Below are 57,671 nucleotides of genomic sequence, written 5' to 3'. Positions count from 1 at the left end.
GGAATTTTGGTGTAGAAACTGGTGACTTAGAATGGGCAATTTATAATTCTAAGCACTATGTTACCAATTTATTTTTGGTAGGAGAACCGCTAGAATATGTCACGGAAAAACAAACCATTTATATGGAATTTTTGCTAAAAAATAAACACGAATTTGCCATAGGTTATGCTAAAATTTGGCAAGTAATTGCTTCAAGCTTAAGAAGCAAAACAGCAGAGCAAGTACGATTAGTTAGCTGCAGGTTGGATGAACCTGCTGTGATGTCGTGTTGGCAAAAAGAAAATAATCGAATGTCGCTGTTTGCAGCTTATGTTGCTAAATTGATGCTGCTTTATTTATTTAAAGATTATGCTCCGGCTGTTGCCAGCGGTAAATTAGCGGCAGAATATGCAGATGGGGCGATCGGCTTAATCACTGTTGGGGTACACAATTTCTACTATTCGCTGGCTCTCCTCGCTCACTATCCTGACAGTGACAATCAAGAAGCAGACTTAGCTATTGTTAACTCTAATCAGCAAATCATGAAAAAGTGGGCATACCATGCACCCATGAATTATCAGCACAAGTACGACTTAGTTGAAGCTGAGAAAGCTAGAATTTTTAGCGATAAACTTGCAGCAATGGATTATTATGACTTCGCTATTAAAGGAGCGGCTGCTAACGGTTACATCCAAGAAGAAGCATTAGCCTATGAATTAGCTGGAGAGTTTTATCAATCTTTGGATAAAGAGATAATTGCTCGATCTTATCTGACAAAAGCTTATTATGCCTACATCCGCTGGGGAGCTATAGCAAAAGTTAAATACTTAGAATCCCGTTATCATTATTTAGTCGATCGCAATCAAGGAGCAATATCTAAAAATGTTGATATCATGACTGCTACCACTACTGTTGACAATAGCTTGATGCTGGATTTACCAACTGTTATCAAAGCATCTCAAGCTGTTTCGAGCGAAATTATCCTCAGCCGTTTGCTAGAGAAACTCGTACAGCTTGTGAAGGAAAATGCAGGCGCTCAAAAAGTATTATTTCTTGCCAAGACAGGTAATCAATTATTCATAGAAGCTGGAGTTACAGGTCAGTTTAATGATGTTATCGTGTTACAATCTCTCCCGATGGCAGAATCCGATCTTCTCCCAATTTCCTTGATTAACTATGTAGAAATAACTAAAAAATACTTGGTTTTAGATGATGCTACTAGAACAGATCAATTTCAATTTGACCCGTATATTGCGAGCAATCAACCCCTATCTATCCTGGTATTGCCAATTATCCATCAAGGCAACCTTACGGGAATTTTTTATTTAGAAAATAATTTAACAAAGGGTGCTTTTACTAGCGACAGGCTAGAAATTTTGGGAATATTGTCTGCACAAGCAGCTATTTCTCTAGAAAATGCCCGTTTTTATACTATTCTGGAAACGCGAGTAGCGCAAAGAACTGAGAAATTGCATACTGCATTGGAAGAACTTCGCCACACTCAATTGCAGCTAATCCAAAGTGAAAAAATGTCCAGTTTAGGGCAAGTGGTAGGGGGAATTGCTCACGAAATTAATAACCCCATTAACTTTATTTATGGAAATTTACATTACACCAATGAATACGCTGAAAACTTACTAGATTTACTACGTTTATACCAAAATCATTACCCAAATCCCGTGCAAGAAATAGTCAATGAAACAGAGCAAATAGATTTAGATTTTTTGATGACTGATTTCACTAAAATGATAGAGTCAATGAGAGTGGGTGCTGCGAGAGTTCGCGATATTGTGCTGTCGCTGCGAAACTTTTCTCGGCTAGATGAATCAGATAGAAAATGGGTTAATCTCCACGAAGGTATCGACAGCACGTTGATGATTTTGGATCACAAATTAATTGATATTCAAGTGCTCAAGGAGTACGGCAATTTGCCTTTAGTGAATTGCTATCCGGGAGAAATTAATCAGGTATTTATGAATGTACTGACTAATGCTATTGATGCTTTGTCTCGCGAAAAAAGAGGGAAAGAATTTGACTCGACAATTCAGATTTGCACTGAAGTCGCCGAAGGAAATCAAGTAGCAATTCGCATTGTAGATAATGGTGTGGGGATGAGTTCGGAGGTATTGGGTAAAATATTTGACCCGTTTTTTACTACTAAAGAGGTAGGTAAGGGGACTGGTTTGGGATTGTCTATCAGTTATCAAATTGTGGTAGAACAACATGGAGGAAAGTTAATTGGTAAGTCGGAACCCGGAGAGGGCAGCGAGTTTACTATACGGCTGCCGTATTGATGAATTAAAGCCATCGTGAAAGCAACTGTTCAACTACTTTCACAAAGCCGATCGCAATTTGGATCAACGGCCAACCCACCAAACAAATTAACACCGCCCAGCGAGTTTGAATATCCAAACCTTGGCGAACCGCCACAATTACAGCTAGCAAACTCCACACAGCTAATATGCGCTCTATTCCTTCTCCCAGCAAGGGAATTAAGGTTAAAAAATTGAGCACTTGGGGCGCGTAAGCAAAGCCGATCGGAACCAACAACTCCCCATAAGTTACGTGCCCCTGCTTCAGCCACTCTCCGATTTTAAAGATAGTGAAAGTCCAAAAATAATAACCCCCCGCGACTGCCAAACCATCTATCCAAAGTGCTAAAAATAACACTGATAGCTCAGTTCGATTGATTAACAAAATGACAGCACTGCCCAACACGCGGGACAGCGCAGCTAAAATTACAATTGTTAAAGCTATCCGCTTAGTTCTGCGAGTGTAGGGAGTTTTTTCGTAAAAATTGCCGTTCAATGAAAGTGCGTTCCAAAGGGTTGCCCCCAAACCTGCAATTGAATCTTCTCCCTTCACGTTGAACTCCTGCTCCTCAAGATAGTTGACAACTTTTACAAAATAAGCTCTAATACAGCAGAATCACCGAACTATTTGTAGGTAATTAGGTAATTAATTGGCATTCTACCAGATTTTATTAAATGCTAAGATTGATTTTACGGATACTTGCATGGCTGCGCGGGGGAAGTTTAAATTTGTTGCTCATCGCAGGTGTAATCCTGATAATTTGGGGCATTCTTTCGCCGGTGGGAACTGTTATATGGTGGCTGAATCAAAGTGCCGAAACGTTTGGTATCAAGAAAAATCCACCGGAGATACTGCCCTCAAACAAGGGCAATTTAGAAGCCCGCAAGTCTTCGCAGCTCAATTGTTATATCATCTTTTTACCGGGAGTTGGCGATTTTTCAGGGGATGAATTAACCCCGGGTGAAGAGTTTTTTCTCAAGCGTTTAGTTAAAAGTCACCCGCAGTGTGTAGCAGTGGGCGATGTTTTTCCTTATTCAGCGTCTAACAAAAGTTTAGGAGGAGAGCGTTGGCTAGCTCCTTTTTGGCGGTTTGCAGAACAGGCAAAAAGCGGGCCGATTGCGGGGGATATATTCATCAAAATTCGCAATCTCTGGAGGTTTGCAATTTCTCTAGATTATCGCTACGGATTTGCATACAATCAGGGAATGGCTAAGGCAATTATCGATCGCATGAATGCTCAATCTCCCATTTCAGTTAATCCTCAAAAACCTTTGAAAGTTATTTTAATTGGCACTAGCGGCGGTGCACAAGTTGCTTTGGGTGCTACTCGCTATCTTAAAGAATGGCTGAAGGCAGAAATTACGGTTGTTTCGGTTGGGGGCGTGTTTTCGGGAGAAAATGGTTTTGCAGAAGCCGATCGCATTTTCCACTTTCGTGGCACTCGCGATTCAATTGAGGATATTGGCGGCATAGTTTTTCCGAGTCGCTGGTACTGGTACGCGACTTCTCCTTTCAACCAAGCTCGTTTGCAAGGCCGCTATGCAGCAGCTTTGAGCGGCCCTCACAAGCATGACGGCGATGAGGGATATTTTGGGGAAAATCTAGCAGCGGACGGTAAAAAGTATGTAGATATAACCCTGGACAAGATTAATCAATTGCCTGTTTGGTCTGAGGGCGCGTCCGATTGATGAGTTCTTGCATATTCGATAGTCATTAGTTATTAATTGTGTCATTGTTGGTTGTACGTCGCTTGAAGCTTTGCCTTGTTGGCTTCCAGTCTCTACCTCCAATTCCCAATTCCCAATTCCCAATTCCCAATTCCCAATTCCCTATTATCAATGTCTCGACCAACATTATATATTGCCATCACAAATCACGGATTCGGCCACGCTGTCCGAGTCTCCTCGGTAGCTGCAAAAATTCAAGAATTAAATCCAGATATCTTACTAATTATCACAACAACAGCACCTCGCTGGCTGCTAGAATCTTATATTACGGGCGACTTTATCCACCGTCCCCGCGCTTTTGATGTCGGAGTCGTGCAAGCTGACAGTTTGAATATGGATAAAGACGCGACGCTGGAAAAATTGCGGGAAATTCGGAAAAAGCAAAATTCCCTAATTGCCAGCGAAGTTAATTTTATCAAGCAAAATCGGGTGGGTTTGGTGCTGGCAGATATTCCTCCTTTGGCAACGCGAATGGCGGCAGCGGCTGGGGTTCCTTGCTGGATGATGAGCAATTTTGGGTGGGATTTTATCTATCGAGATTGGGGCGGGGAATTTGTAGAAATGGCAGATTGGATTGGTGAATGTTTCGGAATGTGCGATCGGCTTTTTCGTCTTCCTTTGCACGAACCGATGCCCGCTTTCCCACATATTCAAGATGTGGGCTTGACTGGTGGCAATCCTCGCTATAGTAACGAAAAAATTCGGGAAGTATTCGGCATCGAAACACCGCTGGAAAAAACTGTATTGCTGACTTTCGGCGGATTGGGTTTAGAGGAAATTCCGTATCAAAATTTACAGCAATTTAGCGACTGGCAATTTATTACTTTTGATGCGGGAGCTCCCGATTTGCCGAATTTGATTAAAGTCAAAAATCAGGAGTTTGCAAAATCTCTCCCGATTTTACCCCGTCCGGTTGATATTATGCCTGTCTGCGGGCGCTTAGTTTCTAAACCGGGATACAGCACTTTTGCGGAAGCTTTGCGCTTGGAAATACCTGTTGTTTCTATAATGAGAGAAGGTTTTGCAGAAGCTGCGGTGTTGCTGGAATGGCTTCAAAATTATGCGGAACATCAAATTGTGACGGCGACGGAGTTTTTTGAGGGGGATTGGGAGTTTTTGCGACAACCGCTGCATCCGCCCCGTTTGTCGGATAAATTGGATAAAAATGGTACGGAGGCGATCGCCCAAGCTGTTGTAGACTATTTTTATTAGACCTCGACCGAATAGTAAGTTTTGAACAGGCAGGATGCCTGTTCCACAATAATTATTGGAAAGGTCTAATATACCAGTAGTAGTGGTAGTAGTGGTAGTGGTAGGTTGGGCCCGTGGAACGAAACCCAACATCCAATTAATGAGTGTTGGGTTTCGTTCCTCAACCCCAACCTACATAATAAAAAAGGAAGAAGTAAGATGTAACAATAGGAGAATATTTTTGCAAGAGTTTCTTTGAAAATCCCAAATCTCAAATCCCACATCCCAAATCCTATGACTCACTATCAACAGATACTCAAGATTCAAACTACAGGGAAATCTCTGTGCAAAATCACTCCTAAGATAGAAGATGCGGTGGCGAATTCAGGTATTAAAACGGGACTTTGTAGCTTATTTTTGCGCCACACTTCTGCTAGTTTGGTGATTCAAGAAAATGCTGACCCGGATGTACTTAAGGATTTGGCTAACTTTTTGGCTAAACTGGTACCGGAGGACGATCGCTACATTCACGATGCCGAAGGCCCAGACGATATGCCGGCCCATATTCGCACTGCGCTGACTCATACTTCTGAACAAATCCCGATCGATCGCGGCAGGTTGCTGTTAGGAACTTGGCAGGGAATTTACCTGTGGGAACACCGCCAGCGGGGTCACATTCGCGAATTAGTTGTTCACGTCAGCGGCACTTGATCGGAATTTGTACCTCGCTGATTTTAGTTGCTTCCGGCGTCATCGGGGAATTGTAAAAAAAGCGACGCGGCGGCCCAACTATTTCATATTCAGGATGTTCTTGAAGCCAATCTTTAAGTTTCTGGAGGTTATTTTCGTAGCTTTCCCAAGTGTAGGCCCCGCGCACGCCGATGCTGACAACCGTCATCGGCGAAGTATCCGTGATTTCTACAGCGGAGTTAACGCTGCTGGGGGCGATATTTGGTGTGGGATAGAGGAACGAAACTTCAGCTTGGGGAACCGCATCGATTTGCCCGGAAGTTTCGGTGTAGCGGGCTTCTACTGGCGTTGTCATCGCAATTTGGTTGTTGCTGATGTGTTGAAATAAGGGATTGAAGGCGATGCCAGTTGCTTGTCGCAAATCGCCCGCGTGGGTGTAGGTGACAGCGCGGTACTGAGGATATTGCTTAACTTCTATCACCCCAATCTGTGCGGGTTCAGGGAATCCAGTAGGTAATACCATTTGAGATTTAAAAGTTGAGATTTTACATTCAAGAAGGGGGAAAGACTGACTATGCAAGGGTTTGGAACTTGCTTGCAGTTGCATGGTTTTTGGCAGCTGCTATAAATAGGCTGAGATTGTTTGCAGACAATCGTTCAGGCGGCACAATTAGTTTAGCAGTTATTTAAGGCGCTGCTAACTGTCGATCGCCTAGAATTAGTTGAGAGATTATCAATTAACCTCGTAATAATACGGACGGCACTGAGTAAGCACAGAAACATTAATCTAGTTGTGCTTGAAAAATTAGCGTTTTTCAGGTGTTTGCTATTTGTGTCGGAAAATATTCCGCTGTTTGGTCGATCGAGCTGTGCGTTCTCAGTTATTGGGACGCTTATCGCGTTCAGTAACGCCTATCAATTATACCGCTTTCAGGGAATGACGTATGAAAAAGATTCTAGTGATTGAGGACGAGCAAGTAATTCGCGAGAATATTCTCAAACTCCTTAAAGCTGAAGGTTTCGACGTGACGGGTGCAGAAAATGGATCGCAAGGTTTATATGCGGCGGTGTCAAATGTTCCCGACGTGATTATTTGCGACGTGATGATGCCAGAACTTGACGGGTATGGGGTGCTGGTGGCCTTGCGATCTAATCCTGTTACTGCTACAGTACCTTTTGTTTTTCTCACTGGTAAAGCCGATCGCTCTGAAATGCGGCAAGGTATGGAATTGGGCGCAGATGATTACCTGACTAAACCTTTTACTAAAGCTGAACTTGTGGGCGCGATATCGAGCCGCTTGAAAAAACAAGAAGCTTTCGCCGAACAGTACAATACTTTGCGATCGCAAAGCAGCGAATTGATCCAAGATGCCGACAAATTAGAGCGGATAAAAACAAGTTTGTGCGACGCACTGGAACGAGAAGAATTCCAAGTTTATTATCAGCCGCAGGTCAATGTCCACACTGGTAAAATTATCAGCGCCGAAGCTTTAGTGCGCTGGGTACATCCAGAAAAAGGGCTGATTTCGCCCGCAGAATTTATTCCGGCTGCCGAAGAAACTGGCTTCATTGTACAGTTAGGCGAGTGGGTTTTGCAGACAGCTTGCAGGCAAATGCAAGTTTGGAAAAATGCTGGTTTTTCGGGGCTGCGGGTAGCGGTGAATCTGTCGCCACGCCAATTTCACCAACCGGATCTCAGCAGCAGAGTTGCCCAAATTTTAGCAGAAACTGGTTTGGAAGCGAGCAGTTTGGAATTAGAGCTGACCGAAAGTTTGATGGTAGAAGATGCCGAAAGTGCGATCGCTACTTTGCAACAATTGAAAAAATTGGGAGTTTCTATATCTATTGATGATTTCGGAACTGGGTACTCTTCTTTAAGCTATCTGACGCAATACCCCTTCGATACTTTAAAAATAGACCGCTGTTTTATCAGCAATATCACCGATGGTTGCACCAATGCAGCAATTGTGAAAGCTATTATTGAAATGGCGCACAGTCTCTGTCTTGAGGTAATTGCCGAAGGAGTTGAAACAGAAGCCGAAAAAGATTTTCTCTGGCGCTATAAGTGCGATATAATGCAAGGATATTTGTTCAGTCCTCCTTTGGCTGCAGCGGATTTTGAACAGTTGTTGATGGCAGGAAAATAGAATATCTATTAAGTCAATCTTGAGCAGAGAATTAAGTGCGATCGGGGTGGAATATGGTTTTAGAATCCAGCAGTAACGTTGACTCACTCAAATCCAGCAATAAAAAAAATAAAGATTTTTACCTAGCTGTTCAACTAGCTGTAGTAATAGTATTTTTAGCTATTTTTTCCAAATTTTTTATCATAGTCAACGCTGGAGAACGGGGCGTCCTGATGCAGTTTGGCAAAGTGCAAGAACAGGTACTAGGAGAAGGAATTCACGTAATAGTTCCCACAGTTTATACTGTAAAAAAGTTGAGCGTCAGGGTACAAAAACAGGAAAGTTCCGCTGAAGCTTCCTCAAAAGATTTGCAAGATGTTTTCACGGATGTAGCGCTCAATTGGCACATTATCCCAGAAGAAGCAAATGCTATTTTTCAACAAATAGGTGACGAAAAAGAAGTCGTGGTTCGCATTATAGATCCGGCAGTTGAAGAAGTATTAAAAGCAGTTATGGCCAAATACACGGCTGAAGAAATTATTACTAAACGGGGAGAAGTTAAAGCCGCCGTTGATGATTCTTTGACCTTGAGGCTGGTTACATATCACATTGCCGTTGACGATATTTCTTTAGTACACGTTCACTTTTCTGAGCGGTTTAGCGAGGCGGTGGAGGCGAAACAAATTGCCGAACAGGAGGCAAAAAGAGGGGAGTTTTTAGCGCTGAAGGCAGTAAAACAGGCCGAGGCTAAGGTGAATTTAGCCAAGGGAGAAGCCGAAGTGCAAAGGTTGCTGCGGGACAATTTGACTCCCGAACTTTTGGAAAGGCAGGCTATAGAAAAATGGGATGGGAAATTGCCGCTGATTGTTGGTGATGGGGGTAAAAATTTATTGGACTTGAGGAAATTGGTTGAGAGATAACAGCCCTGGACGCATCAGCCCAAAGAAACCGGGTTTTTTACCTAATCTGTGACCTACAACGAAGGATTTTCGGAAAAAAACCCGGTTTCTGACCGAAAGCATCCAGGATACCCGCCACGTGATTCATCCGTCCAGAAATAAAAAACCTGTATCCGATGAAACTTGCCGAACGTATTTATCTCGCGCAAGTCAATGCTTCAATTCTTTAATCTAAAATCTAAAATCTAAAATCGATTGACCATCGGTGCACAAGTCCAGTACAAAAATACAGGGAATTTAGCTTTTTATGTCGGTAAAAAACCAGGTTTCTTGACTATTCGTGCGTAAGTCCTGAATTACCAATTATATCATGTCCGGTCGATTACCCTGATTCTTGTAGGGGCGGGTTCACCAATAATATTTGCCCCTAACGGACAATCTCACAAACCCGCCCCGGCTTATGTATTATTGGCGATCGATCGGACATGATATTACCCGCACCTTAAGTTAATATCTGTTCAAAGGCTTTAGCAATTCCCGTTTGAAAACGCTGTCGGTGCTTCAGTTTTAAAACAGGTTTAATTATTTCCATACCTACATTAGAACTTGGTTGGCTATCTATAATTTTAATCGATCGCAGTGTAGATAGCTGCAATTCTTTTTTTACCATCAATTCAGGAATAGCCGCTGCACCTGTGCCGCTTTCCACCACTGCTTTTACCATTTCACTGCTGTTCAAAACTAAAGTTACATTCAATTCCTGGGGATTAATGCCCCAACTTTGCAAAGCTTGTTCCAACATTTGCTGAACTCCAGAACCAGCTTCTCGCATCACCCAATCCGTTTTCGCAATTTCCGCTAAACTCACCTCTGCACGTTCAAACCAAGGGTGAGATTTGCCAACTACAATCAGCAAGCGTTCGCTGCCTATAACTTCTTCCTCCAGAGTGCTCTTAAGCGAAGCTTTGAGGTCTCCCGTCACTAAACCCAAATCAAATGTTCCCGTCGCCGTCCCTGCACAAATTTCTTCGGCATTTGCCAGAGTACAATTCACGCAAATACCAGGATATTTTTGTTTGAACTTGCTAAGTTTATCAGGCAACCAATAATTGCCAATGGTCAGACTGCAACCCAAGTTTAATTCGCCTCGCTGCAAGTCGTTCAACTCCCGCAAACCTCTCTCTGTCAAAGCAACTTGGTCTAGAATTTTCTGCGTTTCAACTTGCAGCAACTTCCCAGCATCTGTGATTTCGATGCGGCGGCCGATGCGGTGAAATAGTTTTACTCCGTATTGCGCCTCTAAGCTTTGGATTGTCGCGCTGACAGCGGGTTGGGTGATGTAAAGTTCCTCCGCTGCGCGGCTGAAGTGCAGGTGTTCCGCGACAGCTAGAAAAACTCGCAGTTGGTCAAGCGTCATTCCGGCCATGCTGAGTACCCTTTTACTAAATACAGACAGTTCTTTTTTGAAATAAAAATCTTTGGCGGCTGAACTTTGACCTGAACTTTTCGAGTCTCTGGTACAGACTGGAATTCCCAGAAAAGCACGGTTGCCCGCCGCTATTTAATGTTTCCTTTTAACATCAAGGGTTTGGGCTGGTGGCGACAGATAGGTCTCGTCTTCCAACAGTTCTTTGGCCACGGCACTGCATCACTTGTATTTATTAATTCGATAAACAAGACTATTTGATTCTACCTGTCAAGAGCCTTAAGGTGATACTTAAGCTTCTAACGCAGGGCCCGATGCTGAAGCGGCACCGACAAGTTTAAGCCGATCGCCAAAAGTCGATCAACAAAAAGAGAGAAGATAAATGACTAAGAAAACGCCAAAAAATCACAGTCCCCACGGCTTAAAGCCGGACTGCCTCTCCTTCGGGGAGGTTTTAGCTCAATCCTTTGCCGTCATTGCACCTACAACTATACCCGCATCTAATATAGGTTTAATCGTCGCTCTTTCGGGTAACGGGGCTTGGCTGAGCTTTCTCATCGGCTTGATAGGCCTAGTATTTGTCAGCATCAATATCAACCAATTTGCGAGTCGATCGGCTTCTGCAGGTTCTCTTTATTCTTATATTGTTAAAGGACTTGGCCCGACTGCCGGCGTAATTTGCGGCTGGAGTTTGGTACTCGCTTATCTATTTACTGCGATGGCCGTTTTGTGTGGTTTTGCCAACTTTACGGGTACTTTCATCGGTCATTTAGGCATCCATCCCTCGCCGATTACGCTGTTAGCGATCGGGGCGGGCGTTGCTTGGTATGCAGGTTATAAAGATATCCAACTCTCAGCTATGGCGATGCTGTGGCTGGAAGGAGCATCAGTGGCTGCGATCGCACTTTTAGGAATTATCATCTGGGCGCACAAAGGTTTTGCCCTGGATATGTCCCAATTAACTTTGGAAGGCGTAACTCCGGGCAACATAGCGACGGGACTTGTCTTAGTAATGTTTGGTTTCTCAGGTTTTGAAAGCGCTACATCTCTGGGCGACGAAGCCAAAAAACCCTTAAAAAATATCCCCAGAGCTGTCATGGGCAGTGCTGTCATGGCAGGCTTATTCTTCATTTTGATGACCTATATTGAGGTTTTGGGTTTTAGCGGTACTGGAGTTTCTATTACTAATAGTGAAGAACCTCTGACTTTTCTAGCGCAACAAGTCGGGATGGGCTGGCTGGGAGAGTTAGTGGCTTTCGGCGCTTTATTTAGCTTTTTTGCTTGCGTGCTCGGCAGCATCAATCCAGCCGCGAGAGTGTTTTTTATGATGGCGCGGCACGGTTTGTTTCACTCTTCATTAGGTGTAGCGCATTCGTCTAATAGAACTCCCCACGTTGCAGTAACGATGTGTACATTTATGACATTTTTGGTGCCTGCTGTGATGTCTATGTTTAACATCAAACTGTTCGATTGTATGGGTTATTTGGGGGCAATTTGCAGCTACGGATTTTTAACTGTATACATCTTGATTTCGATCGCGGCTCCAGTTTACTTGCACAAAATTGGTAAATTGCGCCTGCGGGATGTGGTGTTCTCGGTGGTGGCGATCGCATTTATGATGATTCCGATTGCGGGCAGTGTGGGCATTCCAGGCAGCACTATGTTCCCAGTTCCCGAAGCTCCTTACGATGCGTTTCCTTACTTGTTCTTGATGTATTTGGTTGCTACTTGCGGGTGGTTTGTGTTGCAGCGGCGGCGCTCTCCTGGACTTGTGCGTTCGATGGAGCATGGTATTGACGCAATTCATGCCAAATTCGACGAAGAAAATGCAATTTACGGTGGTGTTCGATTGAAAACAGTCCCCTTTGACAGTGATGGTTTTTGATTAGCAGTTACCAGTTCTCAGCCAGGACGAAGAGTTTTTAGCAACTGGTTTTGACTGAGATATTGCAGCATTGTCGATCGGCCTTTCAAGGGCAGGCTAGGAGCAACTAGCCACAATAAAATTTAATTTGTGTGGAACGGGCATCTTGCCCGTTCCTAAGATACGATCCCAGCCAGTAGAACGAAATAAAAAATCTGAGGAGACACAGAAATGAATGAATTACTAACAGCAATTTCTACGGGGATGACAGCTTTTACGGCTACGAACCTTGACGATATTCTGATTCTGCTGCTGTTTTTCTCGCAGGTGAATGCAATATTTCGGCGCAGGCATATCGTCTTCGGTCAGTTTCTGGGCTTTACTGCACTGGTTTTGGCTAGCCTTCCCGGCTTTTTTGGCAGCTTAATCTTTCCGCCAGATTGGATCGGAATGCTGGGTTTGCTGCCAATTGCGATCGGGCTTAGCCGCTTGCTGAATCCAGAAACTGACGATTCGGAATCTGAGGCAGAATTAGAGCAATCAGAGAACTCTTTTTTTAGCAGTTTTCTGTCTCCTCAAACTTACAGCGTAGCAGCGGTGACGGTGGCAAATGGCGGCGACAATATCGGGATATATGTACCGCTTTTTGCTAGCAATACTTTAGAAAGTTTGGCGGTGATTCTCGGCGTATTCTTCGCGATGGTGGGCGTTTGGTGCTACGCTGCTTATCGGTTAATTCAAATGCGGGCGATCGCAGATACTTTGACTCGCTACGGCAATCAGCTTGTGCCTTTTGTTTTGATCGGATTGGGAATGGCAATTCTGGTTAAAAGCGGCACTCTGGCAAGCCCCACTTTAAGTATAATATCTTTAGTTGGTTGCGGTTTCTGTTTGATAACGATGAGCAGAAGTAACGCCAGCGAAACTGAAGTTTAAAAAAATTGCAGGGACACCACATGAATTGGATTGCAGCAGCGATTATTGCCGGGATTACATCTTTTGCCGCAACCAATATCGACGATATGGTGATTTCGATGCTGTTCTTCGCCCAGGTAAATGATACTTTCCGCCCCCGGCATATCTTTGTCGGTAAGTACCTCGGATTTGCAGCACTCATAGCTGCTAGTTTGCCCGGTTTTTTTGGTGGGTTAATTGTGCCGAAAGCTTGGATTGGCTTGCTGGGTTTGGTTCCGATCGCGATCGGCATCAGTCACTTAGTCAAGAGAGAAAATGATGAAAATGACGTACAAGCAGTATCGGGCGAATTTAACCGTCAATCTAACTCATCTGCTGTGTCAAGACTTGCGAATCTTTTCAACCCCCAAACTTTGAATGTGGCTGCGGTAACAGTAGCGAATGGGGGTGACAACATCGGTATTTACTTGCCGCTGTTTGCTAGCAGCGATTTGCCGAGCTTGCTGGTGATTTTGGCGGTTTTCTCGGTGATGGTAGGTGTTTGGTCTTATGCCGCTTATCGGTTAACTCGCCAAAGGGCGATCGCCCATATTTTGACTCGCTATACCAAGGCTGTTGTCCCTTTTGTATTAATTGGCTTGGGAATATTTATTCTGATTGAAAGCGGTACTTATCGCCTGCTCCCGGCATTTTAATTCAACTAAGAATTAGCCTCGGTTCCGCTACTTACATCCCTTTCTAGGCAGATAACTTTTCCGATGTTCATAATTTATAAGCTATCATTTTTGCCTTACCAATTGTTTTCTTAAAATGGTCTCTAAATTACTTGCCATATATCACCAAATATGCTAAGTTAATAATGAACTAATTAACCGAGCTAAAAGCAGCTTTAAACTAATTTAGCCTCGAATTTTTACGAAAGTTCAAGCCATTTTGTGAGCTAGCAAGTTGCCAGAATTAGGCAAGAATATACCTGTCATTTCACTAAATCCTGTAGTGGTGAATCCAACTCAGCTAAAAATTTGAGGAGGAATCCTTAAAATATCGCCCGAACACTTTGCCACTACCCCACACCGATAGACTTTTACAATAGGTCTAATCCTAAAAAACCAGATTTTTCGATTCTGCAAAATTTGGTTTCTCCGGCAAACCAGTTAAAGAGATATTGTTTTTGCCTAAGTCCTAAAATAGCAAGCAAACAGAAAGTTGGAAAAAACCTGACAATCGAGAAAAGGAGAAAAATTGTGAAAATCTTCAAATTTGTTTTAGTGCTGTTGGTAATGGCCGCCAATTTAGTATTCGTTCCCCCATCTTGGGCAGACGCTCCAAAAACGCCGAAATATGCGAGCAATCCCGACTACATAGAAGTGACTCAAGCTCTGAACACTCTCAAGGCAGCGAAAGACGCACCCGATACCGCCCAGAATTATACCCCTGAGCAACTTCAGCAAAAAATCTCTCAATTGGAGTTTCAAAAATACACTTTAGAAACTGGAAAACCTTGGGGTCAGTGCCGCAACGAGACAGGAAAAACCCTGGCTGTCTACGGCCAGAAACGCAAAAAAGCAGCTTCTTCTTCTTACGAGAATGCCCTTTATTTTCTAGCTGACGGCCAAACAACTGAACATAAATGGGATTGCGATGGAATTTATCTACCCAGCGATATCAAAGCAACTGATTTAAGAACGACAGATCAACCTTCAGAAGAATTGACGGGGGGTCTAGCTGTTAAGATAGTTGACGGAACTCAAGTTGTAGCCAGAGCTAATCCCGATACGGGGGCTGTAGAATTCAACGTTCCTACTGCTAAGGTTTTCCAGCCTGGGGATGCGAATTGGTTTGTTCCTGATGTGACTCAGGCTTACATAGATACGCAAGTTCCCAACGCCCCTACTGAGGAAAATGATTAGGTTTGGTGAAGTTGTAATGCGATCGGCTGTGTAAAGCCCGTTGCAACGCAAAATCCCGCCGGGTATAAATACCCGGCGGATAATCGTCCCAGCGCAAATATATCGGTTTACCTTCTCATTTCCAGTAAAAATTAAAAGGTTTATCTATGCTATTAAATTGGAAATCCACAAAAGTAATTACAGAAAAGATTAAGCGACCAAATCCGTCGCGGGTGCGGGATCACTTGGCAAACGAGCGCACTTATTTAGCATGGATGCGGACAGCAATATCGCTGATGGGTTTTGGCGTAGTTATCGTGCGCCTTCGCACCTTTCATCCCCCTCTACTCCCAACTCCCGGCAATGGCTGGAAGTTGGGTTTGCTTTTTTCAGCAGTGGGTTTGCTGACGGTGTTATTCTCAACTAAGCACTACTTTGGTGTCCGTCAGGATATCGATTACGATACTTATGAACCTACGGATCGCTGGGTAATTCTTTTTAGCCTCGCGATCGCACTCCTAGGGGCTGGGGTAATTTATTATATGTTCACCGTTCCTTCTAGCTCATTTGGTTTGATGGCACCTGAATAATGGTGGCGGTTCACTATGAATATTAAAGAGTTCGATCGCGTGCAATTATCGTTCCAACCGATGCCAGTAGATGATGAGAAACCAAACCTGCAAAATCTGTCGCGGGCGATCGATCGATCGGCAAATGAGCGCACCTTCTTAGCATGGATGCGGGCTGCGATCGCCCTCATGGCTTTTGGCGTCGTCATCATCCGACTTCGCGTCGTGCAAATGCCCGTACATTACCGTCAGGCGATGGGGTGGAAGTTGGGTTTAATCTTCTCTCTAATAGGTTGGGTGACAGTCTTAATCTCAACTAAGCACTACTTCACCGTTCGCCACCAAATTGACCACGATACCTACAATCCCCCTGACGGCATGGTTTTATTTTTCAGTTCCGCTGTGGGCTTATTGGGGATTGGAGTAATTTATTCAATTTTGGCAACCGCCCTGAGCCCAAGTAGTCTTGTAATACCCGATTGATTGCAAAAAGGACATCAGGCAGCATTAGACAAAATTGCAAAAATAATTAGGACGGGCTAGAAGCCCATCCCACAAAATTTTTTTTCTTGTGGGATGGGCTTCTAGCCCGTCCGAAAATTTGATTAAAAGGACTTTTGCAATCTTGTCTGTTCTCAACAACCTGTCCCAGATCGATATTTTGCTGCCACAAAGAAAGTAGACTTACCCCTGTGCAGCTAAAGTACGGTAAGTCGATTGACTTACTAGACATAATTCAGCTTTGCTGTTAAACTACGGTAAGTCGAGCGAGTTATGAGCTATTAACGTGGAAAACGCTAAAAAAGTCAGTCAAGAGTACCAGCTTGCAGGACAACTTACCCAACAGTTGCCAGAAGCTAAGGGCTTTAACGAAGTCTGGTTTAAAAAAATCCGAGGCGGGTTGCTTCTGGCAATTGGATATTTGTTATCACCGCTGTGTTGGTGGAACGACATATTTTTCAATCTGCCAATTGCCTACGCCTTTGGGTATATCTTTAGTTGGCTTTCCCCAGATTTACTGTTTCCTTGCACAATTGTCGGCTACTGGCTTTCCAATATTGTGGGAATTCTGTTGATGCAGCTAGGAACTTTAGATGTTTTTACAGACAAACCCAAGGAAAAAAACCTCAAAAAAGAGTTATTAACGGGTTTAGTATCATCAACCGCCTTCACAGTTGTCATTGTGGCATTGATTCATTTTAATGTTCTCGATACTCCCGATTTCTTTTCCGGCCAGCAGTCGGTTAACCTCAGCTCTGCTTTACCTGTGACGCTCGTCACTTCAAGGTAAAAGGCAGAATATAAACCCCATAAATAAATCGAGGGTTTTCGAGCAGTTACACAGGGACATTTAAGAAAATCAGGGAGCTTTTACACTACAATTTGTGTAGGATTGTTTATTTGCATTTACTTACTTTTACCAAGAACATTGTTGCTGAAAACGCGACCAATCAAAAGTGTTGAAGAGACATTTTTTGGGTTAAAAATCTTGAGATGCAAGTGATATTTAGCCTGTGTAGCTGTGTTGTTCTAGCCACCCAAGTTATCTATTTGTTGGTTGGCAGCGCTTAAATACACAGTTTTTGGGCATAACAGTGAATTACTTATTACTATCGTTTCTCAGCTTTTTTGTGGGCATTATCGTTGGTTTTACCGGAGTTGGCGGAGCATCGCTCATCACCCCAATGTTAATTTTTGTTTTCCAGATTCCGGCATCAATTGCCATTAGTTCGGATGTCGTAGCTGCTACACTGATGAAAGTTGTTGGTGGCTTCAAACACTGGCAGCAAAAAACCCTCGACTTGCAAGTAGTTAAGTGGCTGGCATTGGGTAGCGTACCCGGTTCCCTGGCTGGCGTGTGGATTTTACACTGCATCAAATCCAGCGGAAGTCAGGACTTAGACAGCATATTGCTGCGCTGTCTCGGAGTAGGGATCGCACTAATTGTCGCTTTATCCCTGACCCAATTAGTGGTCAAAACATTTTTCCCTAGTTTTAAATTGCCTTCGCCCCCTAAATGGGACTTAAATACTAATTCTGGCCGTATTTGTACTGTGAGTGCTGCAGCAATTTTAGGCTGCATAGTGGGAATCACTAGCGTGTCTTCCGGTTCGATGTTTGCACTGTTGCTGATTGCTTTTTTCCGCCTGGATACTTCTAAATTGGTGGGTACAGATATTTCGCAGGCGGCAATTTTGTTGATGTTTACATCTCTGGGACACCTCAGCCTCGGAACGGTAGACTGGAGTTTAGTTTTGCCAATTTGGTTGGGTTCGGTGCCGGGAGTTTTAGTAGGTGCTAAATTCTGCCAAATTATGCCTCAACGCCCGCTAAAGTTTGTTATTTACGGAATGTTGGCGATGGCTAGTTGGAAGTTGTATCAAGTCTGAAAAGTAGGGTAATGTCAGGAGTATTGCTGTCAACAAATATGCGCTTTCGCTGCATTACGGCAGGGGTTTAAACCCCTGCCTCAAAGCTGAAGTCCTCGCTATGAGGACTATTAATATCATGTCCTATCGATTGACCGCGATTAAATGCCGGGGCGGGTTTACAGATTTTCCCGTTTCTATTCAATATCTGGGCGAACCCGCCCCTACAGGAATCATGGTTAATTGACCGGACATGATATAACTCATTAGTCCTAATAGCGAGGACTTTCGCTTTGAGCCAGGGAATTAATTCCCTGGCGGTCTTTCGGGTTAAGCTGATATCAATGCCGCAGGAGGGGCGATCGCCCGGTGCCTACAATTTAATACTTGCTGACTAATGCTTCAAGTTCGCTGACTGTCGGCAATTCAAAGTCTTTAAACAGCGCTGTACTGAGGTAGCGTTCGCCATAAGAGGGCTGCACAAAAACTATCAATTTTCCAGCATTTTCGGGACGCTTGCCGACTTGAATTGCGGCATACAAAGCGGCGCCGGCAGAAATTCCTGACAACAATCCTTCTTCTCTGGCAAGCCGGCGGCTGTAAGCGATCGCATCTGCGTCGCTAACTGCGATTGTTTCATCAATTAACTCGGGTTTCAACACTTCCGGGATGAATCCTGCACCAATCCCTTGAATTTTGTGAGCACCAGATTTGCCTCCAGAAAGCACGGGGCTGCTTGCGGGTTCAACTGCAATTACCCTAAAACTAGACTTTCGCGGTTTAATTACTTCAGCAACTCCCGTAATCGTACCGCCGGTGCCAACTCCAGCAACTAAAAAATCTACTTTACCCTCTGTATCTTCCCAAATTTCCTCGGCCGTTGTCTCCCGGTGAATTTTTGGATTAGCGGGGTTGCGAAACTGTTGCAGCATGAAAGCATCGGGGGTTTCTTCTACAATTTCTTCCGCACGGGCGATCGCGCTTAACATCCCTTCATGTCCCGGAGTTAATTCCAACTGAGCTCCGTAAGCTTTTAACATCGATCGGCGTTCCGTACTCATCGTATCCGGCATCGTTAAAATCAGACTGTACCCTTTCGCCGCCGCGATCATTGCCAAAGCAATTCCCGTATTTCCTGAAGTTGGTTCAACTAAAATAGTTTTCCCCGGTTGAATTAACCCCGCATCTTCTGCAGCCTGAATCATGCTCGCTGCAATCCGATCTTTCACCGAAGCAGCCGGATTCATCCCTTCCAATTTTGCCACAATTTGAGCAACTACTCCTTCGGCTTGGGGAATTTTATTGAGCTGAACTAAAGGAGTTCTGCCAATTATTCCTGTAACATCCTTAGCAATTCTCATGGCTTAATTTCTCTCCACTTAAATGTAGTACATGGGATGTGCTTGTTTGCGAACATCCCGCTGTTCGCACAAATCTTGTAATGTATATTTCCCCAAAACAGCCCAAGATGCCTGTTGAGCTTCCTGCCAGATTTCTAGCACCGCAGTTTTTTCTATTGTTACAGATTCCGAAACTTTTTGGGTCGGGCTGCTGCCGGATCCTTCGAGTGTCGAAAACACCTCTAGCAAAGTAATCTGCCAAGGCTCTTTCGCCAGCAAATAACCGCCTTTAGCACCCCGCAAACTCTGGACAATACTTGCACGCCGCAGCACGGCAAGAATTTGGTCTAGATAGCGTTCGGGTATCTCACCAGAAGCAGTAAGTTCGCTTACTGTTAGGGGCGAATCCTTCGGGTAGTGGCTCGCCAGTTCCAAGAGCGCTAACAGGGCATATTGTACTCTAGAAGATAGTTCCACATTCCCCACTGGCGATCGAGTTTAAATTGTACATTCTATCATAGTACACAATTCCGGTAGGTGTACAGGTGTTAGTATATTTTTATTACAAAAACGGTTGGAGAAATCCCGTGAGCAACGTAAATGTAGGTTTAAGCTGTCGGCACTGTCGGTATTACGAGCAGCACGGGCACAGGGGTGGAAACTGCCTGATGCTCGGCGTGGGGGTACAGGGTGGGTGGAAAGCTTGCTCCTTCTTGGTTCCACCCTTTTCACCGTCTTGGGAATACCCAGAAGCGGGTAGAGCCCGAAAGTCTCAAATGTTGCAGGGAGCGAGTATATTAGAGGCAATACCGCCCCCTTAAAGTAAGGGCTAAGTAGGTAGGCGGATATATGCTGTGTCATCGTTAAGTTGATTCATACTCACCTACTTGGCGGCAGTCAACAGGTGCGAGATATCGCATCTGTTGGCAGTGAGAAGAAAGACATCAGGAGAAATATAAAAGCAAGTGCGATCGTCACCCTTGCTTTTGACCTTATTGACCAGTGGAGGAGAAAATTTAATAAATGCAAATTCTCACAAAACTGGGTTTAAAACCCCGTCCTTGTAGGACGGCTTTCTCTTAATTTAGGGATACGCCCGTACTTGTGTTTGTATATTTTTGTGAATAATTCGGCAATATTAAGCCAGCCCCGCTAGCATAAAGATATCGTGATGAGGTCGAAGTCATGCTAGTTTTTGAGTTCAAAGCATTCGGTAAAAAACAGCAATTTGACGCTGTAGACGAAGCAATTAGAACGGTGCAGTTCATCCGCAACAAAGCATTGCGCTTTTGGATGGAAAACACAAAAGTCGATAAATACGGCTTAAACAAGTACAGCGCTGTTCTAGCTAAAGAATTCCCGTTTTGCGATGACTTAAACAGCATGGCTCGCCAATCTAGCTCAGAAAGAGCGTGGTCGGCGATCTCCCGATTCTATGACAACTGTAAAAAGAAAGTCCCAGGAAAAAAAGGATTCCCGCAATTCCAGAAAGACAACCGCTCGGTCGAATACAAGACTACTGGCTGGCGTCTGGCAGATGACCGGAAATCTATTACTTTTACCGATAAGAAAGGAATCGGGAAACTCAAATTAAAAGGAACGCGCGACTTGCATTTCTACCAACGCAGTCAAATCAAGCGAGTGCGCTTGGTAAAGCGAGCAGACGGATATTACGTCCAGTTCTGCATTCAAGTTGATCGCTCTGAGAAGATTGAAATTACTGGCAACGCCATTGGATTAGACGTGGGACTAAAAGAGTTCTACACAGATTCCAATGGTGTTGCAGTCGAAAATCCGCGATTTCTGGGCAAGTCCGAGCGCAGGTTAAAAAAAGCCCAAAGACGAGTTGCCAAACGAGTCAAGGGTTCGCAAAATAGAAAAAAGGCTAGAGTGATTTTAGGAAAGCGCCACCTCAAAATAAGTAGGCAACGTAAAGATTTTGCCGTGAAATTGGCAAGATGTGTGATCCAGTCTAGCGACTGTGTAGCCTACGAAGATTTGAGGAGTAAAAATATGGTGAAGAATCACTGTCTAGCGAAATCGATTAACGACGCATCTTGGTATATGTTCCGAGTGTGGTTGGAATATTTCGGCAAAGTATTCGGAAGAATTACGATTGCCGTGCCAGCCAATGGAACAAGTCAAGAATGCTCTAACTGCGGAACAATTGTTAAGAAAACTCTATCAACGCGAACCCATGCTTGTCGGTGTGGATGCGTATTAGATCGTGATTGGAATGCCGCTAAAAATATTCTAAGTCGGGGATTGAGTACGGTGGGGCACACCGGAACTTGGATTTTAGATCCGAACGCTTGTGGAGAATTGACCGCTACCGATGTTGAAGTAATTCTGCATCGGCAAGTCGATTCTGCGAATCAAGAATCCCCTCGCCTTTAGGCAGGGGAGTGTCAAATTTCGTAGTGCCACACCTCAGAAGGTTGCAGAATAATCCGGTGGAGTGGCAGACGATCTATCAAGCCTTGCTGCTCAAAATGACCGAGGGTGCGAGTGACAGTTACGCGACTTGTACCGATAATTTCTGCAATGTCCTGATGCGTTAAAATCATATCGATCAGATGTCCTCGCTCTACCTCAGAACCAAACCTCTTAGCCAGCCAAGTTAATAGTTGATAGAGCATAAAATCAACTCTTTTGTAACCTCGCATTACCATAAAATCTTCAGCCTGCTGAATGTGACGGAGCAAAATATCTCTATTTAGCCAGCGATCGCCCGATAGTAAAATTGCCTCGACTTTAGTGAGGCATTCAATTTGAAAAGGATCGCATTTTGAGATCGGTTTGCCGATCGTATCACCAGGCCCCCACAATCCCAAGGTGATAATTGTGCCATCTTCAAGCCACGTTACAGTTCGCACTACTCCAGTTTCAATTCGCCACAGAGCATTGCTTCTGTTCGGCAAGTGCGAGCGGCGAGAAAATATATGTCTGCTCGTTTCATCAAAAGTTTTAGTGGAAAGAGAAGCAATAGTCATAGCCAGTTACTGAAAGAATAAAAGTTAGTTTGTCCAATGACAGCAGGAGAGTGTGGTTGGCAAAAATCTATATAAATTAAAGCTTTACTAGATTCCTGCACCGTCTAAAAACTGTGTAATGAATAAATCAGAAGACAAGAATAATTCATGTTTTTTGACCTCTGCTTGCTCTGATTGAGTTGTTTTGAGTGGAGATTGTTGAGATTTCAAAAAAGCAACCTGCTCTTCTAAATCCTTAATTCTATCGAACAAAGCTCGAATCGCTTGAGCTTCCAAATCCGGTAGACCTTGAGAATTTTGACCATCTTCCACCTGCTTTTTCCTAGAGATAATGCGGCCGGGAATTCCCACAACTGTGCAATCGCTAGGGACATCCCGTAGCACTACCGAACCCGCACCAATCCGAACATTATTGCCAATTTGAATATTGCCTAAAACTTTAGCACCGGCTCCTACCACGACATTTTCTCCCAGCGTTGGATGCCGTTTTCCTATTTCTTTACCCGTGCCGCCAATGGTCGCTCCTTGATAAATTACAGCATAATCTCCAACGATCGCAGTTTCGCCAATTACCACCCCCATGCCGTGGTCGATAAACACGCCCCTACCAATTTTCGCTCCTGGGTGGATCTCAATACCTGTTAAAAAGCGACTTAGTTGGGAAATCAAGCGCGGTACAAACGGAAGGCCCGCGGAATAAAGCCAGTGTGCTATCCGGTGGAAAAAAAGTGCTTGCAGTCCGGGATAGCAAAATAATACTTCCAGCCAGTTGCGCGCCGCGGGGTCGCGTTCGTAAATAATTTGCAAGTCACTGAACATATTTAGTCCCGCCGTGTTTGGGTTATACAGTATCGGCAGTGCCGACGGTTTAAGCTGCATAAAGCAGTATTGGTTGTGGCATTATTACATATAATACTATAACTCGACCGAGTTACAGTAGTTAATGGAAAAAATTTTTTCCTTCCCCAGCCCTTTCTAAGCTGCCTCGGATATTTTCCGCGAAACAAACGGTACAGCTTGTCTGACTTCTTGCCGCAGCGGAATCTCGATCGAGAATTGGGTCCCCAATCCCGGTGTCGAATCGCAGCGCAGCGCACCTTTGTGCTTTTCTACGACAATTTTATAGCTGATTGACAGTCCCAATCCTGTCCCTTTTCCCACAGGTTTAGTAGTAAAGAACGGGTCAAACAGCCGTTTTTTGACATTTTCTGCCATACCGGGGCCGTTGTCAGATATCCGCACAATTATTTTATCGGGGATCGAATATTCTGTGGTTATGGCGATCGCGATCGGATTGGCTTCCGCTGCTTTGGGCCCGCGATCGAGGTTGTAACTCTCAAGGGCGTCGATCGCATTAGCCAGAATATTCATGAACACCTGATTTAATTGTCCGGCATAGCACTCTACTAAAGGTAAATGGCTGTAGTTTTTAAGAATCTCGATCGCCGGGCGATCGGCTGTAGCTTTCAGGCGACTTTGCAGAATTAGCAGAGTGCTGTCAATGCCTTCATGGATATTGACAGGTTTCATTTCGCTTTCGTCTAGGCGAGAGAAATTTCGCAAAGATTGAACAATTTGAACAATGCGATCGGCTCCTATTTTCATCGAAGACAGCAGTTGCGGCAAATCTTTACTGAGAAAGTCAAAGTCAATATTTTGTAAATACTGGGCAATTTCCGATGGAGGGGATAAATAGTGTTTTTGGTAGAGTTTTACCAACTCTAACAAATCGCTAGTATATGCCCTGGCGTGGTGGATATTGCCGTAAATAAAATTAATAGGATTGTTAACTTCGTGGGCGACACCAGCAACTAATAAACCCAAACTTGACATCTTTTCCTGCTGAATTAGTTGAGCTTGAGTTTGTTGCAACTGTTGCAAAGTTTTCTCTAGCTGTTGAGATTTAGCCCTGCGTTCTGCTGCGATCTTTTCAATTTTTTCTGTATAACTTAACAAGCTCATCAGGTAAAGTGTTGCCACCAGAGTTAAGATTGTCCCCAGAATTAAAACCGTCAAAGAACGCCAAAATTTTAGAGGATTAATGTACTCTGGCGTCAGCCGTAATTGCAGCAACCACCTGCGATTTTCAATATTGAGGATGCGGGTGCAACTGCTGCCGTCTGGGCAGTAAGCTCTTTCCCCAATTGGGATTTTATTTTTAATTTTTTCATCGGTAATTATCCTTTTTGTCTTGGCTTCATAAAAAGCAAGAAACCTTTCTGCTTCAGGAGCCATAGCATCTTGAAGATAAACGTTAACAAAGTTGAGGTTAGTTTCCTGTAAAGCCGATTTGACAATAGCATCAACCAGCAAAACGCCAAAAGTAAAACCTTTCAAATTTTCTGGTGAGCGAGCAGGTAAATTTGGCTGCAATTCGGCGCCATCGTCAGCAGAATTTTGAGTAAAAATTGGCATGAAGACGAAGACGATGGGTTGATTTTGCGAAGACATTTTTTGGCGATCTGTCGCGGTAATTTCTTGTCTTTTGGTGGCGTTTTCTAACGCTACCCGATTGGCCGTTAAATCTAAACCTAAATCTATTTCCTCTGTCAGGAATTGCGGAGAGTCAGAAACACTGGGCAGCCAAGCGATCGCCTTCAGGCTCGGATGCCGGTAGAGGGCAGGCCCAACAAATGTCTTCATTTCTGGTTTTTTAACGCCGTCAAATACGCTGTAAAATGCTCCAGCAGCCCGAATTATTTCTAAATTGCCGCTAACATCTCTCTGAATGTCTGTAGCTATTTTGTCCAGCCGGTCTTGCAGTTCGGCTTGCATGGATTTGTATTCCCAATTGTACGCAACTGAAGAGGCGATCGCAGACAGTCCCAATCCTGCACAAAGTGTTAATCCTGCCTGGATGTAACGGCGATAAGCAAGTAAAGTGCTAGTTGCTAAATTCTTGAATTTGTTAGCAGTCATATTCTTCACCTATCTTGTTTCTAGTTCTCCGTCTCAGGCAGAGCCTGAGATTTCTCGTTTTTCTCGTTCCCAGGCTCTGCCTGGGAATGAATTTCAGGAGGCTCTGCCTCCGATTTAGAGCCACGAGACAGCATTACCAGGCACGAGCCTGGTAACGATGTGGGAGCAGTGTTTTGTAAAAGCTCCCCGATAGTATTTTGAGTAAGATGCAGCCGCTGATTTAAATTGAATAAACAGGGAAAGTCATCGCGTGTTTGGGCTTGACGTAAACCTGCTGATCTCGCGTTAACTGTAGAGAATCGAAGCGCTCGCGACTCACGTAAGCTGTTACTACCTGCTGCGATTCTAACAGTAACTCGGTTTGTATTTCCCGCCCTAAATGAATGATGCGGCTGACTGTTGCTAATGCAAAACCAGACTCCGGCTTAGTTTTAATTTCCACATCGTGGGGGCGCAAAAACACTACTTCAGAATGGGCGGCTCCGTTCTTGTGAGCCGTTGTGGCGTTGCTGGCGAACAAACCCGCAGTATTCGAGAGCACATTGACCGGCCCAATAAAACTCATCACAAAAGCTGACGCCGGTTTGTCGTAAATTTCAGCAGGAGTGCCAACTTGTTCGACTTTACCTTTGTTCATCACCACAATTTCATCGGCTACTTCCATAGCTTCTTCTTGGTCGTGAGTCACAAAAACTGTGGTGATGTTAACTTCTTTGTGAAGGTTGTGCAGCCACGATCGCAATTCTTTGCGTACTTTAGCATCTAATGCTCCAAAAGGTTCGTCTAGCAGCAGCACTTTCGGTTGAACTGCGAGAGCTCTGGCCAAAGCAACCCGCTGCCGCTGGCCCCCGGAAAGTTGCGAAGGATAGCGATCGCCCAAACCTGTCAACTGCACTAAATCCAAAAGTTCATCAACCCGCCTGCGAATAGAGTCTTTAGGAACTTTGCGAATTTCCATCGCAAAAGCAATATTTTTCCGAATACTCATGTGTTTGAACAAAGCATAGTGCTGAAACACAAAACCAATATGCCGTTCCTGCACCGACTGCTGGGTAGCATCCTCCCCGATCAAGTAAATATGACCCGTGTCCGGCGGTTCGAGTCCGGCAATCATCCTCAGCAGAGTCGATTTCCCCGAACCGGAAGGCCCTAAAAGCGCGACTAGAGAGCCGTTTTTTATTTTCAAACTCACGTTGTCAATGGCGTGGAAGGAGCCGAAGTGTTTCGATACGTTCTCAATTGTAATGCTCATGACTTTGTGTACCTATTTTAGGAGTTGATGGTATTAACTCCATATATCTGACCGATTTACAGTAGTATATCCTGAAATTAATATTTGGCAAGGCCTGTAACTTTTTGTATTGTATTTCGAGCCCTGCTGATGGGGACGGCGCTTGAAAGTTGATGCTGGCGGGCCGTCTGAGTTAACCCGCGAGAGTTTTCAGATGTGGCTTTAGCCGTAAATGCGATCGTCGGAGAATAAGCCATGCTGAAATTACGTAGAAACCGGGTTTGATGGAGGGGGAGCATCTCATATTTGTAAAAATACTTCTTCTGGCTCCTTCCTTCTGGCTCCTTCCTTCTGCCTCTTTCCTTCTGCCTCCTGCCTCCTGCCTCCTGCCTCAAAACTCCAATTTCTAGCGGAGGGCTGCAAAGGTGAGATGCTCCCGATGGACGAAAATACTGCATCAAAACCTTTAAAACCTTTAATCCCCGTAAAAAACCCGGTTTCTTTGCTGTCCATCTATCTATATTTTACCGCTGCCGACAATTCCCCGACTCCCGGCGATATTAAAGATTTCATGTACAAATTGCTCAATCTGAGGTGCGATCGCACACAATTTAGATCACAATAGTTAATTCAGAAGCCCGCCAGCTTCACCTTTGAGAAACTGACAGAATAGTAAATTCTAACCAGAACACCACTATGGGAAAACCAACAGGCTTTATCGAATTCTTGCGCGAATTGCCCTCCGAACTCTCACCAGTCGAGAGAGTCCACAACTGGGACGAATTTCACCTGCCAATGGATGAGGACAAACTCCGCACCCAAGGCGCGCGCTGCATGGATTGCGGCATTCCGTTTTGCCACACGGGCACAATTATCAGCGGCATGGCAAGCGGCTGCCCGATTAACAACCTCATCCCCGAATGGAACGACCTAGTATATCGCGGACTGTGGAAAGAAGCCCTAGACAGACTCCACAAAACGAACAACTTCCCTGAATTCACCGGCCGCGTCTGTCCCGCACCCTGCGAAGGCGCTTGCGTGCTCGGCATCAACAACCCGCCAGTCACGATTAAAAACATCGAAGCCTCGATTATCGACAAAGGCTGGGATGAAGGCTGGATTACCGCCGAACCCCCCGCTAAACGCACCGGCAAAAAAATCGCCGTCATCGGTTCCGGGCCCGCCGGTTTGTCCGCCGCCGCGCAACTCAACAAAGCTGGTCATTGGGTAACAGTATACGAAAGAGCCGATCGACCAGGCGGCCTGCTAATGTATGGCATCCCCAACATGAAGCTAGACAAAGAACAAGTCGTCATGCGCCGCCTGAAAGTCCTCGAAGACGAAGGCGTGACATTCGTCTGCAACACCGAAGTCGGCAAAGACTTACCAGCAGAACAACTGCTAAAAGAATACGACTCAGTTGTGCTCTGTACCGGCGCCACCAAACCGCGCGACTTGGGCATTGAAGGCCGCGAATTAAAAGGTATCCACTTCGCAATGGACTTCCTGACAGCCAACACCAAAGCAGTTTTAGACAAGAGCACAAACGATAACTTCATCTCCGCCGAAGGCAAAGATATCGTGATCATCGGCGGTGGCGACACCGGCACCGACTGCGTGGGCACCTCCATCCGCCACGGCTGCAAAAGCCTGGTACAGCTAGAAATCCTGCCCAAACCGCCCTCGGAACGCGCCGCCAACAATCCCTGGCCCGAATGGCCGAAAGTCTACCGCCTCGACTACGGCCAAGAAGAAGCGGCAGCCAAATTCGGCGACGACCCCCGCGGCTATCTCACCACGGCGACAAAGTTCGAGGGCGACGAAAACGGCAATGTCAAAGCCGTGCACACCGTTGAGGTGGAGTGGGCGAAAAACGAGAAAGGGCAGTTCATTCCGAAACACATCCCCGGCACCGAAAAAGTGTTGCCCGCACAGCTTGTCTTGCTAGCGATGGGCTTCCTCGGCCCGGAACAGCCCTTGCTGGATGACTTGGGATTGGAACGCGACGCGCGCAGCAACGTGAAAGCGGATCACGAAAAGTATACAACCAGCATTCCGGGAGTTTTCGCGGCTGGAGACTGTCGCCGGGGACAAAGTTTGGTGGTTTGGGCGATTAATGAAGGGCGCGGCGTGGCCCGGGAGTGCGACCTTTATCTGATGGGGAGTACGGATTTGCCTTAGTTGGTAGGATTTACAGTACGGACACGGCGCCGTGCCCAAGGCGTGTCAACTTAAGCTTTTCGTCCGCCAGTCCTCCCGCCTACCCGGCAGTCCGCCAGGGAATGAATTCCCTGTCTAATAGCGAAAGTCCTCTGAAGAGGACTAATCGGTTTACCAGTCTTTTTCTCAGTCCTCATAGCGAGGACTTTTGCTTTGAGGCAGGGGTTTCAACCCCTGCCGGACTGCGGGTTTAACGCCCTTGTTGACAGGATCAAGGACACGGCGCCGTGCCGTTTCCCTACCGTTGAATCTGTACTTCACTCGGCTGAAAACTGGTATATTACCCATTAGTTTGTAGTAAGGACTTCAGTCCTTTTTTTTCTAAGGACTTTAGTCCTGACTGCGAACCTATTTTGCTAAAATACAAGTACATAAACAACTTAACTTTGATACATTGTTCAGGTTTCCTGCAACAAATATACTAAATTAAAAACTTATGACCACTAATCCTATCAACCGCGCAACTACCCTCAAAACTGCTTATCAAGTCTGTAATCCTCTCCAATCCTTAGAAGGTGCAGATCTCGATCGCTATTATGTTGATTTATCGGATGTTCGCAAAACCGAAGCGATCGCAGGTGTCAGTAATATTTTAGACTGTCAAGAACCCGAACAGTTTACCACAATCCTGTTTACCGGACATCGCGGCTGTGGCAAAAGTACCGAATTGAAGCGAATTCAAAAAGAGTGGGAAAAAGATTATCGCGTCATTTATCTGGAAGTCAACGAAGAGACAGATATTAATGATGTCGGTTATACAGATTTCTATTTAATTGCCATTAAGCGAGTTGAGTTTGAAATGCGGCGGCTGGGGCTGAAATTAGATTCTCGGCTGATGGATAATTTTGAGGCTTGGTTTAAGGATGTCACCGAAGAAACAGAACGAACAGTTGAAAGTTCAATCAGTATCGAAGGAGAAGCAACTTTGGGGCCGGAAGCTCCATTTTTAGCGAAGTTGTTGGTCAAGTTACTGGCACAAATCAAAGGTTCTGATAAGCAGAAAAAAACAATTCGCCAAACTTTAGAAAAAGATATCTCTCGATTGAAAGCCGATATTAACTTGCTGTTAAATGATGCTGTCAAAAAGCTGCGTAAAAAGTTTCCCAACTATAAAGGTTTTTTAATTATATTTGATAATTTAGACCGCGTTCCTCCCAAGGTGGCAAACCATTTATTTTTTGACTATGCCGCTCAACTTCAAGAACTGAACTGTACGATGATTTATACAGTTCCGCTGGGAGCTCTGTACTCGTCTCAAAATGCCGTCAAGAATTTTGATTGTCCTCACATTGTCCCTATGGTCAATATTTATGAATTTAATCGAGATAGCTGTGACTTAAACTACAATGAAGTTAGCTTAAATGCTATGGCTAGTTTAATCGAACGTCGAGTTGAAGTTGACACAATCTTTGAGTCCCGCGAACAATTGCTGGAAGTGGCAAAAGCCAGCGGCGGTCATGTTCGCCAACTCATCCAGATTATGCGAACTGCTTCCATAACAGCTAGAGGTCGCGGTCACGATAAAATAATGGCTGAAGATGTTACCTATGCAATCAAACAAGAACAATTTAATTTTGAACGGATTATCCCGCAAAATCATTATCCACTTTTAGCTCAAGTTTGTTTGACAAAAAATATTAATAAAGATGAAATCAGTGAATTGATGTTATTCAATCTTTCGGTTTTGGAATACAACGGCAAAAATCGATGGAACTATCCGAATCCGGTGGTGAAGCAAAATGAAGAATTCCAAAAAGCTCTCCGAGATGCCAGAGAATCCAATGTTAACCCAGAACGATCGTAATTCACAACAAATTGGGCGATTTTTAGCTGTAAATCAGCAAGCATTTACTCAACTTTTGACGTTTGTTGATTTTTCGGATAATTTGACTATCGGGTTTGCAGAAGTTAATTTTAATGCTGAAGCGGATTTGTTAATTGAGGGATTGAAAACTCATCCGATTTCTCAAGAAACTCAATTTGAAGTTGTGAGTTTTGATGAGAATTTGCGTTTTCTCCGAGATGAAATTATCAAGATTTTACCTACTATTAAGCGAGAGCCAAATAAAAAATTAGTTTTAATTGTGCGGGGATTGGAAAAGTCGATCGGCAAATTTGACGAATATCCTCCGGTATTACAAGACCTTAATTGGGTGCGAGATGCTTATAAAACCAGCGTTCCGCATCCGATCCTGTTTGTTTTGCCGGACTATGCGATTACTCGTTTGGCGAAGTTTGCACCGGATTTTTGGGCGTGGAAATCGGGGGTATTTCTGTTTAAAACTACTCAAGCTACTAGAGATGAAGCCGTTGCTCGAACTCTCGATCTGGAAAAAATTTTTAGGACATTAAACCCACCGGAGAAGAAAGAAAGAATAGAACTTTTAGAGTCTTTGTTGATGGAATACAGTCCGAGCCATTCTGGTTCTGAAAAAAATCCTAGTGCTTGCAGCAACATTTTACATCAATTAGGAGTTGCTTATCTCAGTCAAGAAAAGCCAGCTAAAGCGAGAGAATATTTAGAAAAAGCATTGGAGTTGACTGTTGAAACAAAAAATTTAGCGCTGCAAGCTCAAGTATACCAGGGATTGGGAGAATCTTATCAGCAAGAGCAACAATTTTTGGCGGCAGTGAATGCCTATCAAAAATCGCTGGAAATTGCCCGCAAACAGGAAAACCGCCACGGGGAAGCTAATGCTTTATATGGTTTGGGTAATGTCTTTCAGAAGTTGCGGGATTGGTCACAAGCAAAGGTTTTTTATCAGGAATATTTAGAGATTGCACAAGCAGTAGGGAATATTTACTTGCAAGCTATTGCCTATTTACTGTTAGGATGGGTAGCAAAAGAAATGTGGAATCTGAATGAGGCTGAGTGGTATTATCAACAAATTTTAGAAAAATTCAGTGAATTGCCAGATGTTCCCTTTGTTATGATAATTAGTTTATTATTGGGAGAAATTGAGCTAAAGCGTGGCAATTGGGATGAAGGAGAGAGATTGTACCGGCAATCTTTGGAATTGATGACAAAATTGGGCGATCTCTCTGGTATGGCAACTTGTTTGGGACAATTGGGAGATATTGAGCGAAATCGCGGTAATTGGGATGAAGCTGAGAGATTGTACCGACAATGTTTGGAATTAAGGACAGAATTAGGAGATCGCTCTGGCATGGCAACTTGTTGGGGACAATTGGGAGATATTGAGCGATGGCGTGGCAATTGGGATGAAGCCGAGAGATTATACCGACAATGTTTGGAAATTATGACAGAATTAGGCGATCGCTCTGTTATGTCAAGTAGTTGGGGAGTATTGGGAGATATTGAGCTAAAGCGTGGTAATTGGGATGAAGCTGAAAGATTATACCGACAATGTTTAGAATTTAAGACAGAATTGGGAGATAGTTCTGGTATGGCCACTTGTTGGAGACAATTGGGAGATATCGAGCGAAATCGCGGCAATTGGGATGAAGCGGAGAGATTGTACCGGCAATCTTTGGAAGTTGAGAGAGGATTGGGAGATCGCTCTGGTATAGCAACTTGCTGGGAGCTATTGGGAGATATCGAGTTAAGACGTGGCAATTGGGATAAAGCGGAGATATTGTATCAGCAATCTTTGCAATTAAGGACAGAATTAGGAGATCGGTCTGGTATGGCAATTTGTTGGGGACTATTGGGAAATATAGAGAAAAATCTCGGCAATTGGGATGAAGCTGAGAAATTGTACCGACAATGTTTGGAATTTAAGACAAAATTGGGCGATCGCTCCGGTATGGCAAGTTTGAGCGGTTGTTTGGGAGAAATTGAGATGCTTAGGGGTAACTTGGATGCAGCAGAACCCCTTTTAAAAGAGTCTTTAGCGAAGTTAGAAGAACTAGGAGAACCTAGCAAAATTGCCGATGCCAACTACGATTTAGCACGACTTGAACGCAAACGCAACAACCCAGAACTTGCCCAACAACATTACAACAGTGCCCATCAAATTTTTCAACAATTGGGAGCCGCGAAAGACTTGGAAAAAATCGAGCGAGAGTGGCACAACCCGGATGTTTAAGTAATATCAAATCCGATATTTATCGGAATTATTCATCTCTCTCATCTCTTCCTCTGCGTTCTCTGCGTTCTCTGCGTTCTCTGCGGTTAAATCATTCCAATGCAACCAGAATTAATATAACGGAGGACACGGCAATGCCGTTTCCCTACCCCAAAATAATCGTAGGGGCGGTGCCCCCGTGCCCGCCCTCTCCTGTGCCCGATCGCATTTCTCCACCACCAATCAACCAAAATTCAACGGATCGACATCAATAGTTAAACTAACAGAACGCGGGGTGCGATCGCGCAACCCGATCAAATCAGACAAATCCACCGACTCATCCAAAGGCAACTTCAGCAAAATCTGCCACCGATAGCGATTTGCCACCCGCATAATCGCCGCCGGTGCAGGCCCCAACAACTCACACCCCGGTACAGACAATCGCTCAATATACTCCTGACAAACAGACGCTAATTGTACCGCCGTCACCGCAACTTCCGCCGCATCTACACTGCTCAACCGCAACAAAATCAGCCGCCCCGAAGGAGGATAATTCAGCGCCGCTCTTTCTGCCAATTCTGTTTCCACAAAACCCGCATATTCGTGCCGCCTAACTGCTTGAATAACCCGATGTTCGGGAGTGTAAGTTTGAATAATTACCCGCCCCGGATCGTCGCCTCTGCCCGCACGCCCCGCGACTTGAGTTAATGTTTGAAAAGCTCGTTCGCTGGCCCGATAATCTGATAAGTTCAGCAACCCGTCAGCCGACACAACTCCCACCAATGTGACTCCAGCTAAATCTAGCCCTTTCGTCAGCATTTGCGTACCCAACAAAATGTCAGCTTCCCCATTAGCAAATTGCGTTAACAATCTGCGGTGATCCCCCTTATTTCTAGTGGTATCGCTGTCAAACCGAATTGCCCGCAATTGGGGAAACAATCTCGTTAATTCCTGTTCGACTCGCTGAGTGCCACTACCAAAGTTTTTGAAGTAAGGAGAACTGCAATCCGGGCAGTTTTGCGGGTGTCGTTCCGTGTGGTTGCAGTAGTGACACCGCAACACTTCTGCTGTTCCTTCGCCGACGTGGTGATAAGACAGGGAAACATCGCAATTCGGGCATTCCATTACATAGCCGCAACTTCGACAAGAGACAAAGGTACTGTGTCCTCTTCTGTGAATAAATAGAATACCTTGCTGTTGTCTTGCTTGCAATTGTTCCAGCGCGTTTTGCAGGGAAGCACTAAAAATTGAGCGGTTTCCTTGCCGCAATTCTTGGCGCATATCGACTATTTCCACAGGCGGCATCGGCCGGGAATAAATGCGATCGGGCAATGATAAATAATGGATATTTGGTAACGAGTAATAATCTCGGCGCGTCCCCACCAAAGTCTCTAATGCTGGCGTTGCGGAACCTAAAATTAAGGGACAATTTTCTAATTCGGCGCGCCATTTGGCAACGGTGCGGGCGTGGTAGCAGGGGGCTGGTTGGTCTTGTTTGAAGCTGCTGTCGTGTTCTTCATCGAGGATAATTAAGCCGAGGTGAGGTAAAGGTGCAAAAATGGCCGATCGCGTGCCGATGACAATTTGCGGGGTTCCAGTCAGCATCTGACGCCATGTATCGTAACGTTCGCCGTCGGATAGGGCGCTGTGGTACACGCAAATTTGCTCGCCAAAACGGGCTCGGAATCTGTCTGTAAGTTGCGGTGTGAGGCCGATTTCGGGAACGAGCACGAGGGCGGATTTGCCGCTGGCTAAGATTGGGGCGATCGCCTGCAAATACACTTCGGTTTTCCCGGAACCTGTAACGCCGTGCAGCAGCACTTGACGGAATCCCGAAAAAGAGTTAATAAACGCTAAAGCTTCAGCTTGAAAATGAGTTAAAGTTTTGGGTGCATCGGGCAATTGAGAAATTCCGCGATCGCCCCTGAGAACTTCCCTTTGGTCAATTACAACGCTACCTTTTTGCTCCAAAGCTTTTACAACCGAAGAACTTGCACTGCAAATTCTCAACAAATCATTCAGCCACATTTCACCGCCGCCGCGCCGCAAAACTTCCAATACTTCTTGTTGCCGCTTGGTTAAATCTGTGACAAATGCACTAGCAATTAATGTCACTGCCGGTTTGAGTTGTGGTTTGGGAGGATTGGGAGGTTCTAAATAACTTTCTACCCAACCGCGTTTCAATAAATCTTTCAATCCCCGATAACTTCCCTTAACTTGGCGCTGGAGGTATTGCCAAGTGTAATCGCCGTTTTTTTGAGCTTGCAGCAATTGCAAAATTTGACTCGCGGCGGGATTGAGAAATGTTTCGGCATTCGGAGAAATTGCGTCCTTAATTAAGCGAATTCGGCGCACGGAACGGCTTAACAAACCGGGCGGCAGCGAGGCTCTAATTACTTGAATTAAAGGTGTACAATAATAGGTGGCAGTGCGATCGAGCAATTCCCAGTAAGTCGGTGGGAAAAAACCTGTACTGACAACATCTTCGACATCTTTAACTCGCGCCGGATCTAAGTCGGGCGGCAGTTGAGAAATGAACCGAATTGCGATCGCCCCTACCTGTTGACTGCCAAAGGGTACACTCAAGATATCCCCTGGTTGCACGGTAAGTTCCGCAGGTAAACGATAGGTAAATAACTTGTTTTCCTCCCCAGGGGAGTCCCCCGCAACCCTGAAAGGAGAGTCCACCAATACCTCGATCCACTCTGCTTGCACGGTGGGGCGTTGTGGCGGTTCGCTGCTGCCGTAGGATGCCCCGGCCTCTGCCGCTATAGGGGTTGACAAACCAAAAGTGACAGTAGACATAGGGTTGCACATCAAACTAGGAGGAGCCGCGGTCAAAGGGAGTTTTCATTATCCCTCAGTTTAGCTCGATCGATCGATCTTAGCTGCGGGAATTGGCGATCGGAATCTCGATCACGAATTCAGTCCCTTCTCCAATTGCGGATATGCACTCCAACCTCCCGCCGTGTTTGTCCACAACAATCTGATAGCTAATTGACAATCCCAAACCCGTCCCGTGACCAACTGGTTTGGTGGTGAAAAACGGATCGAAAATTTTTGCTTTTACAGATTCATTCATTCCCAGACCATTATCTTTGATGCTAATTCTTGCCCAATTATCGGAAATAATAGAAGTAGTAATTGTCATCTGGATAGGGTTGGCTTCGATATCGTCCACTGAAGACTTTTGCTCTCGCTCCCGCAGGGCATCAACAGCATTATTAATAATGTTCATAAATACCTGATTTAATTGCCCCGCATAACACTCTACCTTGGGCAAGTCTCCATTATTTTTAATAAGATTAATAGCGGAATAACCGGATTTTTCTTTAGTTAAGTGCTGCAAAATTAACAAGGTGCTGTCAATTCCTTCGTGAATGTTAACTGGTTTCTTTTCACCTTCATCTACCCGCGCAAAGTTGCGTAAAGTCAACACAATTTCGCGGATGCGCTCGGAGCCCACTTTCATTGACGAAAGAGTTTTCAAAAAATCTTCGCGCAAAAAGTCGATGTCAATTTTTTCCAGAAAAGCTTCAATCTCTGCATCTGTTTCGGGATACCTATCCTGGTACATTGCTAGCAATGTTAAAATGTCGCCAGCGTAGTCATTGACATAGGTAATATTGCCGTAGATGAAGTTGACGGGATTGTTGATTTCGTGGGCAATACCAGCTACCAAAATGCCCAAAGCCGACATTTTTTCGGCTTCGATCAATTTGAGCTGCGTTGTTTGCTGGTTTTGCAAAGCTTTTTCTAGTGTAGACATTCTTGCTTTTAAAATATTTTCGGAATCTCTAAATTCCTCAGTGAGCTTTTTTAGCAAAGATTCTTTTTCTTGATTAAGGGCTTGTAATTGGCTGCGTTCGGTTTCAGAATTTTCGAGTTTTTCCCGCAGCATTCGATTTTCATTTTCCAGCTCTTTGATTCTTTTTTCCCAGTCTGTTGGTTCCATCGGCTATTATTTTGAACCTAAAAATAGTGCCCTAACAGTTTAATCAGTAAATTTAGTTGCACCCTTTACCTAGTGATAAGTTTGTCGCACATCGCGTCGGCAATTTGGCCCGAAAAGTTCAACGCTGCCTTTATTTGGCTAGGTCTAAAAATCATATCTAATATACATTCTCAATGTCAAGTTATTAATAACAAGTCGGGTGAAAACCGATCGCTACTTTTATTCCCCGCTCTCGCATTTGCGGGGTTTTCATCCGATTATTGATAAATAAGCAGGCCGATCGCAAACTGATAAAGGCGGGCCCAGCGCGAAAAATTTCCCGATTCAGACAACATTTGTACAAAACCCGCCGGCAATGCAAAGCGAAAATATTAAATATGAGTGATCTCGACCGGGGGCGACGGGAAAAGTGATCTCGACTGGGCCCGCGCTCGCCCACAAGCAATCTCAAGTACCAAGCCAATTGCGAGTTCCCAGAACGCAATCACACTATAGCATTGCTGAGAAATCTCACTTTAATGTGTCGATCGTACTTACACACCCGCACCATTTTGTGCTAATAACTACTACTTGTGAGAACATCGACACAGCAGTTTATATTTGGAGAGTAATTGATGTCAGGTAGCGAAGTTCGTGCAGACTTTTGGATGAGCGAGTACATTACCCCTTGGGATATTTACGTTCACGGCGTCATCGCGGTGCTCGCTTACAAGAAAACAGCCTATCAAGAAATGTACGTAGTTCAGACCGGTACCTACGGCAAAGGCTTAGTTTTAGACGGTAAGTGGCAATCTTGTACAGGCGACGAGTTTCTGTACCACGAACCCCTGGTGCACCCAGCCATGATTTGTCACGGTTCACCCAAAAAAGTCCTCGTTCTCGGCGGCGGAGAAGGAGCTACAATTAGAGAAGTGCTGCGCTGGAAAACAGTTGAAAAAGTCGTGATGATCGACATTGACGGCGAAGTAGTAGAAGCTTGCCGCGAACACCTGCCCGAAATGCACCAAAATGCCTTTGACGACCCCCGCTGCGAAGTAGTAATCGGCGATGCTTTGGACTATTTAGACAAAACAGACAATGATTGGGATATTGTCATTTCTGACTTGTCCGATCCCATTGAAGAAGGCCCATCTTTCCAGTTGTTTACCAAGGAGTATTTTGAGAAAGTTCGCAGCGTAATGTCACCTAACGGATATTTCGTAGTGCAAGCCGGACCAGTTTCTCCTGCCGAAATGAAAATGCACGCTCGCATTGTAAATACCCTGAAATCTGTTTTCTCCAATGTTCAATCCTGCACCAGCTTTATTTCTACTTATGGAGCTCCTTGGGGTTTTGCCGTAGCTTCTAATCAAGAAATAAATACGCGACCCGATCCCGAAGTTACTGACAAATTACTCGCCGAGAAAACAACTGGCGGGTTGCGGATGTTCGATGGGATTACACTGTTGGGATTGATGCAAGTTCCCGGTCACTTACGACAGGTAATCGCCGCTGAAACCGAAGTTTACACTATGGCAGCACCGCCTAAGTTTTTCGGGAAAGGTTCGGTTAGTCAGTGAAGTTAAATTGGAAGAGAAAACTCGTTGGGAGTAACTGAGATGGGCAATTTACTTCGCATACTCGCTGCAATTTTTGTTCCCCCTGTGGGCGTATTTATGACTGTCGGCATCGGCAGAGATTTTTGGATCAACCTGGTTCTAAGCTGTTTTTTCTTGTTTCCGGGTACAATCCACGCTGTTTGGGTGATTGCTAAGCACGATCGAGGTTAAGTTCCTGTAGGGGCGGGTTCACCAACAATATTTATTAGCAGCGAAAGGGATAGATAAACCCGCCCCCACCCCACTAACAATCTGTATCTACCTTTATTTATAAAATACTGGAATAATGCAGATTGAGATTTACCGTTGGGTGGGGGCGGGTTTATTTAGATCGTGAATTACCGTCAGAGATTTGTGGTGAACCCGCCCCTACGATACAAATCAAATTATTTCCTATTTTATTTATAAAATACTGGAATAATGCAGATTGATATTTACCGTTGGGTGGGGGCGGGTTTATTTAGATTATGAATTACAGTCAGAGATTGTTGGTGATCCCCCCCCTACGAGGTTTTATGGATTATTGCACCTCAATTTCTTCACAAACCAATTCAGCAATTTTTTTCGCCGCCCCCGATTCTCCTCGAACCGCACGCAAACGATCGCCCATTTGTGCTAATTTTTCAGGATGGCTCAAATAGTCGATCGCCAATTGAGCAATTACTTCTGGTTCCAGCTTCCCAATCAACTCCGGCACAATCTCCTCCTGTGCCCAAATATTCGGCCAAGCATAAAGCTTTCCCTTTCCCAATTGCCAGATAAGCCAATTAATCACCGTAGCAAAAACTGAACCGACTAACGGCAAATTTGCCAGCAAACCCGGCAAACCATCCCAAGCTTTCATCGCATCCAATTGCTGCGTCGGAATCAAAACAATCATCGGTACGGCTAACGAACCCAATTCGGCAGTATTCGCTCCCACAGTAGTTAAACACAGGCTGCATTCTGATAGCAAATCGTAGGCGGGTGTCTGCGTCCAAAGTTCTACTTGCAAGTTATTTGCTGTCTGCAAAAACGGCGTTTCTGTTAAATGAAGTTCGGCGCTAGCGTTCTCAAATAAATGCAGGCAAGGATTTTGTTCCGGGTCGGCAAAACGTGCTAGAGTTTGCACATCTATGGTAGGAGCAACGGGAATTACAAAGCGAGTATCAGGGCGGAGGCGGTGGATGGATTGGGCGATCGACAAACATAACGGTACACCTAAAGCTAATTTGGCGGCTTTAGAACCGGGCAACAATCCAATTAATTCTATTTTCCGTAGGGGCGGTGCCCCCGTGCCCGCCCTGTCCGATTTCCCGTTCCCTACTTCGGCGATCAAATCTCCGACTACTGTAAATTTCTTAGCATATTTTTGGGGAATTTTAGCAAAAACTTCTGGTTTCATCGCCGCAAATTTATCAATCCAGCGATACCACCGCGCGTCCCATTCAGCATAAATAACAGTGCGATATTTTAGCCTTTTGCCAATCACAACTGTAAAAAATTGATCGCCGCCTAAAAACAAAACAACTCCTGTTTCATACCAATCCCAATTTCCAGCAGTTTTGCCCGATAATAAGAATGGAAAAAAATGCTCCGGTGCTTGCACTCTGTCAACTTCTGGGTAGGAAGATGCGATTTGTGCTTCTTTCCCGGTGGCGTGCGGACAGGGGGACAGCACCACAGAGATGCGGGCTTGAGTGCCCGCGTTTGCCAATTGCTCGCGCAAAGCTTGCACGGCGGGACGCACCCAAGTTGCCAATTCTCCGGGGCCGTTGGAGAGGATTAAAATATCTACTGCCATAGGATTTAAGATTTGAAAGGATGCAAGGGAGATTTTATGACAGATTTAATTAATGCCGTCAAGACGGGTGATGTTGGGGCTGTAGAAAGTGCGATCGAACAGCGTGCAGATATCAATGCCAAAGATGAGGAAGGTGCGACGGCTTTGACGGCTGCGGCTGAGGCTGGCAATTCGGCGATCGTCAAAAATTTGCTGGCGGCTGGTGCGGATGTCAACAGTCACGATAATGACGGGTGGACGCCGTTAATGAGTGCCGCTGCTGCCGGACATACGGAGATTGTACAGCTTTTGCTGGAGGCGGGGGCGGATGTGAATGCTAAAACTAATTTTGGTTTGACGGCTTTGATGAGTGCCGCAGGTAGCGGGCGCACTCAAGTTGTGGAATTTTTAATCGATAAAGGAGCGGATATCAAAGCGTATGATAATAATACTTGGACTGCGTTAATTTGGGCGTCTTCGGAGGGCCACAAAGATGCGGTTGAGGTTTTGAAGCTAGCGCGCGATCGGGCTTAATTGTCGGGCTAAATTTTTGAGAAACCCGGTTGCTTGGTTCGATCGGGTTTCTCATTAAGATTAATAGCTTTCTAGCCTAGCAAGAAAGGATTGATATTCCCAAACTCAGCGTTAGGAAATGTCAGTTGTCTCAAATTTAAGTCCGCACCTCCCTCAAGAATTGCAATTCTATCTCCTCGTAGTGAGATGACTAAATCTGCACCCACTGGAGATATTTGATAGTAATCCAGTTTTCCTGCTAGCTGAAGAGTATCTCCCTGATTGGGGTTGAAGCCACGAATGCGAGCCTCCCCCGGGCCCTCATACAATTGTTGAGTTATGTCCCTGTAGCTACCAGTGCTCGGTCGCGAAATAATGTTATTATGAGCCAAAATAAAAGTATCAGCACCTTCGCTGCCAATCAAGGTATCAAATTCGTTGCTGCCGTAGCTCAAATAACGGCCCTCAAAGTCAACTCCAATAACTGTCGATTTTCCCTTGCCAAAAGCAGTCACAACATCATTCCCAGAAGTCCCCACAAAAGTTGCAGAGCGATTTGTTTCAAATTGCCCAACTTTTGTATACTGATCGAGACCTGAAGCAAAACTTCCTGCTTGAACAGCCGCATCAACATCGGGATTGTTTGCTAAATATCCAGCTTCCCAAAAGTTATCCAATACAGCAACTCGATCGAAAATCAAGAAATTAGGTTCCCGATTTTCTAGAAACGGCATATTCGCAACACCCTCGACTTCAGCAATCACTGGGACAACCCTAGAGCTTGGTAGTCCCTCAATCTGAAAATTTCCAGAAGCGTTAAACTGATAGTTGTACCAGCCTCGCGTTCCCGCTACGCGGATCTTATCGGCTTGCGGGTCAAAGTTTTTAATCGTAGCTGCGCCACTGGCGACGATATACGACCTGTAGAATAGATTCCCCTTCACACCGAGAACGAAAGTATCACTACCTTGACCGCCAATGAGCGTATCGCGATCGTTAGGAAAGGGTCTGTTTTCATAAACTCTATTTCCCGCTGCATCTAAAGATACTTCAACGCCAGTGATTTCAACTTTTCCTACACCAAATCCCGTTACAATGTCAGTGTCTTTAGTCCCGACAAATGTAGCCGATCGCGCTGGCTCAAATTGTCCAAATTTTCGGTAGTGTTCCCCACCTGTTTTGAAAACTCCCGCCTTGACTGCTGCTGCTACATCGGGGTTTTTCAGCAAGTATTCGGGTTCAAAAAAGGTGTTCGCATAAAGACCTTCTTTGGCTCCGAATTTGATAAAGTGTTCCAAACCCGATTTAAAAGTGCCGTTCTGTACAAACGGCACAAGTACGGGGTATCGTTTTAAATAAAATGCTTCGTCGTAGTCAGGTGATACTTGGGTGCGGCCTTCATCGTAACCAAACTGGATAAAGTGGTCTAAACCAGAGGCAAAAGGCGCGTTTGGATTGTTGGCGCTACGAACCAGGGGAGCAATATCTGGATTTTTAGATAGATAGGTTTCTTCGTCAAAGTACCGCGATACTTTGGTCATGCCGCCGGCTTGACCGAAGTTTTCAAAGTGTTCTCTGCCGGATTTTATAATTCCTGCATCAATAGCCGGTTTCACCCAAGGATATTGCGCCAGGTAGTATGGTTCGTCAAAAATTTCATAATTAGTCATAAATTTTGCTCCAAGCTTAGTCTGCTTACTTGTCTGTTAAACTTAAACTACTATTACTAATTCTACTAACTCAGTATGTCAAGTTAATTATTGTTAAGCCTGTTTTATTATTTTTAGGGCAAACACAAAAGTGCGATCGCCCTTTTTGCGAATGTGCGATCGCCACAAACAAAATCAACACCGACTAATTAATCGCTTCGATATTTCTAGCCGAATAAAGTTCTCAATTCACCAAATACTGGCAATCGATTCAAGCTCAGATTTCCACCGCCTTCAATTACAGCGATCGTGTCAGAACTGACTTGGATTGCTAAATCTCGATTATTGTTGATCGGAAATATACTGTATTGATAGCCAAATGTTAACTGAATGCGATCTTGACCTTTGGTAAAGTTCTGAATTGTAGCCCAACCTGGCCCCTGGTATAACCCTTGATCGACGCTCAATAATTGCCCTCTATTTGTCGTAGTTAGGAATGTACGACCCAACACGAATGTATCGCTACCGCTACCGCCAATGAGAGTATCGAATTCATCGATGCCCTGACTTTTATACTCTCTGCCGCCGTTAATACCTACACCTACTTCAACTCCAATTAATTCAACATTTCCCACCCCGAAACCAGTAAGGATATCATTGCCGGAAGTTCCGAAAAAAGTCGCAGTGCGATCGGGTTCAAATTGCCCGAATTTTCGGTAGTGTTCTCCGCCCGTTTGAAAATCTCCCGCCTTAACTGCTGCTGCTACAGGCGGGTTGTCTAGCAAGTATTGTTCTTCAAAAAAGGTGTTCGCATAAAGACCTTCTTTCGATCCGAATTTGACAAAGTGCTCAAATCCTGATTTAAAAGTTCCGTTCTCTACAAACGGAGCCAGTACGGGATATCTTTTTAAGTAAAATGCTTCGTCGTAGTCAGGCGATACGCGAGTGCGACCCTCTTCGTAACCATATTGGATAAAGTGGTCTAGTCCTGTAGCAAAAGGCGCGTTTGGGTTGACTGTGCGGACAAAGGGTTTAAGCTCTGGATTTCCCTCAAGGTAAGTTTCTTCGTCAAAATACCGGGATATTTTGGTGAGACCGGCGGCTTGACCAAATTTTTCAAAGTGTTCTCTTCCAGATGTGATGATTCCTGCATCAATGGCTGGTTTCAGCCACGGATATTGCGAAAGGTAGTATTGTTCGTCAAAGATATCGTAATTCATGGTTGCTTCTTTAAGAATGTAAAGTGCGATCTTTTTTATAGAACCATCGCCCACCACCAATAAAAAATCATTAATCATCAGCATTAGCTAATGACTAATGACTAATGACTAATGACTAATGACCAATGACTAATGACCAATGACCAATGACTAACCAATCAAGAAAGTACCATTACCGTTAGATTCTTGGAAAGTTAAACCCAAGGTTGCTCCTCCTTCAATCACGCCGAGCACATCTCCAAAACGCTGGATTGACAAATTATTGCCAATGGGAGTCAGGCTGTAGCCGTTTAAAGAAGTTCCTTGCAGTTGGATAAAATCGCTTTGTATGTCGAAGTTGCGAATCGTAGCTTGACCGTTACCCAAATACAGCGGTGTCGGGGTGACATTCCCGGCTGTAGCAGGAACTCCCAGTACGAATCTATCAGCTCCCGGACTGCCAATCAGGACATCGAATTCATTGGTGCCAAAGCTTTCATACTGCCGGTTGCCCCTGGGATCGATACCTACTTCCACTCCAATCAGTTCGGTATTCCCCACACCAACACCAGTGAGAATATCGGTGCTGCGGCTACCAACAAAAGTTGCGTCGCGGCTTGGCTCATTTTTCCCGAAATTGAAGTAGTGATCCCGACCAGTTCTCAGGGCTCCAGAGTTTATAAACGGCACAATGTCGGGGTTTTCTCTTAAGTATTCCGGTTCAAAAAATGAAGTTCCAAAACGACCTTCTTTTGAGCCGAATTGAATGAAATGCTGGTATCCCGATTTGAAAGGTGCATTGGGGCCGACAAACGATCGCAACTCTGAGTTATTTGCTAAATAAAAATCTTCGCTGTACTCTGGCGATACTGCGCTGCGGCGCTGTCCTTCTTCGTAACCGAACTGAATCAAGTGATCGAGCCCACTCGCAAACGGCGCGTTTGGATTGATAGTGCGGACGAACGGTCTGAGGTCTGTGTTGACAGTCAGGTAAGTATTTTCGTCAAAATAACGCGATACTTTGGTTAGACCGCTGGCTTGACCGAATTTTTGAAAGTGTTCTAGTCCTGATTTGATGACTCCGGCATCAATGGCTGGTTTGATCCAAGGATATGAGGCAAGGTAAAATTGTTCGTCGAAAACTGCGTAGTTAGCCATGTTTTCCCCCTAAAGTTTTGATGAGTTTGAGAGTTGATAGCAATTAGCTTTCCATGAACTCGATCGCCGATCAGGAATTTACACAAAACAGACGTTATGAAAGGGTTTTAAATTACTGGGAACATATCTATTTTGCGAACTCAGCAATTATATAATGCTCGATTCTGCCGAATTTATGCTTTTTTTTCCTCAGTTAATTGAGCGATCGCAAGTTCGATCTATTCTACAAAACTTGGAACTTTTTTCAGGATTTCTTTCTCAATCGTTGGTTAATTTTTAATTATTTTTATCCTACTAATTAATCCTATACACATTAAAGCTATAATGTCAAGTAAATTTTTGTAAATAAAAAATGGAGTATTTGCTCAAGGAATTTATAAAAAAATGTAACGAAAATTTGACCTAAATTTGTCGAATTGTGTCATGTGCAGGCTCAAATCGCCTAATGGCAAGCGTTTTCTGGTAAAAATGCTTATGGGATAAAAAAATTCCCGATTCCCGAAAACAGCATCTTAAAGGAGCCTAACCGGATGTTCACTCACGTCAAGCCCACCATTCGCCACGTCGTGCCGGAAAACTTGCAGGGGCGATCGCTCATGAAGGTGGTCTATGTCGTACTGGAACCGCAGTATCAAAGCGCCCTGTCGGCAGCGGTTCGATCGATAAACCAGAAAAATCCGAATCTGGCAATAGAAATCAGCGGCTACCTGATCGAGGAACTCCGCAGCCCGGAAAATTACGAGGCCTTCAAGCGGGATGTGGCGGATGCCAATGTATTTATTGCTTCTCTAATTTTCATCGAAGATTTGGCAGAAAAAGTGGTAGCGGCAGTTGAACCGCTGCGCGACAGCTTGGATGTCGCCGTCGTCTTCCCGTCGATGCCAGGGGTGATGCGACTCAATAAAATGGGCAGTTTCTCGATGGCACAGTTGGGACAAAGCAAAAGTGCGATCGGCGAATTCATGAAAAAACGGAAGGAAAAATCCGGGAGTTCCTTCCAAGACGGAATGCTGAAACTGCTGCAAACTTTGCCGAAAGTGCTGAAATATTTGCCCATCGACAAAGCCCAAGATGCCCGCAACTTCATGCTGAGTTTCCAGTATTGGCTGGGAGGTTCCCAAGAAAACTTGGAAAACTTCTTGCTGATGCTGTCACATAAATATGTCTTCAAAGGCCAGTCACAGCCGACTTTCCAAGAACCTGTTGTCTACCCAGACATGGGAATTTGGCATCCTTTGGCATCGTCGATGTTTGAAGATGTAAAAGCATATCTGACCTGGTTTAATGCCCGTACAGATATTTCTGCGGATCTCAAAGATCCCCTCGCACCCTGCATTGGTTTAGTGTTGCAACGCACTCACTTAGTCACGGGAGATGACGCGCACTATGTAGCAATGGTGCAGGAATTGGAGGCAATGGGCGCGCGGGTTGTGCCGATTTTTGCCGGCGGTTTGGACTTCTCGAAACCTGTGGAGACTTTTTTCTTGGAAGTCGGGGCAAAAGGTGTTACACCTCTGCCGATTGTTGATGCGGTGGTTTCTCTGACTGGTTTTGCTTTGGTGGGCGGCCCGGCGAAACAAGATCACCCGAAGGCGATCGAATCTTTGAAAAAGTTAAATTGCCCTTACATGGTGGCTTTGCCGCTGGTTTTCCAAACGACGGAAGAATGGGAAGATAGCGATTTAGGCTTGCACCCGATTCAAGTTGCGTTGCAAGTTGCGATTCCTGAGTTGGATGGTGCGATCGAACCGATTATTGTGTCGGGACGTGATGGCGCAACTGGAAAGGCGATCGCCCTGCAAGATCGAATTGAAGCCATTTCCCAGCGCGCCATGAAATGGGCAATGCTGCGCCGCAAACCAAAATTAGATAAGAAAGTTGCGATCACAGTTTTCAGTTTTCCTCCTGATAAAGGCAACGTCGGAACAGCAGCTTACTTGGACGTTTTCGGCTCGATTTACGAAGTATTGAAAGCCTTAAAAGGTAATGGTTACGACTTGCCAGAATTGCCGGATTCCGCCGAAAAACTGATGCAAGAAGTCATCCATGACGCAACAGCCCAATACCAAAGTCCCGAATTAAATATTGCTTACCGGATGTCCGTAGCTGAATACGAAGAATTCACTCCTTACTCGGAACGGTTGCAAGAAAATTGGGGGCCGCCTCCGGGACATTTGAACAGCGACGGACAAAATTTGCTGATTTTTGGCAAACATTTTGGCAATGTGTTTATCGGAGTGCAACCTACTTTTGGATACGAAGGCGATCCGATGCGGTTGTTATTCTCTCGTTCTGCTAGCCCGCACCACGGTTTTGCTGCTTACTATACATATTTGGAGCGCATTTGGGGTGCGGATGCGGTGCTGCACTTTGGCACTCATGGTTCGCTAGAATTCATGCCCGGTAAGCAGATGGGAATGTCTGTCGATTGTTATCCTGACAGTTTGATCGGCAAGATTCCTAACCTCTATTATTACGCCGCCAATAATCCTAGTGAGGCAACAATTGCTAAGCGCCGCAGTTATGCTGAAACAATCAGTTATCTGACTCCTCCGGCTGAAAATGCTGGGTTGTACAAAGGTTTGCAGGAACTCAGCGAGTTAATTGCTTCTTATCAAACTTTGAAAGAGACTGGGCGGGGTGTGCCGATTGTGGATGCGATCGTCGAAAAATGCCGTTTGGTGAATTTGGATAAGGATATCGCCTTACCTCCCGAACAAGAACGAGGGGTTGCTGCGGATATGACTGCCGAGGAACGGGATAATTTAGTTGGCTTGGTTTACCGCAAGTTGATGGAGATTGAGTCGCGGTTGTTACCTTGCGGTTTGCACGTGATCGGTAAGCCACCGACTGCTGAAGAGGCGATCGCAACTTTGGTTAACATTGCCAATTTAGACCGGGAAGAAGACGGATTAATCAGTTTGTCGCGGATTATTGCTCAAAGTCTCGATCGCAATATTGACGAGATCTACACCAACAACGACAAAGGCATTTTAGCAGATGTTGAATTGTTACAAAACATCACCTTAGCCTGTCGGGATGCTGTTGGCGCTTTGGTGAAGGAACAAACCGATGCTGAGGGTCGAGTTTCCCTGGTTTCCAAGTTAAATTTCTTCAACATGGGCAAGAAAACACCTTGGATTGAAGCCTTGCACGCAGCGGGTTACAAAAAGGTCGATCCAGAACTGATTAAACCGCTGTTTGAGTATCTAGAATTCTGCTTGGAACAAGTTTGCGCCGATAACGAATTGGGCGCATTATTGCGCGCCCTAGAGGGCGAATACATTATCCCAGGCCCAGGCGGCGATCCGATTCGCAACCCGGATGTTTTGCCGACTGGGAAGAATATGCACGCTTTGGACCCGCAGTCAATCCCTACCACGGGGGCGATCAAGTCTGCTAAGGTTGTAGTCGATCGGCTGTTAGAAAGACAGCGCGTTGATAACGGCGGAAATTACCCAGAAACGATCGCCGTTGTGCTGTGGGGAACCGACAACATCAAGACTTACGGCGAATCCCTCGCGCAAGTAATGTGGATGGTGGGAGTGAAGCCAGTTCCCGACGCTTTGGGCCGGGTAAACAAACTCGAATTGCTTTCTTTAGAAGAGTTGGGACGCCCTCGGATCGACGTAGTAATTAACTGTTCTGGCGTATTCCGCGACTTGTTCATCAACCAAATGAACTTGTTAGATAAAGCCGTGAAAATGGCAGCGGAAGCCGACGAACCGTTAGAGATGAACTTCGTCCGCAAACACGCCCTAAAGCAAGCGGAAGAAATGGGAATCAACCTGCGCCAAGCAGCAACCCGCGTCTTTTCCAATGCTTCTGGTTCCTATTCATCTAACGTCAACTTGGCGGTAGAAAACAGCACTTGGGAAAGCGAAGCCGAGTTGCAGGAAATGTACTTAACTCGCAAATCCTTCGCCTTTTCTTCCGACAATCCCGGAACAATGGAACAAGATCGGCAGATTTTTGAATCATCCTTAAAAACTGCGGAAGTCACCTTCCAAAACTTGGATTCTGCTGAGATTTCCCTAACCGACGTGTCGCACTATTTCGACTCCGATCCGACTAAATTGATCGGCAGTTTGCGCGCAGATGGGAAGAAACCGGCATCCTTTGTTGCTGATACAACCACAGCCAACGCGCAGGTGCGGACGCTATCAGAAACCGTGCGTTTAGATTCGCGGACTAAGCTGCTGAATCCGAAGTGGTACGAGGGGATGTTGTCGCACGGTTATGAAGGCGTGCGGGAGATTTCTAAGCGTCTGGTGAATACGACTGGATGGAGTGCGACGGCGGGCGCTGTGGATAATTGGGTGTATGAGGATGTCAACACTACGTTTATCCAAGATGAGGAGATGCAGAAGCGTTTGCTTAACTTAAATCCTCATTCTTTCCGCAAGATTGTCAGCACTTTGCTTGAGGTGAATGGCCGGGGTTATTGGGAGACTTCGGAGAACAATTTGGATCGCTTGCGTGAGTTGTATCAGGAGGTGGAAGACCGGATTGAGGGAGTAGAATAAACCTCCTAATTTCGGACGCTCGCCTTTAATCTGTAGGGACACAGCATTGCTGTGTCCTTATATTTTTGGGAGGGTTTTGATGAGTAGGAAGCGATCGCCCTCACAACTCACTCAATATGCTACAATCCTTAATAAAGGTCGTTTAGCCACGATAAAATACCGCTATGACTACCCTCACCCTCAACCTCAATCCAATTATTAAGCTAACAGACGATCAGTTTTTTCAACTCTGTCAGGAGAATGAAAATATTAGATTGGAACGCACAGCGAAAGGAGAATTAATTATCATGTCACCAGCAGGAGGAGAGACGGGAAACAGCAATGCAGGATTAACAGCACAGATTTGGATTTGGAATGAGTCACATAAATTGGGTAAAGTGTTTGATTCCTCAACCGGATTCAAACTTCCCAATGGGGCCGATCGCTCTCCTGACGCTTCTTGGGTAAAATTAGAACGCTGGAATGCACTAACTTCTGAACAACAAAAGAAATTTCCCCCCCTTTGTCCTGATTTTGTCGTTGAGTTAATGTCTCCCAGCGATAGTTTGAAAGAAACTCAGGATAAGATGAAAGAATATCGAGATAACGGTGCTGTTTTAGGTTGGTTAATTAATCGCAAATCGCGGCAAGTAGAAATTTACCGTCTGAATCAAGAAGTTGAAGTGCTAGAATCTCCAGCAAATGTATCAGGTGAAGATGTTCTCCCCGGATTTATTTTGAATCTTGAATCAATCTGGTAATGTACGCGCGTGCGAAGCTATCCTGCAGGGAATCGCACCTGTCCAATGTTCAATAGAGTAAAATAGAGTTAAAGTTCTCGTGGAGTATTTGCAATGGTTCAAACCCTGGCGTACAGTAAAGAAGAGCTTGCAGGTTCTCACCTGGTTTTACATGATATCAGTTGGGAAACCTACGAACACTTGTTAGAAATATTTGCGGAACGTTCAACGCCGCGCATGACTTACTACCAAGGGACTTTAGAACTAATGGTACCTTTACCAGAACATGAGAGGTATAGCTGGACTCTCGGACGATTAATTGTAGCGCTTTCTGAGGAAATTGGGATTGAAATTCTCGGATTAAAATCATCTACTTGGCGTTCGGAACCGAAAAAAGCGGGCAACGAAGCTGATGAATGTTTTTATATCCAAAATGAAGCTTTAATGCGGGGAAAGTTAACTATCGATCTCAAAAATGACCCGCCGCCCGACTTAGCTGTGGAAATTGATTTGACTAGCTCATCTATCCATAAAATGGCGGTTTATGCGGAACTTAAAGTGCCGGAGGTTTGGGTTTGGAAGAAGGGGAAACTAATAATTAATATTTTAAATGATACGAGTTATGTCGAATCGGAAACCAGTTTGGCATTTGGCTCGTTTCCTGTCAAAGAACTCGCACAGTTTATGCACCTAGACTCAGAAAAGGGAGAGAATGCGAGACTTAGAGAGTTTCGGGAATGGGTGCGATCGCACTTAAATTAATTCTGGGTTTGTTACCCGCTTTATGAAATACGATCGAATTTATTCGATCGAATAAAGACGGCGGTTGAAACCGCAACTACACGAACAAAGTCCGCCTGCGCGGACTAAGAAGACTGAGTTTTTACATACTGTTTCACCACTGAATTCAAACTAAACAAAGTTATCTTTTCCTGTTCTATTGCATCGAATAAAAAGCGATTTCCAAGCGATCCCCAGGAGTGGATTGAGACTGCTCAGGAATTAGGGCGAATTGTCCCTCAACCGAAAGGTAGATTGATGTTTGCGTAGTTGAAGTAAGGATAAAATATTGCTATGACTACCCTCACCCTCAACTTCAACCCTATTATTAAGCTGACAAGGGAGTTGAGCTAGTGAACTCGGCAATCAGAGAGTTTAGAGAGAGAATAAAAAATCAGTTAGAGGATAGGCGGAAAAAAATTTATACAAGAGATATATTACCACGAAAGAGAAAAATACTGGTAATGCCTTTTTAAGAATTGTCTCTAGTGATATCTTGGATATTTCTTGATCTGACTGGTTAGTAGTATTAATATGTTGCTTTTCTGCAACTTCTAAAATTTCTGAACTGCTGTTTTCTTGGTCAGAGTTTTCTTCTTGATTCACTGAATTATCTAAAAGATTTGGCTCTTTGTTAAAATCAAGAAAATTAACCTTGGGATTTTTGATAACATAAATAGAAGATCCTATTGAAGCTAAAAAGAATAGCAATATGTTAACAATATCAGCTTGGGTGAATGTCAATATCATAAAAATACACTATTTTTTTTCTATTGTTAGTTCTCTCAAAGTTTTTCCTATTTTATAACCTAATCTTTCACCTCTAAAATAAGCATCTTTCATTATATCAGGATCGTAAGATTCAAAATGAGTATCATAATATTCTACTTTAGGATATTTATCATTACTTTTTTTGTCAACTCCCCTATATAATTTTTCACTTTGGCGGGGCCCTAAAGTTTCTTGGAACCTAGTTTCACTTCTTATTGATTCAGTTGTTTTTCTTACTATGCTAGGAGCAGCTTGGGCTTGACCAAGCGGAAGCAACCACAATAAAGCAATCCATACAATAGCTACTCCAACATAAGATAGTTTTTTGCTCATATCCCCCAGAAACCTAGAGAAAACCCAGTCATTGATCCAAAAAGAAAAAAAGCTAGCCAAGTGGCTGCCAGGGTTACAAAAGTCAAAATAAATGTTTTACCCATATAATTAATTGTTTAATTTTCATTATTAAGGTAACACTGAAGTTAACTAATTGTCAATAAGTAATTTTACGGAATTATGAAGTCGTGGATAGAGACTACCTGCTAGTGAACTATGGTATCCCATCGGTCAGACTAAAGACCCCTTAATATTTCTGGATGAAGGTGAAATCGAAAGCGATCGCCCTTATCTTCCCGAAGTGCGATCGCCCTTATCTTCCAAAAGTACGATCGCCCTTATTTTCCCAAAGCGCGATCGCCCTTATTTTCCTATCAGCCGATCGTACTCTGCGTGAGTACCAATCCAAAACCACAAAATACCTGTTTTAATTTCAATACCCAACGCCCGATAAGCTTGTCCGGCCCTTACAGACCAATAATTACCAACCTTCTTAAAATGCAAAGAAGGATGAGACGGATCTGCCTTCAGCAACTCATAACACTGATCTGCTGTAGCTTGTACATTTGATGGCAAAGCATTGTAACAATCCCAAAATTTTCGAGTAGTGTAGTGCATTAAATCTCTCGATAGTTACCACTCTCAAAATCTGCGATCGCCTCTGCTGCTAAAGCATCTAGTTTACCCTCAGCAATATCTTTCTCTAACTGAACATCCCATCGTTGGTAATCCAAATTTATAAACCACTCTAACAACTCTCCAATCTTGTTGGGCGGAAGTTGGAGAATCGCATTTTCTATCTGTTCAAGAGTCAACATAGGCTATCTTAACTTACACTAAATTTCGTTGATTTTTTTGCTTGCTATCTATTATATCTCAATTTAAAATTATGGGAAAAGCGATCGCCCTTTTATTCTCAAAGTTCGATCGCCCGTTTCTTCCCCAAGTGCCCCCTAATACACTTCACGACGATGAGCAATAACAGTCACAACCACACGCTTTTGCTCATCATCAATGTCATAAACAACCCGATAATCTCCAACGCGATAGCGATAGTATCCAGCTAATTCGCCTTTGAGTTGCTTAATATTTGGATGACTGCGAGGGTCAGTTTTCAACATCTCAAAACATCTATCTAGCTTGCGTTGTAAAGAAGCTGATGCTTCTTCAAAAAACTCCTGAGCATCAAAGCTAAGAACGACTGAATAAAACTTTAGACTTTCATCAGTATTTTCGTTTGAGTTGCTCAACGGTCGTCACCTTACCTGCTGCTACATCTTTTTTGGCTTTATTAAATACTTCAAGAAAACCGGGAATTTTTAATAATTCCACCGTAGCTTCATTGCTTTCACGTTCTGATAAATAAGCTAAGAAATCAGCCACAACTATCAGCCGTTCAGGAGATAAGCGATCTATGGATTGCTTAAGATTCTGGCGAAGTTCTTGAGTTTTCATAGTTCATAGCTATTGAAAATTATTAGAGCTGGCTGTTTGATTATACCAGATAGTCTGAAATTTCGCTCGTGCGATCGCCCATCTCTTCCTCAAGTGCAATTAAACTTGACCAGGCAAATCCAACGCAATTAATAGAGCTTGATTCAGCAGAAGTATTGCTTGATCACTAAGCATTCCTCGTAAACTCAATAAACGAGATTTAGATCATACCCGTACTTGATCTGCCATAGCGATAGAATCATTGGTTAATCCACCGTCGGGAGCTTTAATTAATACCTGAGTGGGATAAACTCGTTTACCAGTTTGATAAGTAGTGCAGGGAATAGCCAAAACTACAGGGCTATATGTATTGATTGTAGCTCGACTAACGATGATAACAGGACGGGTTCCTCCTTGTTCAGAACCCTCAACAGGTTCAAGTCTAGGAATGAAAATTTAATAACTTTAGCGTCTGCTAAATAGTCGGAACTGCACGATAATTCCATTTTGGTAGATATTCATCAAAAATAATTTTCATTGTTTCTTTAAATCCCTTAGCTACTTTTCGACCAGTTTCATAAATTTTATCGCTCACATTTACTACCACAGAAAGCCCGGTTTTAGTATGAGTTTTTGCCATGAGTTTTTTCACTAACTCAAGACTGGTAAAAATTACTCCTTGACAGGCTCTGGTTACGTGAGGAAACAAACGATGTTCAATCGGATTATACTTCGATGTATAGGGAGGATAGTGTGCGATTCTAATCTCTATTCCTAGCTCATCAACTAATTTTTGTAAATCCGATTTAAAGATATGATGATTAGAATTATTACTGCCACCGCCATCGCATTTTATCAAAATTGAATCGGCTTGAGGGTAGATAAATTTTCCGTAATTAACCCACCATAATTTAATCGATTCACAAGCAAATTCGCTCGTGTCTTTACTGATTCCCAGGTTTAAATATCCTCGGTTATGTTGCAGATCATAAATTCCATGAGGTACTACTTTTCCGTCAGCCAAACTCCAAAAATCATGGTCAAATGTCGTAATAGCTTCCGTAGTATATAGACTTCCTGCTCGATATAAATTTCCAATAAATTCCTTCTTTTTCGTGTCCATACTAACAATTGGATTTCCCTTTAACTCATACTCTGCCGTAATTCTTGCCAGATTTTTAAATTGTTCATTACGATTCTTTGTTACTCCGGTTGTTTGTTTTTTTTGAGCTTGACGTTTCACATATCCATGTTTTTTTAACAGTTTCTTAACAACTGTTGTACTGACTATTGTTTCCTGAGCCTTCAGACCTTCAACTATTTGTTGCTGGGTAAGATTTGTCCATTTAATTTTTTCCGACATTGGATCTCCGGCTGTGTAGTTTTTTAAGACTTCTAAAAAACGCTCATTTAAATCAGGTATCTCAGACTCCCTAGTTTTTCTTCCTCCTCCACGTCGGCGAATTCTCTGTTGATTAAAAGTAGTGTCTGATTCATTTTTTAATTCCTTAATTCCCTTGGCTATTGTATTCCTGTCTACTCCCAAAACTCGGGCTATGTAAATAATTCCACCACGACCAAGTTTTACGGCTTCTATCGCTGCATATTTTCTTTGATCTTTTTCAGATAAAGACTGATGATGTTTTCGCATTAAATCAGTAATTTCGTCTGAGTAACACATAAATTAAGTTAGTAAGAAATGATTTAAATCAAAAAATTATGGGCGACATAAGAAGAACCAAGTAGGTATAATATTTGGCATCTCTACCGAAACATAAACCTATTCATATTCACTCATTTATTTATTATACATCGCTGATGTTATTAAATCTTCATTCCTAAGTCTTCACAGGGGACTCGATCGCTATCTTCAAATCTCAGCCTCTCATTCTCTTTTCTCCCTGCTGCTTCCAGGATCTTATTCCCCGTTTCCTGATCCGCCTCTTTCCACTTTCCGCTAGCCAACAGCCGATCGAGTTGACGATAATCGACTCCTATTGCTGAAATCAAATTTACAGGTTGTGGCGGTGGCTGCGGGCTAGGAATCGTTGGCGAAACACCCCCTATTTGCCACCAATTACCAAGGGTAGGTTGGGGAAGCATAGCCAACCATTTTTGAACCGACTGAGGGCGCTTTGTCTCATTCATTTCCATCCCTTTCATAATTGCCCGATGCACCGCATCGCTAATATTACGATTAATCTGAAACGGCGGCTTTAAAGGATGATTTAAAGCCCTCATAAATGCAGCAGTTGGTGGTGTTCTCGTTAGCAGATAGTATAGCGTTGCCGCCAGAGCATAAACATCTGTGTACTCAGCAAATCTGCCAATTTCCCCGTACTGTTCGGGAGGCGCAAAACCATGTGTTAATCCAAAAGTCATTTGCTGAGTGCGATCTGGAATAAAACCCCGCGCCAAACCAAAGTCAATCAAAACTGCATCTTGATTGTCACGCACCATAATGTTTTGTGGCTTGATATCCCGATGTAGTAAACCTTTTTCGTGAACTACTATTACGGCTTCTCCCACTTTGCGGATGTAGTTTAAAGCTTCTTTTTCTGACATAAAACCGCGCCCTCCCACCCATTTCCACAAATCTTCTCCTGCCACATATTCCATCGAAATGCAAGGCAAATTATCGTGAATGAAGTAGTTTTCTATTTCTACAATATTGGGATGCCTGCACACAGATAGCTTTACCGCCTCCTCCAGGAATTTGTCCCGAAACCAGGCAAAATTTGGATCTCTCAATAATTCATCTTTCAGCGTTTTGATGACAACCCGCTGCCTGTTTTGCGCCTTCTGTGCTAGGTACGTGGCCCCAAAGCCGCCCTCGCCCTTGTCTATCTTGCGCTCAATAATATACCGATCGCCATTTAACCGCTGCCCCGGTGTCCAAACCATTCTCCTCACCGCCAACCAATATTAATTTTTATCTCGGTCTAGCCTGTATTTTAACTGTATTTTTTAGGTTGGGTTTAGTTCCACGGGCCCAACTTCAGTTCGCCTTCCCGGTGATGGTTGGCTTTTAGTTCGATCGCCCTTTTCCGACATAATTCGATCGACAAATTCGCAGCAATCTCATTAAGAATCATAAATCGTAAAACCTGTTTGTCCAAACAGACCCTTTCTATGGCAACCTGAAAAACAGCAGACACATTTTTATAGACCTTAGTAACAAAACTCTAGCAACCAGTTATGCAAACTCTGCCGAACCCCACTAAAACCCCCACCACCGAACCAACCTTCGACACCACCATCAAACGCCGCAAAACCCGGCCAGTCAAAGTCGGTAGCGTCACCATCGGCGGCGGCTACCCCGTCGTCGTACAGTCGATGATTAACGAAGACACCCTCGACATCGACGGTTCAGTCGCCGGAATTCGGCGCTTGCACGAGATTGGCTGCGAAATCGTCCGCGTCACCGTGCCCAGCATGGCCCACGCCAAAGCTTTAGCCGAAATCAAGCAAAAACTGCACGCCACATACCAACCCGTGCCCCTTGTCGCCGATGTCCACCACAACGGCATGAAAATTGCCCTGGAAGTGGCCAAACACGTAGACAAAGTGAGAATCAATCCCGGACTTTACGTGTTCGAGAAGCCGAAAGCCGACAGAACCGAATACACCGACGCCGAATTCGCGGAAATTGGCGAAAAAATCCGCGAAACCCTGGAACCTCTGGTGATTTCCCTGCGCGACCAAGGCAAAGCTTTGCGAATCGGTGTTAATCACGGTTCCCTCGCCGAAAGGATGCTGTTTACCTACGGCGATACGCCCGAAGGCATGGTAGAATCAGCCCTGGAATTCATCAAAATTTGCGAATCCCTAGACTTCCGAAATATCGTACTTTCCCTGAAAGCGTCCCGTGCACCCGTGATGGTTGCTGCTTACCGCTTGATGGTGCACCGGATGGACGAACTCGGCATGGATTACCCCCTACATCTCGGCGTCACGGAAGCAGGAGACGGCGAATACGGCCGCATCAAATCCACCGCAGGCCTGGCACCCTTGTTAGCTGACGGTATCGGCGACACCATCCGCGTCTCGCTGACAGAGGCCCCAGAAAAGGAGATTCCCGTTTGCTACAGCATTCTGCAAGCCTTGGGACTGCGGAAAACGATGGTTGAGTATGTGGCTTGTCCTTCCTGCGGTCGCACTTTGTTTAATTTAGAGGAAGTGTTACACAAAGTGAGAGAGGCGACCAAGCATCTCACCGGTTTGGATATAGCAGTAATGGGCTGTATTGTCAATGGGCCGGGAGAAATGGCTGATGCTGACTACGGCTATGTCGGGAAGCAACCGGGTTATATCTCGCTGTACCGGGGCCGGGAAGAAATTAAGAAGGTGCCGGAAGACCGAGGCGTGGCAGAATTGATAGACTTGATTAAATCGGACGATCGCTGGGTCGAACCAGAGTAGGCTTTGCTGGATTTAGTTTTGAAGTTTGGGGGCGGGCTCTTCGGCCCACCCCACAAGAGTTTGTTGTGGCACAGGCATCTTGCCTGTGGCGGGCTCTTCGGCCCACCCCACAAGAGTTTGTTGTGGCACAGGCATCTTGCCTGTGGCGGGCTCTTCGGCCCACC

At 44.5% G+C, this 57,671-nt stretch carries 52 protein-coding genes (1 of these 52 running past the window's edge); 25 read left to right on the top strand and 27 right to left on the bottom strand.

What is annotated here, in order from left to right:
* On the top strand, positions 1-2,273 hold the 3' portion of the coding sequence (locus QUB10_RS04200) for an AAA family ATPase (protein ID WP_333199816.1). Its footprint begins 3,067 nt before the window's first position; only the last 2,273 of its 5,340 coding nucleotides appear in the window; its start codon lies off the left edge, out of view; it ends in the stop codon at positions 2,271-2,273.
* A gap of 4 nt (positions 2,274-2,277) precedes the next feature.
* Here the strand turns inward: QUB10_RS04200 and QUB10_RS04195 are convergent, their stop codons facing one another.
* Complete coding sequence (locus QUB10_RS04195; protein WP_333199814.1) at positions 2,278-2,844, bottom strand: hypothetical protein; 567 nt, start codon at positions 2,842-2,844, stop codon at positions 2,278-2,280.
* A gap of 122 nt (positions 2,845-2,966) precedes the next feature.
* Between QUB10_RS04195 and QUB10_RS04190 the strand changes: the two genes are divergently transcribed.
* The 3 genes from QUB10_RS04190 to QUB10_RS04180 all read left to right on the top strand — a co-directional run bounded on the left by QUB10_RS04190 (position 2,967) and on the right by QUB10_RS04180 (position 5,921).
* Positions 2,967-3,980 (top strand): hypothetical protein, encoded by a 1,014-nt coding sequence (locus QUB10_RS04190; protein WP_333199812.1) that lies wholly within the window; start codon positions 2,967-2,969, stop codon positions 3,978-3,980.
* Positions 3,981-4,130: 150 nt separating this feature from the next.
* On the top strand, positions 4,131-5,231 hold the full coding sequence (locus QUB10_RS04185; protein WP_333199809.1) for a glycosyl transferase: 1,101 nt from the start codon (positions 4,131-4,133) through the stop codon (positions 5,229-5,231).
* A gap of 273 nt (positions 5,232-5,504) precedes the next feature.
* The gene (locus QUB10_RS04180) at positions 5,505-5,921 is read left to right on the top strand and encodes a secondary thiamine-phosphate synthase enzyme YjbQ (RefSeq protein WP_333151165.1); all 417 of its coding nucleotides are present in this window, start codon (positions 5,505-5,507) and stop codon (positions 5,919-5,921) included.
* On the opposite strand, the gene QUB10_RS04175 is transcribed toward QUB10_RS04180, so the two are convergent.
* On the bottom strand, positions 5,908-6,423 hold the full coding sequence (locus tag QUB10_RS04175) for a heme-binding protein (protein WP_333146405.1): 516 nt from the start codon (positions 6,421-6,423) through the stop codon (positions 5,908-5,910). The two genes, QUB10_RS04180 and QUB10_RS04175, sit on opposite strands and share 14 nt — an antisense overlap.
* A gap of 421 nt (positions 6,424-6,844) precedes the next feature.
* Here QUB10_RS04175 and QUB10_RS04170 point away from each other — a divergent pair, with 421 nt between their 5' ends.
* Both QUB10_RS04170 and QUB10_RS04165 read left to right on the top strand, forming a co-directional pair.
* Positions 6,845-8,047 carry an EAL domain-containing response regulator gene (locus QUB10_RS04170; protein WP_333199807.1) on the top strand — a complete coding sequence of 401 codons (1,203 nt, stop codon included), beginning with the start codon at positions 6,845-6,847 and terminating at the stop codon, positions 8,045-8,047.
* A 53-nt stretch (positions 8,048-8,100) separates the two neighbouring features.
* The gene (locus QUB10_RS04165; protein ID WP_333199805.1) at positions 8,101-8,946 is read left to right on the top strand and encodes a prohibitin family protein; all 846 of its coding nucleotides are present in this window, start codon (positions 8,101-8,103) and stop codon (positions 8,944-8,946) included.
* Between the two features lie 481 nt (positions 8,947-9,427).
* Here the strand turns inward: QUB10_RS04165 and QUB10_RS04160 are convergent, their stop codons facing one another.
* Positions 9,428-10,351 carry a LysR family transcriptional regulator gene (locus QUB10_RS04160; protein ID WP_333199803.1) on the bottom strand — a complete coding sequence of 308 codons (924 nt, stop codon included), beginning with the start codon at positions 10,349-10,351 and terminating at the stop codon, positions 9,428-9,430.
* Between the two features lie 382 nt (positions 10,352-10,733).
* Between QUB10_RS04160 and QUB10_RS04155 the strand changes: the two genes are divergently transcribed.
* The 8 genes from QUB10_RS04155 to QUB10_RS04120 all read left to right on the top strand — a co-directional run bounded on the left by QUB10_RS04155 (position 10,734) and on the right by QUB10_RS04120 (position 17,978).
* Positions 10,734-12,236 (top strand): APC family permease, encoded by a 1,503-nt coding sequence (locus QUB10_RS04155; protein WP_333199801.1) that lies wholly within the window; start codon positions 10,734-10,736, stop codon positions 12,234-12,236.
* Positions 12,237-12,446: 210 nt separating this feature from the next.
* Positions 12,447-13,151: a cadmium resistance transporter gene (locus QUB10_RS04150; protein ID WP_333199799.1), complete on the top strand. Its 705-nt coding sequence runs from the start codon at positions 12,447-12,449 to the stop codon at positions 13,149-13,151.
* A 20-nt stretch (positions 13,152-13,171) separates the two neighbouring features.
* On the top strand, positions 13,172-13,825 hold the full coding sequence (locus QUB10_RS04145; RefSeq protein WP_333199797.1) for a cadmium resistance transporter: 654 nt from the start codon (positions 13,172-13,174) through the stop codon (positions 13,823-13,825).
* Positions 13,826-14,374: 549 nt separating this feature from the next.
* The gene (locus QUB10_RS04140; RefSeq protein ID WP_333199795.1) at positions 14,375-15,040 is read left to right on the top strand and encodes a hypothetical protein; all 666 of its coding nucleotides are present in this window, start codon (positions 14,375-14,377) and stop codon (positions 15,038-15,040) included.
* Positions 15,041-15,186: 146 nt separating this feature from the next.
* A complete protein-coding gene (locus QUB10_RS04135) occupies positions 15,187-15,609 on the top strand; it encodes a DUF202 domain-containing protein (RefSeq protein ID WP_333199793.1) in 423 nt (140 codons plus the stop codon).
* A gap of 15 nt (positions 15,610-15,624) precedes the next feature.
* Positions 15,625-16,071, top strand: coding sequence for a DUF202 domain-containing protein (locus QUB10_RS04130; RefSeq protein WP_333199791.1), 447 nt, complete (start codon positions 15,625-15,627; stop codon positions 16,069-16,071).
* A gap of 304 nt (positions 16,072-16,375) precedes the next feature.
* Complete coding sequence (locus QUB10_RS04125; protein ID WP_333199789.1) at positions 16,376-16,879, top strand: hypothetical protein; 504 nt, start codon at positions 16,376-16,378, stop codon at positions 16,877-16,879.
* Positions 16,880-17,183: 304 nt separating this feature from the next.
* Positions 17,184-17,978 (top strand): sulfite exporter TauE/SafE family protein, encoded by a 795-nt coding sequence (locus tag QUB10_RS04120; protein WP_333199787.1) that lies wholly within the window; start codon positions 17,184-17,186, stop codon positions 17,976-17,978.
* A 359-nt stretch (positions 17,979-18,337) separates the two neighbouring features.
* Here QUB10_RS04120 and cysK read toward each other — a convergent pair whose 3' ends face one another.
* Together cysK and QUB10_RS04110 are read right to left on the bottom strand one after the other, a co-directional pair.
* Complete coding sequence (gene cysK / locus QUB10_RS04115; protein ID WP_333199785.1) at positions 18,338-19,318, bottom strand: cysteine synthase A; 981 nt, start codon at positions 19,316-19,318, stop codon at positions 18,338-18,340.
* An 18-nt stretch (positions 19,319-19,336) separates the two neighbouring features.
* On the bottom strand, positions 19,337-19,774 hold the full coding sequence (locus tag QUB10_RS04110) for an Rrf2 family transcriptional regulator (RefSeq protein ID WP_333199783.1): 438 nt from the start codon (positions 19,772-19,774) through the stop codon (positions 19,337-19,339).
* Between the two features lie 708 nt (positions 19,775-20,482).
* Between QUB10_RS04110 and QUB10_RS04105 the strand changes: the two genes are divergently transcribed.
* Positions 20,483-21,694 carry a transposase gene (locus tag QUB10_RS04105; protein ID WP_333199781.1) on the top strand — a complete coding sequence of 404 codons (1,212 nt, stop codon included), beginning with the start codon at positions 20,483-20,485 and terminating at the stop codon, positions 21,692-21,694.
* 11 nt (positions 21,695-21,705) lie between these two features.
* On the opposite strand, the gene QUB10_RS04100 is transcribed toward QUB10_RS04105, so the two are convergent.
* The 6 genes from QUB10_RS04100 to QUB10_RS04075 form a co-directional block, all read right to left on the bottom strand.
* On the bottom strand, positions 21,706-22,290 hold the full coding sequence (locus QUB10_RS04100; protein ID WP_333199779.1) for a Crp/Fnr family transcriptional regulator: 585 nt from the start codon (positions 22,288-22,290) through the stop codon (positions 21,706-21,708).
* An 87-nt stretch (positions 22,291-22,377) separates the two neighbouring features.
* Complete coding sequence (gene cysE / locus QUB10_RS04095) at positions 22,378-23,109, bottom strand: serine O-acetyltransferase (RefSeq protein ID WP_333199883.1); 732 nt, start codon at positions 23,107-23,109, stop codon at positions 22,378-22,380.
* A gap of 156 nt (positions 23,110-23,265) precedes the next feature.
* Positions 23,266-25,209 carry an ATP-binding protein gene (locus QUB10_RS04090; RefSeq protein WP_333199777.1) on the bottom strand — a complete coding sequence of 648 codons (1,944 nt, stop codon included), beginning with the start codon at positions 25,207-25,209 and terminating at the stop codon, positions 23,266-23,268.
* A gap of 220 nt (positions 25,210-25,429) precedes the next feature.
* Positions 25,430-26,461: a sulfate/molybdate ABC transporter ATP-binding protein gene (locus QUB10_RS04085; protein ID WP_333199775.1), complete on the bottom strand. Its 1,032-nt coding sequence runs from the start codon at positions 26,459-26,461 to the stop codon at positions 25,430-25,432.
* A 77-nt stretch (positions 26,462-26,538) separates the two neighbouring features.
* The gene (locus QUB10_RS04080) at positions 26,539-26,697 is read right to left on the bottom strand and encodes a hypothetical protein (protein WP_333199773.1); all 159 of its coding nucleotides are present in this window, start codon (positions 26,695-26,697) and stop codon (positions 26,539-26,541) included.
* 43 nt (positions 26,698-26,740) lie between these two features.
* Positions 26,741-26,953: a hypothetical protein gene (locus QUB10_RS04075; protein ID WP_333151208.1), complete on the bottom strand. Its 213-nt coding sequence runs from the start codon at positions 26,951-26,953 to the stop codon at positions 26,741-26,743.
* Between the two features lie 183 nt (positions 26,954-27,136).
* Here QUB10_RS04075 and gltD point away from each other — a divergent pair, with 183 nt between their 5' ends.
* The 3 genes from gltD to QUB10_RS04060 all read left to right on the top strand — a co-directional run bounded on the left by gltD (position 27,137) and on the right by QUB10_RS04060 (position 32,709).
* Positions 27,137-28,621 (top strand): glutamate synthase small subunit, encoded by a 1,485-nt coding sequence (gene gltD, locus QUB10_RS04070; RefSeq protein ID WP_333151210.1) that lies wholly within the window; start codon positions 27,137-27,139, stop codon positions 28,619-28,621.
* A gap of 475 nt (positions 28,622-29,096) precedes the next feature.
* A complete protein-coding gene (locus QUB10_RS04065; RefSeq protein ID WP_333151212.1) occupies positions 29,097-30,464 on the top strand; it encodes a P-loop NTPase fold protein in 1,368 nt (455 codons plus the stop codon).
* Entirely contained in the window at positions 30,400-32,709 is a 2,310-nt protein-coding gene (locus QUB10_RS04060; RefSeq protein ID WP_333151214.1) for a tetratricopeptide repeat protein, read from the top strand. Before QUB10_RS04065 ends, QUB10_RS04060 begins: the two co-directional genes overlap by 65 nt.
* Before the next feature lie 222 nt (positions 32,710-32,931).
* Here QUB10_RS04060 and priA read toward each other — a convergent pair whose 3' ends face one another.
* On the bottom strand, positions 32,932-35,493 hold the full coding sequence (gene priA / locus QUB10_RS04055) for a primosomal protein N' (protein WP_333151216.1): 2,562 nt from the start codon (positions 35,491-35,493) through the stop codon (positions 32,932-32,934).
* A 79-nt stretch (positions 35,494-35,572) separates the two neighbouring features.
* Positions 35,573-36,643 (bottom strand): ATP-binding protein, encoded by a 1,071-nt coding sequence (locus QUB10_RS04050; protein ID WP_333199771.1) that lies wholly within the window; start codon positions 36,641-36,643, stop codon positions 35,573-35,575.
* A gap of 614 nt (positions 36,644-37,257) precedes the next feature.
* Here QUB10_RS04050 and QUB10_RS04045 point away from each other — a divergent pair.
* Together QUB10_RS04045 and QUB10_RS04040 are read left to right on the top strand one after the other, a co-directional pair.
* Positions 37,258-38,202 carry a fused MFS/spermidine synthase gene (locus QUB10_RS04045; RefSeq protein WP_333199769.1) on the top strand — a complete coding sequence of 315 codons (945 nt, stop codon included), beginning with the start codon at positions 37,258-37,260 and terminating at the stop codon, positions 38,200-38,202.
* Between the two features lie 39 nt (positions 38,203-38,241).
* Positions 38,242-38,412: a YqaE/Pmp3 family membrane protein gene (locus QUB10_RS04040; RefSeq protein ID WP_333199767.1), complete on the top strand. Its 171-nt coding sequence runs from the start codon at positions 38,242-38,244 to the stop codon at positions 38,410-38,412.
* A gap of 349 nt (positions 38,413-38,761) precedes the next feature.
* Here QUB10_RS04040 and QUB10_RS04035 read toward each other — a convergent pair whose 3' ends face one another.
* The gene (locus QUB10_RS04035) at positions 38,762-40,024 is read right to left on the bottom strand and encodes a lipid-A-disaccharide synthase (RefSeq protein ID WP_333199765.1); all 1,263 of its coding nucleotides are present in this window, start codon (positions 40,022-40,024) and stop codon (positions 38,762-38,764) included.
* A 36-nt stretch (positions 40,025-40,060) separates the two neighbouring features.
* Between QUB10_RS04035 and QUB10_RS04030 the strand changes: the two genes are divergently transcribed.
* Complete coding sequence (locus tag QUB10_RS04030; protein WP_333199763.1) at positions 40,061-40,537, top strand: ankyrin repeat domain-containing protein; 477 nt, start codon at positions 40,061-40,063, stop codon at positions 40,535-40,537.
* A gap of 71 nt (positions 40,538-40,608) precedes the next feature.
* Here the strand turns inward: QUB10_RS04030 and QUB10_RS04025 are convergent, their stop codons facing one another.
* From QUB10_RS04025 to QUB10_RS04015, 3 genes are all read right to left on the bottom strand, one after another.
* Positions 40,609-42,186, bottom strand: a complete 1,578-nt coding sequence (locus tag QUB10_RS04025) for a hypothetical protein (protein WP_333199761.1) — start codon at positions 42,184-42,186, stop codon at positions 40,609-40,611.
* A 206-nt stretch (positions 42,187-42,392) separates the two neighbouring features.
* A complete protein-coding gene (locus QUB10_RS04020) occupies positions 42,393-43,385 on the bottom strand; it encodes a calcium-binding protein (RefSeq protein ID WP_333199881.1) in 993 nt (330 codons plus the stop codon).
* A gap of 150 nt (positions 43,386-43,535) precedes the next feature.
* Positions 43,536-44,522, bottom strand: a complete 987-nt coding sequence (locus QUB10_RS04015; protein ID WP_333199759.1) for a calcium-binding protein — start codon at positions 44,520-44,522, stop codon at positions 43,536-43,538.
* A 530-nt stretch (positions 44,523-45,052) separates the two neighbouring features.
* Here QUB10_RS04015 and QUB10_RS04010 point away from each other — a divergent pair.
* The 3 genes from QUB10_RS04010 (at position 45,053) to QUB10_RS04000 (ending at position 50,529) form a co-directional block, all read left to right on the top strand.
* Positions 45,053-49,048, top strand: coding sequence for a magnesium chelatase subunit H (locus QUB10_RS04010; RefSeq protein WP_333199757.1), 3,996 nt, complete (start codon positions 45,053-45,055; stop codon positions 49,046-49,048).
* A 164-nt stretch (positions 49,049-49,212) separates the two neighbouring features.
* On the top strand, positions 49,213-49,788 hold the full coding sequence (locus QUB10_RS04005; protein ID WP_333199755.1) for a Uma2 family endonuclease: 576 nt from the start codon (positions 49,213-49,215) through the stop codon (positions 49,786-49,788).
* A gap of 93 nt (positions 49,789-49,881) precedes the next feature.
* Positions 49,882-50,529 carry a Uma2 family endonuclease gene (locus QUB10_RS04000; RefSeq protein ID WP_333199753.1) on the top strand — a complete coding sequence of 216 codons (648 nt, stop codon included), beginning with the start codon at positions 49,882-49,884 and terminating at the stop codon, positions 50,527-50,529.
* A gap of 393 nt (positions 50,530-50,922) precedes the next feature.
* On the opposite strand, the gene QUB10_RS03995 is transcribed toward QUB10_RS04000, so the two are convergent.
* The 10 genes from QUB10_RS03995 to QUB10_RS03955 all read right to left on the bottom strand — a co-directional run bounded on the left by QUB10_RS03995 (position 50,923) and on the right by QUB10_RS03955 (position 56,243).
* Positions 50,923-51,297, bottom strand: a complete 375-nt coding sequence (locus QUB10_RS03995; protein ID WP_333199751.1) for a hypothetical protein — start codon at positions 51,295-51,297, stop codon at positions 50,923-50,925.
* Between the two features lie 9 nt (positions 51,298-51,306).
* The gene (locus tag QUB10_RS03990; RefSeq protein ID WP_333199749.1) at positions 51,307-51,651 is read right to left on the bottom strand and encodes a hypothetical protein; all 345 of its coding nucleotides are present in this window, start codon (positions 51,649-51,651) and stop codon (positions 51,307-51,309) included.
* Positions 51,652-52,014: 363 nt separating this feature from the next.
* Positions 52,015-52,269, bottom strand: coding sequence for a ParE family toxin-like protein (locus QUB10_RS03985; RefSeq protein ID WP_333199747.1), 255 nt, complete (start codon positions 52,267-52,269; stop codon positions 52,015-52,017).
* Positions 52,269-52,469, bottom strand: coding sequence for a hypothetical protein (locus QUB10_RS03980; protein WP_333199745.1), 201 nt, complete (start codon positions 52,467-52,469; stop codon positions 52,269-52,271). Before QUB10_RS03980 ends, QUB10_RS03985 begins: the two co-directional genes overlap by 1 nt.
* A gap of 135 nt (positions 52,470-52,604) precedes the next feature.
* Positions 52,605-52,901 (bottom strand): type II toxin-antitoxin system RelE family toxin, encoded by a 297-nt coding sequence (locus tag QUB10_RS03975; RefSeq protein WP_242719033.1) that lies wholly within the window; start codon positions 52,899-52,901, stop codon positions 52,605-52,607.
* Positions 52,876-53,106 (bottom strand): hypothetical protein, encoded by a 231-nt coding sequence (locus tag QUB10_RS03970; RefSeq protein WP_333199743.1) that lies wholly within the window; start codon positions 53,104-53,106, stop codon positions 52,876-52,878. Before QUB10_RS03970 ends, QUB10_RS03975 begins: the two co-directional genes overlap by 26 nt.
* Before the next feature lie 204 nt (positions 53,107-53,310).
* The gene (locus QUB10_RS34185) at positions 53,311-53,535 is read right to left on the bottom strand and encodes a type II toxin-antitoxin system PemK/MazF family toxin (RefSeq protein WP_445300762.1); all 225 of its coding nucleotides are present in this window, start codon (positions 53,533-53,535) and stop codon (positions 53,311-53,313) included.
* A gap of 25 nt (positions 53,536-53,560) precedes the next feature.
* Positions 53,561-54,766, bottom strand: coding sequence for an ISAzo13 family transposase (locus QUB10_RS03965; protein WP_333199741.1), 1,206 nt, complete (start codon positions 54,764-54,766; stop codon positions 53,561-53,563).
* Between the two features lie 143 nt (positions 54,767-54,909).
* Complete coding sequence (locus QUB10_RS03960) at positions 54,910-55,989, bottom strand: protein kinase domain-containing protein (protein WP_333199739.1); 1,080 nt, start codon at positions 55,987-55,989, stop codon at positions 54,910-54,912.
* A 74-nt stretch (positions 55,990-56,063) separates the two neighbouring features.
* A complete protein-coding gene (locus QUB10_RS03955) occupies positions 56,064-56,243 on the bottom strand; it encodes a hypothetical protein (protein ID WP_333199736.1) in 180 nt (59 codons plus the stop codon).
* 40 nt (positions 56,244-56,283) lie between these two features.
* Between QUB10_RS03955 and ispG the strand changes: the two genes are divergently transcribed.
* The gene (ispG, locus tag QUB10_RS03950) at positions 56,284-57,507 is read left to right on the top strand and encodes a (E)-4-hydroxy-3-methylbut-2-enyl-diphosphate synthase (protein WP_333199734.1); all 1,224 of its coding nucleotides are present in this window, start codon (positions 56,284-56,286) and stop codon (positions 57,505-57,507) included.
* Positions 57,508-57,671 lie beyond the last annotated feature (164 nt).

The sequence above is a fragment of the Microcoleus sp. B5-D4 genome, from assembly GCF_036705145.1.
Taxonomy (GTDB): domain Bacteria; phylum Cyanobacteriota; class Cyanobacteriia; order Cyanobacteriales; family Microcoleaceae; genus Microcoleus.
This window is presented reverse-complemented; position numbering and strand designations above follow the sequence as displayed.

Excerpts from the sequence above, each read along its gene's own strand:
- QUB10_RS04180 (WP_333151165.1), top strand. The coding sequence starts at position 5,505 with ATGACTCACTATCAACAGATACTCAAGATTCAAACTACAGGGAAATCT.
- gltD (WP_333151210.1), top strand. The coding sequence starts at position 27,137 with ATGGGAAAACCAACAGGCTTTATCGAATTCTTGCGCGAATTGCCCTCC.
- QUB10_RS04160 (WP_333199803.1), bottom strand. The coding sequence starts at position 10,351 with ATGGCCGGAATGACGCTTGACCAACTGCGAGTTTTTCTAGCTGTCGCG.
- QUB10_RS03970 (WP_333199743.1), bottom strand. The coding sequence starts at position 53,106 with ATGAAAACTCAAGAACTTCGCCAGAATCTTAAGCAATCCATAGATCGC.
- QUB10_RS04020 (WP_333199881.1), bottom strand. The coding sequence starts at position 43,385 with ATGAATTACGATATCTTTGACGAACAATACTACCTTTCGCAATATCCG.
- QUB10_RS03960 (WP_333199739.1), bottom strand. The coding sequence starts at position 55,989 with ATGGTTTGGACACCGGGGCAGCGGTTAAATGGCGATCGGTATATTATT.
- QUB10_RS04075 (WP_333151208.1), bottom strand. The coding sequence starts at position 26,953 with ATGGACAGCAAAGAAACCGGGTTTTTTACGGGGATTAAAGGTTTTAAA.
- QUB10_RS04015 (WP_333199759.1), bottom strand. The coding sequence starts at position 44,522 with ATGGCTAACTACGCAGTTTTCGACGAACAATTTTACCTTGCCTCATAT.
- QUB10_RS04045 (WP_333199769.1), top strand. The coding sequence starts at position 37,258 with ATGTCAGGTAGCGAAGTTCGTGCAGACTTTTGGATGAGCGAGTACATT.
- QUB10_RS04175 (WP_333146405.1), bottom strand. The coding sequence starts at position 6,423 with ATGGTATTACCTACTGGATTCCCTGAACCCGCACAGATTGGGGTGATA.
- QUB10_RS04130 (WP_333199791.1), top strand. The coding sequence starts at position 15,625 with ATGAATATTAAAGAGTTCGATCGCGTGCAATTATCGTTCCAACCGATG.
- QUB10_RS03965 (WP_333199741.1), bottom strand. The coding sequence starts at position 54,766 with ATGTGTTACTCAGACGAAATTACTGATTTAATGCGAAAACATCATCAG.
- QUB10_RS04030 (WP_333199763.1), top strand. The coding sequence starts at position 40,061 with ATGACAGATTTAATTAATGCCGTCAAGACGGGTGATGTTGGGGCTGTA.
- QUB10_RS04190 (WP_333199812.1), top strand. The coding sequence starts at position 2,967 with ATGCTAAGATTGATTTTACGGATACTTGCATGGCTGCGCGGGGGAAGT.
- QUB10_RS03995 (WP_333199751.1), bottom strand. The coding sequence starts at position 51,297 with ATGATATTGACATTCACCCAAGCTGATATTGTTAACATATTGCTATTC.
- QUB10_RS04060 (WP_333151214.1), top strand. The coding sequence starts at position 30,400 with ATGAAGAATTCCAAAAAGCTCTCCGAGATGCCAGAGAATCCAATGTTA.
- ispG (WP_333199734.1), top strand. The coding sequence starts at position 56,284 with ATGCAAACTCTGCCGAACCCCACTAAAACCCCCACCACCGAACCAACC.
- cysK (WP_333199785.1), bottom strand. The coding sequence starts at position 19,318 with ATGAGAATTGCTAAGGATGTTACAGGAATAATTGGCAGAACTCCTTTA.
- QUB10_RS04010 (WP_333199757.1), top strand. The coding sequence starts at position 45,053 with ATGTTCACTCACGTCAAGCCCACCATTCGCCACGTCGTGCCGGAAAAC.
- QUB10_RS04165 (WP_333199805.1), top strand. The coding sequence starts at position 8,101 with ATGGTTTTAGAATCCAGCAGTAACGTTGACTCACTCAAATCCAGCAAT.
- QUB10_RS03985 (WP_333199747.1), bottom strand. The coding sequence starts at position 52,269 with ATGCACTACACTACTCGAAAATTTTGGGATTGTTACAATGCTTTGCCA.
- QUB10_RS04000 (WP_333199753.1), top strand. The coding sequence starts at position 49,882 with ATGGTTCAAACCCTGGCGTACAGTAAAGAAGAGCTTGCAGGTTCTCAC.
- QUB10_RS04080 (WP_333199773.1), bottom strand. The coding sequence starts at position 26,697 with ATGGCTTATTCTCCGACGATCGCATTTACGGCTAAAGCCACATCTGAA.
- QUB10_RS04025 (WP_333199761.1), bottom strand. The coding sequence starts at position 42,186 with ATGACTAATTATGAAATTTTTGACGAACCATACTACCTGGCGCAATAT.
- QUB10_RS04100 (WP_333199779.1), bottom strand. The coding sequence starts at position 22,290 with ATGACTATTGCTTCTCTTTCCACTAAAACTTTTGATGAAACGAGCAGA.
- QUB10_RS04065 (WP_333151212.1), top strand. The coding sequence starts at position 29,097 with ATGACCACTAATCCTATCAACCGCGCAACTACCCTCAAAACTGCTTAT.
- QUB10_RS04170 (WP_333199807.1), top strand. The coding sequence starts at position 6,845 with ATGAAAAAGATTCTAGTGATTGAGGACGAGCAAGTAATTCGCGAGAAT.
- QUB10_RS03980 (WP_333199745.1), bottom strand. The coding sequence starts at position 52,469 with ATGTTGACTCTTGAACAGATAGAAAATGCGATTCTCCAACTTCCGCCC.
- QUB10_RS04040 (WP_333199767.1), top strand. The coding sequence starts at position 38,242 with ATGGGCAATTTACTTCGCATACTCGCTGCAATTTTTGTTCCCCCTGTG.
- cysE (WP_333199883.1), bottom strand. The coding sequence starts at position 23,109 with ATGTTCAGTGACTTGCAAATTATTTACGAACGCGACCCCGCGGCGCGC.
- QUB10_RS04135 (WP_333199793.1), top strand. The coding sequence starts at position 15,187 with ATGCTATTAAATTGGAAATCCACAAAAGTAATTACAGAAAAGATTAAG.
- QUB10_RS04090 (WP_333199777.1), bottom strand. The coding sequence starts at position 25,209 with ATGACTGCTAACAAATTCAAGAATTTAGCAACTAGCACTTTACTTGCT.
- QUB10_RS04145 (WP_333199797.1), top strand. The coding sequence starts at position 13,172 with ATGAATTGGATTGCAGCAGCGATTATTGCCGGGATTACATCTTTTGCC.
- QUB10_RS04185 (WP_333199809.1), top strand. The coding sequence starts at position 4,131 with ATGTCTCGACCAACATTATATATTGCCATCACAAATCACGGATTCGGC.
- QUB10_RS04105 (WP_333199781.1), top strand. The coding sequence starts at position 20,483 with ATGCTAGTTTTTGAGTTCAAAGCATTCGGTAAAAAACAGCAATTTGAC.
- QUB10_RS04005 (WP_333199755.1), top strand. The coding sequence starts at position 49,213 with ATGACTACCCTCACCCTCAACCTCAATCCAATTATTAAGCTAACAGAC.
- QUB10_RS04085 (WP_333199775.1), bottom strand. The coding sequence starts at position 26,461 with ATGAGCATTACAATTGAGAACGTATCGAAACACTTCGGCTCCTTCCAC.
- QUB10_RS04050 (WP_333199771.1), bottom strand. The coding sequence starts at position 36,643 with ATGGAACCAACAGACTGGGAAAAAAGAATCAAAGAGCTGGAAAATGAA.
- QUB10_RS04035 (WP_333199765.1), bottom strand. The coding sequence starts at position 40,024 with ATGGCAGTAGATATTTTAATCCTCTCCAACGGCCCCGGAGAATTGGCA.
- QUB10_RS03990 (WP_333199749.1), bottom strand. The coding sequence starts at position 51,651 with ATGAGCAAAAAACTATCTTATGTTGGAGTAGCTATTGTATGGATTGCT.
- QUB10_RS04150 (WP_333199799.1), top strand. The coding sequence starts at position 12,447 with ATGAATGAATTACTAACAGCAATTTCTACGGGGATGACAGCTTTTACG.
- priA (WP_333151216.1), bottom strand. The coding sequence starts at position 35,493 with ATGTCTACTGTCACTTTTGGTTTGTCAACCCCTATAGCGGCAGAGGCC.
- QUB10_RS04155 (WP_333199801.1), top strand. The coding sequence starts at position 10,734 with ATGACTAAGAAAACGCCAAAAAATCACAGTCCCCACGGCTTAAAGCCG.